The 57,325-nt window shown below is 62.4% G+C and carries 49 protein-coding genes, 2 tRNA genes and 3 rRNA genes (1 of these 54 cut by a window edge); 31 read left to right on the forward strand and 23 right to left on the reverse strand.

Annotated elements, in window-relative coordinates; all coding sequences use genetic code 11:
- From rrf to CAG11_RS00040, 7 genes are all read right to left on the reverse strand, one after another.
- Positions 1–90: ribosomal RNA gene (gene rrf / locus CAG11_RS00005) — 5S ribosomal RNA — on the reverse strand; the annotation flags it as partial.
- A gap of 140 nt (positions 91–230) precedes the next feature.
- Positions 231–3,122: ribosomal RNA gene (locus CAG11_RS00010) — 23S ribosomal RNA — on the reverse strand.
- A gap of 215 nt (positions 3,123–3,337) precedes the next feature.
- Positions 3,338–3,413: transfer RNA gene (locus CAG11_RS00015), tRNA-Ala, on the reverse strand.
- A gap of 10 nt (positions 3,414–3,423) precedes the next feature.
- Positions 3,424–3,500, reverse strand: a tRNA-Ile gene (locus CAG11_RS00020).
- Between the two features lie 123 nt (positions 3,501–3,623).
- Positions 3,624–5,160, reverse strand: a 16S ribosomal RNA gene (locus tag CAG11_RS00025).
- Between the two features lie 644 nt (positions 5,161–5,804).
- On the reverse strand, positions 5,805–7,025 hold the full coding sequence (locus CAG11_RS00035) for a CaiB/BaiF CoA-transferase family protein (protein ID WP_085593879.1): 1,221 nt from the start codon (positions 7,023–7,025) through the stop codon (positions 5,805–5,807).
- Positions 7,026–7,038: 13 nt separating this feature from the next.
- Entirely contained in the window at positions 7,039–8,220 is a 1,182-nt protein-coding gene (locus tag CAG11_RS00040) for an acyl-CoA dehydrogenase (RefSeq protein WP_022642742.1), read from the reverse strand.
- A 157-nt stretch (positions 8,221–8,377) separates the two neighbouring features.
- Between CAG11_RS00040 and CAG11_RS00045 the strand changes: the two genes are divergently transcribed.
- From CAG11_RS00045 to CAG11_RS00100, 12 genes are all read left to right on the forward strand, one after another.
- On the forward strand, positions 8,378–9,277 hold the full coding sequence (locus tag CAG11_RS00045; protein WP_022642741.1) for a LysR family transcriptional regulator: 900 nt from the start codon (positions 8,378–8,380) through the stop codon (positions 9,275–9,277).
- A 447-nt stretch (positions 9,278–9,724) separates the two neighbouring features.
- Positions 9,725–10,846, forward strand: coding sequence for a Re/Si-specific NAD(P)(+) transhydrogenase subunit alpha (locus CAG11_RS00050; RefSeq protein ID WP_085593881.1), 1,122 nt, complete (start codon positions 9,725–9,727; stop codon positions 10,844–10,846).
- 15 nt (positions 10,847–10,861) lie between these two features.
- On the forward strand, positions 10,862–11,182 hold the full coding sequence (locus CAG11_RS00055) for an NAD(P) transhydrogenase subunit alpha (protein ID WP_003233786.1): 321 nt from the start codon (positions 10,862–10,864) through the stop codon (positions 11,180–11,182).
- Positions 11,182–12,618, forward strand: a complete 1,437-nt coding sequence (locus CAG11_RS00060) for an NAD(P)(+) transhydrogenase (Re/Si-specific) subunit beta (RefSeq protein ID WP_085593883.1) — start codon at positions 11,182–11,184, stop codon at positions 12,616–12,618. Before CAG11_RS00055 ends, CAG11_RS00060 begins: the two co-directional genes overlap by 1 nt.
- 179 nt (positions 12,619–12,797) lie before the next feature.
- Positions 12,798–14,291: an acetyl-CoA hydrolase/transferase family protein gene (locus CAG11_RS00065; protein WP_085593885.1), complete on the forward strand. Its 1,494-nt coding sequence runs from the start codon at positions 12,798–12,800 to the stop codon at positions 14,289–14,291.
- A gap of 320 nt (positions 14,292–14,611) precedes the next feature.
- Entirely contained in the window at positions 14,612–14,827 is a 216-nt protein-coding gene (locus CAG11_RS00070) for a DUF1127 domain-containing protein (RefSeq protein ID WP_022642737.1), read from the forward strand.
- A 269-nt stretch (positions 14,828–15,096) separates the two neighbouring features.
- Positions 15,097–15,309 (forward strand): DUF1127 domain-containing protein, encoded by a 213-nt coding sequence (locus CAG11_RS00075; RefSeq protein WP_085593887.1) that lies wholly within the window; start codon positions 15,097–15,099, stop codon positions 15,307–15,309.
- A 158-nt stretch (positions 15,310–15,467) separates the two neighbouring features.
- Positions 15,468–15,788, forward strand: coding sequence for a DUF2388 domain-containing protein (locus tag CAG11_RS00080; RefSeq protein ID WP_022642735.1), 321 nt, complete (start codon positions 15,468–15,470; stop codon positions 15,786–15,788).
- 118 nt (positions 15,789–15,906) lie between these two features.
- The gene (locus CAG11_RS00085; RefSeq protein ID WP_085594598.1) at positions 15,907–16,200 is read left to right on the forward strand and encodes a DUF2388 domain-containing protein; all 294 of its coding nucleotides are present in this window, start codon (positions 15,907–15,909) and stop codon (positions 16,198–16,200) included.
- Between the two features lie 26 nt (positions 16,201–16,226).
- A complete protein-coding gene (locus CAG11_RS00090; protein WP_022642733.1) occupies positions 16,227–16,547 on the forward strand; it encodes a DUF2388 domain-containing protein in 321 nt (106 codons plus the stop codon).
- A complete protein-coding gene (locus tag CAG11_RS00095; RefSeq protein WP_085593889.1) occupies positions 16,544–18,505 on the forward strand; it encodes a DUF4105 domain-containing protein in 1,962 nt (653 codons plus the stop codon). Before CAG11_RS00090 ends, CAG11_RS00095 begins: the two co-directional genes overlap by 4 nt.
- Positions 18,506–18,602: 97 nt before the next feature.
- Positions 18,603–18,977 carry a DUF2388 domain-containing protein gene (locus tag CAG11_RS00100; RefSeq protein ID WP_256578549.1) on the forward strand — a complete coding sequence of 125 codons (375 nt, stop codon included), beginning with the start codon at positions 18,603–18,605 and terminating at the stop codon, positions 18,975–18,977.
- Between the two features lie 71 nt (positions 18,978–19,048).
- Here CAG11_RS00100 and CAG11_RS00105 read toward each other — a convergent pair whose 3' ends face one another.
- Positions 19,049–19,450 (reverse strand): GFA family protein, encoded by a 402-nt coding sequence (locus CAG11_RS00105; RefSeq protein WP_085593891.1) that lies wholly within the window; start codon positions 19,448–19,450, stop codon positions 19,049–19,051.
- 319 nt (positions 19,451–19,769) lie between these two features.
- Here CAG11_RS00105 and CAG11_RS00110 point away from each other — a divergent pair, with 319 nt between their 5' ends.
- From CAG11_RS00110 to CAG11_RS00150, 9 genes are all read left to right on the forward strand, one after another.
- On the forward strand, positions 19,770–21,077 hold the full coding sequence (locus CAG11_RS00110) for a CitMHS family transporter (RefSeq protein WP_085593893.1): 1,308 nt from the start codon (positions 19,770–19,772) through the stop codon (positions 21,075–21,077).
- A gap of 68 nt (positions 21,078–21,145) precedes the next feature.
- Complete coding sequence (locus CAG11_RS00115; RefSeq protein WP_053137940.1) at positions 21,146–21,910, forward strand: TerC family protein; 765 nt, start codon at positions 21,146–21,148, stop codon at positions 21,908–21,910.
- A gap of 223 nt (positions 21,911–22,133) precedes the next feature.
- Positions 22,134–23,792 carry a Na/Pi cotransporter family protein gene (locus CAG11_RS00120; protein WP_053137937.1) on the forward strand — a complete coding sequence of 553 codons (1,659 nt, stop codon included), beginning with the start codon at positions 22,134–22,136 and terminating at the stop codon, positions 23,790–23,792.
- A 58-nt stretch (positions 23,793–23,850) separates the two neighbouring features.
- Positions 23,851–25,233 (forward strand): pitrilysin family protein, encoded by a 1,383-nt coding sequence (locus tag CAG11_RS00125; protein ID WP_085593895.1) that lies wholly within the window; start codon positions 23,851–23,853, stop codon positions 25,231–25,233.
- 162 nt (positions 25,234–25,395) lie between these two features.
- Positions 25,396–26,439 carry a DUF5924 family protein gene (locus CAG11_RS00130; RefSeq protein ID WP_085593896.1) on the forward strand — a complete coding sequence of 348 codons (1,044 nt, stop codon included), beginning with the start codon at positions 25,396–25,398 and terminating at the stop codon, positions 26,437–26,439.
- 54 nt (positions 26,440–26,493) lie between these two features.
- Positions 26,494–27,642, forward strand: coding sequence for an ABC transporter permease (locus CAG11_RS00135; protein ID WP_085593898.1), 1,149 nt, complete (start codon positions 26,494–26,496; stop codon positions 27,640–27,642).
- Positions 27,639–28,442, forward strand: coding sequence for an ABC transporter ATP-binding protein (locus CAG11_RS00140; protein WP_085593900.1), 804 nt, complete (start codon positions 27,639–27,641; stop codon positions 28,440–28,442). The genes CAG11_RS00135 and CAG11_RS00140 overlap by 4 nt, the downstream gene beginning before the upstream one ends.
- 1 nt (position 28,443) lies before the next feature.
- Complete coding sequence (locus tag CAG11_RS00145; protein ID WP_085593902.1) at positions 28,444–29,382, forward strand: MlaD family protein; 939 nt, start codon at positions 28,444–28,446, stop codon at positions 29,380–29,382.
- Positions 29,379–29,999: an ABC-type transport auxiliary lipoprotein family protein gene (locus tag CAG11_RS00150; RefSeq protein ID WP_085593904.1), complete on the forward strand. Its 621-nt coding sequence runs from the start codon at positions 29,379–29,381 to the stop codon at positions 29,997–29,999. Before CAG11_RS00145 ends, CAG11_RS00150 begins: the two co-directional genes overlap by 4 nt.
- A gap of 30 nt (positions 30,000–30,029) precedes the next feature.
- Here CAG11_RS00150 and CAG11_RS00155 read toward each other — a convergent pair whose 3' ends face one another.
- The 5 genes from CAG11_RS00155 to CAG11_RS00175 all read right to left on the reverse strand — a co-directional run bounded on the left by CAG11_RS00155 (position 30,030) and on the right by CAG11_RS00175 (position 34,452).
- Positions 30,030–31,259 (reverse strand): nucleoside recognition domain-containing protein, encoded by a 1,230-nt coding sequence (locus CAG11_RS00155; protein WP_085593906.1) that lies wholly within the window; start codon positions 31,257–31,259, stop codon positions 30,030–30,032.
- 123 nt (positions 31,260–31,382) lie between these two features.
- Positions 31,383–32,714 (reverse strand): glutamate/aspartate:proton symporter GltP, encoded by a 1,332-nt coding sequence (gene gltP, locus CAG11_RS00160; protein ID WP_022642721.1) that lies wholly within the window; start codon positions 32,712–32,714, stop codon positions 31,383–31,385.
- Positions 32,715–33,442: 728 nt separating this feature from the next.
- Positions 33,443–33,907: an inhibitor of vertebrate lysozyme family protein gene (locus CAG11_RS00165; RefSeq protein WP_085593908.1), complete on the reverse strand. Its 465-nt coding sequence runs from the start codon at positions 33,905–33,907 to the stop codon at positions 33,443–33,445.
- 2 nt (positions 33,908–33,909) lie between these two features.
- Entirely contained in the window at positions 33,910–34,074 is a 165-nt protein-coding gene (locus CAG11_RS00170) for a DUF1328 domain-containing protein (protein WP_003170804.1), read from the reverse strand.
- 93 nt (positions 34,075–34,167) lie between these two features.
- A complete protein-coding gene (locus CAG11_RS00175; RefSeq protein ID WP_031321043.1) occupies positions 34,168–34,452 on the reverse strand; it encodes a hypothetical protein in 285 nt (94 codons plus the stop codon).
- Between the two features lie 433 nt (positions 34,453–34,885).
- On the opposite strand from CAG11_RS00175, the gene algB reads away from it, so the two are divergent.
- Positions 34,886–36,232: a sigma-54-dependent response regulator transcription factor AlgB gene (gene algB, locus CAG11_RS00180; protein WP_085593910.1), complete on the forward strand. Its 1,347-nt coding sequence runs from the start codon at positions 34,886–34,888 to the stop codon at positions 36,230–36,232.
- A gap of 10 nt (positions 36,233–36,242) precedes the next feature.
- A complete protein-coding gene (locus tag CAG11_RS00185; RefSeq protein WP_085593912.1) occupies positions 36,243–38,021 on the forward strand; it encodes a KinB sensor domain-containing domain in 1,779 nt (592 codons plus the stop codon).
- Between the two features lie 3 nt (positions 38,022–38,024).
- Here the strand turns inward: CAG11_RS00185 and CAG11_RS00190 are convergent, their stop codons facing one another.
- The 7 genes from CAG11_RS00190 to CAG11_RS00220 form a co-directional block, all read right to left on the reverse strand.
- Positions 38,025–39,644: an EAL domain-containing protein gene (locus CAG11_RS00190; RefSeq protein WP_085594602.1), complete on the reverse strand. Its 1,620-nt coding sequence runs from the start codon at positions 39,642–39,644 to the stop codon at positions 38,025–38,027.
- A 76-nt stretch (positions 39,645–39,720) separates the two neighbouring features.
- The gene (locus tag CAG11_RS00195) at positions 39,721–40,503 is read right to left on the reverse strand and encodes an N-acetylmuramoyl-L-alanine amidase (protein WP_085593914.1); all 783 of its coding nucleotides are present in this window, start codon (positions 40,501–40,503) and stop codon (positions 39,721–39,723) included.
- Between the two features lie 103 nt (positions 40,504–40,606).
- Complete coding sequence (locus CAG11_RS00200; protein ID WP_085593916.1) at positions 40,607–42,802, reverse strand: GGDEF domain-containing protein; 2,196 nt, start codon at positions 42,800–42,802, stop codon at positions 40,607–40,609.
- The gene (locus CAG11_RS00205) at positions 42,799–43,677 is read right to left on the reverse strand and encodes an endonuclease/exonuclease/phosphatase family protein (RefSeq protein WP_022642283.1); all 879 of its coding nucleotides are present in this window, start codon (positions 43,675–43,677) and stop codon (positions 42,799–42,801) included. The genes CAG11_RS00200 and CAG11_RS00205 overlap by 4 nt, the downstream gene beginning before the upstream one ends.
- A gap of 11 nt (positions 43,678–43,688) precedes the next feature.
- Positions 43,689–44,318 (reverse strand): thiol:disulfide interchange protein DsbA/DsbL, encoded by a 630-nt coding sequence (locus tag CAG11_RS00210; protein ID WP_022642282.1) that lies wholly within the window; start codon positions 44,316–44,318, stop codon positions 43,689–43,691.
- 196 nt (positions 44,319–44,514) lie between these two features.
- Positions 44,515–45,120 (reverse strand): cytochrome c, encoded by a 606-nt coding sequence (locus CAG11_RS00215; protein ID WP_022642281.1) that lies wholly within the window; start codon positions 45,118–45,120, stop codon positions 44,515–44,517.
- 45 nt (positions 45,121–45,165) lie between these two features.
- Positions 45,166–45,456 (reverse strand): cytochrome c5 family protein, encoded by a 291-nt coding sequence (locus CAG11_RS00220; RefSeq protein WP_085593918.1) that lies wholly within the window; start codon positions 45,454–45,456, stop codon positions 45,166–45,168.
- A gap of 192 nt (positions 45,457–45,648) precedes the next feature.
- Between CAG11_RS00220 and yihA the strand changes: the two genes are divergently transcribed.
- On the forward strand, positions 45,649–46,290 hold the full coding sequence (yihA, locus tag CAG11_RS00225; protein WP_085593920.1) for a ribosome biogenesis GTP-binding protein YihA/YsxC: 642 nt from the start codon (positions 45,649–45,651) through the stop codon (positions 46,288–46,290).
- A 405-nt stretch (positions 46,291–46,695) separates the two neighbouring features.
- Here the strand turns inward: yihA and polA are convergent, their stop codons facing one another.
- Positions 46,696–49,482 carry a DNA polymerase I gene (polA, locus tag CAG11_RS00230; RefSeq protein ID WP_085593923.1) on the reverse strand — a complete coding sequence of 929 codons (2,787 nt, stop codon included), beginning with the start codon at positions 49,480–49,482 and terminating at the stop codon, positions 46,696–46,698.
- 74 nt (positions 49,483–49,556) lie between these two features.
- On the opposite strand from polA, the gene CAG11_RS00235 reads away from it, so the two are divergent.
- A complete protein-coding gene (locus tag CAG11_RS00235; RefSeq protein WP_031320877.1) occupies positions 49,557–49,844 on the forward strand; it encodes a DUF2782 domain-containing protein in 288 nt (95 codons plus the stop codon).
- Positions 49,845–49,909: 65 nt separating this feature from the next.
- Positions 49,910–50,860 carry a homoserine kinase gene (locus tag CAG11_RS00240; RefSeq protein WP_053137914.1) on the forward strand — a complete coding sequence of 317 codons (951 nt, stop codon included), beginning with the start codon at positions 49,910–49,912 and terminating at the stop codon, positions 50,858–50,860.
- Positions 50,861–50,945: 85 nt separating this feature from the next.
- Here the strand turns inward: CAG11_RS00240 and CAG11_RS00245 are convergent, their stop codons facing one another.
- Positions 50,946–51,866 (reverse strand): zinc ABC transporter substrate-binding protein, encoded by a 921-nt coding sequence (locus CAG11_RS00245; RefSeq protein WP_085593925.1) that lies wholly within the window; start codon positions 51,864–51,866, stop codon positions 50,946–50,948.
- A 66-nt stretch (positions 51,867–51,932) separates the two neighbouring features.
- Here CAG11_RS00245 and zur point away from each other — a divergent pair, with 66 nt between their 5' ends.
- From zur to CAG11_RS00265, 4 genes are read left to right on the forward strand one after another with little or no spacing between them, the layout of a single operon-like run.
- Positions 51,933–52,415, forward strand: coding sequence for a zinc uptake transcriptional repressor Zur (zur, locus tag CAG11_RS00250; RefSeq protein ID WP_031320873.1), 483 nt, complete (start codon positions 51,933–51,935; stop codon positions 52,413–52,415).
- On the forward strand, positions 52,415–53,185 hold the full coding sequence (gene znuC, locus CAG11_RS00255; RefSeq protein ID WP_022642274.1) for a zinc ABC transporter ATP-binding protein ZnuC: 771 nt from the start codon (positions 52,415–52,417) through the stop codon (positions 53,183–53,185). The genes zur and znuC overlap by 1 nt, the downstream gene beginning before the upstream one ends.
- Entirely contained in the window at positions 53,178–53,966 is a 789-nt protein-coding gene (znuB, locus tag CAG11_RS00260) for a zinc ABC transporter permease subunit ZnuB (protein WP_022642273.1), read from the forward strand. The genes znuC and znuB overlap by 8 nt, the downstream gene beginning before the upstream one ends.
- Before the next feature lie 37 nt (positions 53,967–54,003).
- A complete protein-coding gene (locus tag CAG11_RS00265; protein WP_022642272.1) occupies positions 54,004–54,723 on the forward strand; it encodes a PA5502 family lipoprotein in 720 nt (239 codons plus the stop codon).
- Between the two features lie 36 nt (positions 54,724–54,759).
- Here CAG11_RS00265 and katE read toward each other — a convergent pair whose 3' ends face one another.
- Positions 54,760–57,057: a catalase HPII gene (gene katE, locus CAG11_RS00270; protein ID WP_256578550.1), complete on the reverse strand. Its 2,298-nt coding sequence runs from the start codon at positions 57,055–57,057 to the stop codon at positions 54,760–54,762.
- A gap of 110 nt (positions 57,058–57,167) precedes the next feature.
- Between katE and CAG11_RS00275 the strand changes: the two genes are divergently transcribed.
- Positions 57,168–57,325, forward strand: partial view of a methionine ABC transporter ATP-binding protein gene (locus tag CAG11_RS00275; RefSeq protein ID WP_085593929.1) — the start only. 850 nt of this gene lie beyond the right edge of the window; only the first 158 of its 1,008 coding nucleotides appear in the window; the start codon lies at positions 57,168–57,170; its stop codon lies off the right edge, out of view.

Genomic DNA, 57,325 nt, shown 5'->3' on the forward strand with positions numbered 1-57,325 from the left:
GGGAAACCCCACACTACCATCGGCGATGCATCGTTTCACTGCTGAGTTCGGGATGGGATCAGGTGGTTCCAATGCTCTATGGTCGTCAAGAAATTCTGTAGCTGAGCCGTTGTTTGGGCAACGTTCCAGCGAATGGGTATGCAATAGGTTTGTGTGTCAAACTTTCGGTTGGTCATCTTCACACACCGCAATCTGGTCTCTGTCGAGTTCGCAAATTGCTTGGGTGTTATATGGTCAAGCCTCACGGGCAATTAGTATTGGTTAGCTCAACGCCTCACAGCGCTTACACACCCAACCTATCAACGTCGTAGTCTTCGACGGCCCTTTAGGGGATTCAAGATCCCAGTGAGATCTCATCTTGAGGCAAGTTTCCCGCTTAGATGCTTTCAGCGGTTATCTTTTCCGAACATAGCTACCCGGCAATGCCACTGGCGTGACAACCGGAACACCAGAGGTTCGTCCACTCCGGTCCTCTCGTACTAGGAGCAGCCCCTCTCAAATCTCAAACGTCCACGGCAGATAGGGACCGAACTGTCTCACGACGTTCTAAACCCAGCTCGCGTACCACTTTAAATGGCGAACAGCCATACCCTTGGGACCGGCTTCAGCCCCAGGATGTGATGAGCCGACATCGAGGTGCCAAACACCGCCGTCGATATGAACTCTTGGGCGGTATCAGCCTGTTATCCCCGGAGTACCTTTTATCCGTTGAGCGATGGCCCTTCCATACAGAACCACCGGATCACTAAGACCTACTTTCGTACCTGCTCGACGTGTTTGTCTCGCAGTCAAGCGCGCTTTTGCCTTTATACTCTGCGACCGATTTCCGACCGGTCTGAGCGCACCTTCGTACTCCTCCGTTACTCTTTAGGAGGAGACCGCCCCAGTCAAACTACCCACCATACACTGTCCTCGATCCGGATAACGGACCTGAGTTAGAACCTCAAGGTTGCCAGGGTGGTATTTCAAGGATGGCTCCATGAGAACTGGCGTCCCCACTTCAAAGCCTCCCACCTATCCTACACAAGCAAGCTCAAAGTCCAGTGCAAAGCTATAGTAAAGGTTCACGGGGTCTTTCCGTCTAGCCGCGGATACACTGCATCTTCACAGCGATTTCAATTTCACTGAGTCTCGGGTGGAGACAGCGCCGCCATCGTTACGCCATTCGTGCAGGTCGGAACTTACCCGACAAGGAATTTCGCTACCTTAGGACCGTTATAGTTACGGCCGCCGTTTACCGGGGCTTCGATCAAGAGCTTCGCTTGCGCTAACCCCATCAATTAACCTTCCGGCACCGGGCAGGCGTCACACCCTATACGTCCACTTTCGTGTTTGCAGAGTGCTGTGTTTTTAATAAACAGTCGCAGCGGCCTGGTATCTTCGACCGGCATGGGCTTACGGAGCAAGTCCTTCACCCTCACCGGCGCACCTTCTCCCGAAGTTACGGTGCCATTTTGCCTAGTTCCTTCACCCGAGTTCTCTCAAGCGCCTTGGTATTCTCTACCTAACCACCTGTGTCGGTTTGGGGTACGGTTCCTGGTTATCTGAAGCTTAGAAGCTTTTCTTGGAAGCATGGCATCAACCACTTCGTCACCTAAAAGGTAACTCGTCATCAGCTCTCGGCCTTGAAATCCCGGATTTTCCTAAGATTTCAGCCTACCACCTTAAACTTGGACAACCAACGCCAAGCTGGCCTAGCCTTCTCCGTCCCTCCATCGCAATAACCAGAAGTACAGGAATATTAACCTGTTTTCCATCGACTACGCTTTTCAGCCTCGCCTTAGGGACCGACTAACCCTGCGTCGATTAACGTTGCGCAGGAAACCTTGGTCTTTCGGCGTGCGAGTTTTTCACTCGCATTGTCGTTACTCATGTCAGCATTCGCACTTCTGATACCTCCAGCAAGCTTCTCAACTCACCTTCACAGGCTTACAGAACGCTCCTCTACCGCATCACTTACGTGATACCCGTAGCTTCGGTGTATGGTTTGAGCCCCGTTACATCTTCCGCGCAGGCCGACTCGACTAGTGAGCTATTACGCTTTCTTTAAAGGATGGCTGCTTCTAAGCCAACCTCCTAGCTGTCTAAGCCTTCCCACATCGTTTCCCACTTAACCATAACTTTGGGACCTTAGCTGACGGTCTGGGTTGTTTCCCTTTTCACGACGGACGTTAGCACCCGCCGTGTGTCTCCCATGCTCGGCACTTCTAGGTATTCGGAGTTTGCATCGGTTTGGTAAGTCGGGATGACCCCCTAGCCGAAACAGTGCTCTACCCCCTAGAGTGATACATGAGGCGCTACCTAAATAGCTTTCGAGGAGAACCAGCTATCTCCGAGCTTGATTAGCCTTTCACTCCGATCCACAGGTCATCCGCTAACTTTTCAACGGTAGTCGGTTCGGTCCTCCAGTCAGTGTTACCTAACCTTCAACCTGCCCATGGATAGATCGCCCGGTTTCGGGTCTATACCCAGCGACTAAACGCCCTATTAAGACTCGCTTTCGCTACGCCTCCCCTATTCGGTTAAGCTTGCCACTGAATATAAGTCGCTGACCCATTATACAAAAGGTACGCAGTCACAGAACAAAGTCTGCTCCCACTGCTTGTACGCATACGGTTTCAGGATCTATTTCACTCCCCTCTCCGGGGTTCTTTTCGCCTTTCCCTCACGGTACTAGTTCACTATCGGTCAGTCAGTAGTATTTAGCCTTGGAGGATGGTCCCCCCATATTCAGACAAGGTTTCTCGTGCCCCGTCCTACTCGATTTCACTTCTAAGATCCTTTCGCGTACAGGGCTATCACCCACTATGGCCGCACTTTCCAGAGCGTTCCGCTAAAATCAAAGAAGCTTAAGGGCTAGTCCCCGTTCGCTCGCCACTACTAAGGGAATCTCGGTTGATTTCTTTTCCTCAGGGTACTTAGATGTTTCAGTTCCCCTGGTTCGCCTCTTGCACCTATGTATTCAGTGCAAGATAACCATCTTATGATGGTTGGGTTCCCCCATTCAGAGATCTCCGGATCAAAGTCTGTTTGCCGACTCCCCGAAGCTTATCGCAGGCTACCACGTCTTTCATCGCCTCTGACTGCCAAGGCATCCACCGTATGCGCTTCTTCACTTGACCATATAACCCCAAGCAATCTGGTTATACTGTGAAGACGACATTCGCCGAAAGTTTGAATTCACAAACTTTACCTTAGCCTGATCCACTACCAGTGAAAGTAGTGTTCAGTCTATCTTTCTATCACATACCCAAATTTTTAAAGAACGATCTAATCAAAAGACTAGAAATCAACATTCGATTTGAATGCTCATTTCTAAGCTTTCAGAAGCAGTTTATGGTGGAGCCAAGCGGGATCGAACCGCTGACCTCCTGCGTGCAAGGCAGGCGCTCTCCCAGCTGAGCTATGGCCCCATAACAAAATTGGTGGGTCTGGGCAGATTCGAACTGCCGACCTCACCCTTATCAGGGGTGCGCTCTAACCAACTGAGCTACAGACCCAATTTCGAGCTTGTAACTGTTAGCTTGGAGCTATCAGCTTGGAGCTTAAAGCTGCTTCTATCGTCTTCTTCAATGAATCAAGCAATTCGTGTGGGAGCTTATGAAGCAGCTGATGTCGTCGATTAAGGAGGTGATCCAGCCGCAGGTTCCCCTACGGCTACCTTGTTACGACTTCACCCCAGTCATGAATCACACCGTGGTAACCGTCCTCCCGAAGGTTAGACTAGCTACTTCTGGTGCAACCCACTCCCATGGTGTGACGGGCGGTGTGTACAAGGCCCGGGAACGTATTCACCGCGACATTCTGATTCGCGATTACTAGCGATTCCGACTTCACGCAGTCGAGTTGCAGACTGCGATCCGGACTACGATCGGTTTTGTGGGATTAGCTCCACCTCGCGGCTTGGCAACCCTCTGTACCGACCATTGTAGCACGTGTGTAGCCCAGGCCGTAAGGGCCATGATGACTTGACGTCATCCCCACCTTCCTCCGGTTTGTCACCGGCAGTCTCCTTAGAGTGCCCACCATAACGTGCTGGTAACTAAGGACAAGGGTTGCGCTCGTTACGGGACTTAACCCAACATCTCACGACACGAGCTGACGACAGCCATGCAGCACCTGTGTCAGAGTTCCCGAAGGCACCAATCCATCTCTGGAAAGTTCTCTGCATGTCAAGGCCTGGTAAGGTTCTTCGCGTTGCTTCGAATTAAACCACATGCTCCACCGCTTGTGCGGGCCCCCGTCAATTCATTTGAGTTTTAACCTTGCGGCCGTACTCCCCAGGCGGTCAACTTAATGCGTTAGCTGCGCCACTAAAGTCTCAAGGACCCCAACGGCTAGTTGACATCGTTTACGGCGTGGACTACCAGGGTATCTAATCCTGTTTGCTCCCCACGCTTTCGCACCTCAGTGTCAGTATCAGTCCAGGTGGTCGCCTTCGCCACTGGTGTTCCTTCCTATATCTACGCATTTCACCGCTACACAGGAAATTCCACCACCCTCTACCATACTCTAGCTTGCCAGTTTTGGATGCAGTTCCCAGGTTGAGCCCGGGGCTTTCACATCCAACTTAACAAACCACCTACGCGCGCTTTACGCCCAGTAATTCCGATTAACGCTTGCACCCTCTGTATTACCGCGGCTGCTGGCACAGAGTTAGCCGGTGCTTATTCTGTCGGTAACGTCAAAACAGCAAGATATTAGCTTACTGCCCTTCCTCCCAACTTAAAGTGCTTTACAATCCGAAGACCTTCTTCACACACGCGGCATGGCTGGATCAGGCTTTCGCCCATTGTCCAATATTCCCCACTGCTGCCTCCCGTAGGAGTCTGGACCGTGTCTCAGTTCCAGTGTGACTGATCATCCTCTCAGACCAGTTACGGATCGTCGCCTTGGTGAGCCATTACCTCACCAACTAGCTAATCCGACCTAGGCTCATCTGATAGCGCAAGGCCCGAAGGTCCCCTGCTTTCTCCCGTAGGACGTATGCGGTATTAGCGTCCCTTTCGAAACGTTATCCCCCACTACCAGGCAGATTCCTAGGCATTACTCACCCGTCCGCCGCTAAATCCGTGAGCAAGCTCACTTCATCCGCTCGACTTGCATGTGTTAGGCCTGCCGCCAGCGTTCAATCTGAGCCATGATCAAACTCTTCAGTTCAATACTGCTTGGGTTTTTAAGAAACCCTAAACTTGGCTCAGCAATCTCAAATGACTATGTGATTTCTCGCATGGTCACTCGTGATGCTGATAATCTTTTTGACTATCAGTCTGACTACACAAGCACCCACACGAATTGCTTGATTCAGTTGTTAAAGAGCGGTTGGTTAAGATCTTTCGTCTCAACCGAGGCGCGCATTCTACAGCAGCCTCACTTGCTGTCAAGTGATTTTTTTAAGAAGTTTTCAAAGTTTCCTTTGTAACTTCAACCACTTGCGCTTCCGATCTCTCGTTAGCGGGAGGCGAATTCTACAGCGTTACACGCTGCTGTCAACACCTCTTTTTAACCGCTTTCGATCGAGAGGATCGAAACGCTAACAAGGCCACTTTCGCTGCCTTATCAGCTCCTTTCGGGCTTCGATGGACTGAAGCGTGACCGCTGTCGAAATCTTCGTAACTCGTTGAATCTCAAGGAGTTTTCCGTTTCGACTGCGCCGGAAGTGGGGCGAATTATAGAGACATTAAACTCGCCGTCAACACTTATTTTCAGATTTCCATGAATAACCCCCAAAACCCCGTAAAAGGCTGTCCCGGACAGCGTTACATGGAACGCAAAGCGCTTCTCTATATATAAGAAGGAAGGCCCTACAACACTCCCGATCGCTTCAAGCTATCCACGGCCTCGGCCTGCATGCCCAGCACGCACTGCAGAACTTGCTGCGTATGCTCACCCAACAGAGGAGGGGCCTGACGATATTCAACCGGCGTCTCGGAGAGACGAATCGGACTGGCCACCTGGGGCACCATCCCCGCCAAGGCATGCGGCAACTCCACGGCCAAGCCACGGGACACCACCTGCGGATCGGCAAACACCTGGGACAGGTCGTTGATCGGCCCACACGGCACCCCAGCCTGCTCCAGCTGGCTGACCCACTGCGCCGTAGTCTTGAATACCGTCGCCTGGCGGATCAGAGGAATCAGCACCGCGCGATTGGCCACCCGCAGCTTGTTGGTGGCGAACCGAGGGTCATCCGCCCACTGCGGCTGGCCCGCCACTTCGGCAAACTTGCGAAACTGCCCGTCATTACCCACGGTAAGGATGAAGTCGCCATCCGCCGTCGGAAAATCCTGATAGGGCACTATATTAGGATGGGCATTACCCAGGCGCTTGGGCGCGACTCCCGTCGTCAGGTAGTTCATCGCCTGGTTCGCCAGGCACGCGACCTGGACATCCAGCAGTGCCATGTCGATATGCTGCCCGCTGCCGCCCTGGTCCCGGTGAGCCAGGGCCGCCAGGATCGCCACCGTCGAATAGAGCCCCGTCAGGATGTCGGTCAAGGCCACGCCGACCTTCACCGGCCCGGCACCTTCTTCACCTTCGGGCCGGCCAGTCAGGCTCATCAGCCCACCCAACCCCTGGATCATGAAGTCATAACCCGCCCGCTTGGCATAAGGCCCCGTCTGGCCGAACCCGGTGATCGAGCAATAGATCAGGCGCGGATTGACCGCCTTCAGCGACTCATAGTCCAGGCCATAGGCCGCCAGGCCGCCCACCTTGAAGTTCTCGATGACGATGTCCGACTTGGCCGCCAGTTCGCGCACCAGTTGCTGGCCCTCCGGACGGGTGAAGTCGATGGTCACCGATTGCTTGTTACGGTTGGCCGACAGGTAATAGGCGGCCTCCGTGGTGTTCTCGCCATAGGCGTCCTTCAAGAAGGGCGGGCCCCAGGCACGGGTATCGTCACCGTTGCCCGGACGCTCGACCTTGATGACCTCCGCCCCCAGGTCCGCCAGGATCTGGCCGGACCATGGCCCGGCCAGGACCCGCGATAAATCCAGTACCCGCAGATGCGATAACGCGCCCATGGCCGCTCTCCTATTAATAGAACGCCTGGATACCGGTTTGTGCACGCCCCAGGATCAGCGCATGCACGTCATGGGTGCCTTCATAGGTGTTGACCACCTCCAGGTTCACCAGGTGACGGGCGATGCCGAACTCGTCGGAGATACCGTTGCCGCCCAGCATGTCGCGGGCCATGCGGGCAATCTCCAGGGACTTGCCGCAGGAGTTGCGCTTCATGATCGAAGTGATTTCCACCGCCGCGGTGCCTTCATCCTTCATCCGGCCCAGGCGCAGGCAGCCTTGCAGGGCGAGGGTGATCTCGGTCTGCATGTCCGCCAGCTTCTTCTGGATCAGCTGGGTCGCCGCCAGGGGACGGCCGAACTGCTGGCGATCGAGGGTGTACTGGCGAGCGGTGTGCCAGCAGAACTCGGCGGCACCCAGGGCGCCCCAGGAAATGCCGTAGCGCGCCGAGTTCAGGCAGGTGAACGGACCTTTGAGGCCGCGCACATCAGGGAAGATGTTCTCTTCCGGCACGAACACGTTGTCCATGACGATCTCACCGGTGATCGACGCTCGCAGGCCGACCTTGCCGTGGATAGCCGGAGCGCTCAGGCCCTTCCAGCCTTTCTCCAGGACAAAGCCACGGATATCGCCAGCGTCGTCCTTGGCCCAGACCACGAACACATCGGCGATCGGGCTGTTGGTGATCCACATCTTGCTGCCGGTCAGGCTGTAGCCGCCATCCACCTTGCGCGCACGGGTCACCATGGCGCCCGGGTCGGAACCATGGTTGGGCTCGGTCAAGCCGAAGCAGCCGATCCACTCGCCAGAAGCCAGCTTCGGCAGGTACTTCTGCTTTTGCGCCTCGGTGCCGAATTCGTTGATCGGCACCATCACCAGGGACGACTGCACGCTCATCATCGAGCGGTAACCGGAATCCACGCGCTCCACTTCACGGGCGATCAGGCCGTAGCACACATAGTTCAGGCCACTGCCGCCGTATTGCTCGGGAATTGTCGCGCCCAGCAGGCCCACTTCACCCATCTCGCGGAAGATCGCCGGATCGGTCTGCTCATGGCGGAAAGCCTCCAGGACCCGCGGCATCAGCTTGCCCTGGGCAAACTGCTCGGCGCTGTCGCGCACCATGCGCTCTTCTTCGGTCAGTTGCTGATCCAGCAGAAGGGGATCGATCCAGTTGAAGCTTGCTTTGCCGCCCATGGGAGAGTCCTCGTGAAGTAGGCCAACTATCGTGGATTGATCCTAGGCCTGGTCGTCGCCCCGGGCAAACGAGGATTTCGCATACTGTTGTGCTAATTTCTCACTTCGAAATGGCTTCAAGTGCCATTTACAGCATTCATTAGTGAGATTGCCGTACATGCGCAGAAAAATCCCCAGCACCGCCGCGCTCATCAGCTTCGAAGCCGCCGCCCGTCACGAGAGCTTCACCAAGGCCGCCCTGGAACTTTCCCTGACCCAGGGCGCGGTATGCCGCCAGATCGCCAGCCTGGAGGAGTTCCTCGGCGTCGAGCTGTTCCGCCGCTCCCGACGCGGGGTCAAGCTGACCGAGGCCGGCCTGTCCTATAGTCGCCGGGTCGCCACCCAGCTGGATGCGGTGGAACGCGACACGCTATCGGTGATGGGGCAGCAGGGCGCCAACGTCATCGAACTGGCCGTGGTCCCGACCTTCGGCACCCAGTGGCTGCTGCCACGCCTCAAGGACTTCCAGCAACGGCATCCGGACGTCACGGTCAACCTGACCAACCGCACCCGGCCATTCCTGTTCGCCGATACTCCCTTCGACGCTGCCATCTACTTCGGCGATGCCGACTGGTCCGGCACCCAGTCCCACCGTTTGATGGACGAACACCCCATGCCGGTATGCAGCCCGGCCATGCTGGGCGAACTTCAACAGTTATCCCCCGAAGCCATTGCCGAGCTGCCCTTGCTACAGCAGACCACCCGGCCCTACGCCTGGCGCCAGTGGTTCAACTCCCAGCAGTTGAGCGTCCCACGGGACATGACAGGCCCACGCTACGAGCTATTCTCAATGCTCGCCCAGGCAGCCATGCACAACATGGGCATCGCCTTGATCCCGCCGTTCCTGATCCAGCGCGAACTGGCGGAGAAGCGCCTGGTGATCGCCAACCCCAAGGCCCTGTCGAGCATCAAGGCGTACTACCTGATGATTCCCGAACGGAAGGTGGAGTCAGCCTCATTGCGGGCATTTCGCGATTGGCTGGTACGCCAGGCACACAGCTATACCTTGGAAAACTGAGGCCTCCAGCCATAATTGACCCCGTAGTCAGAAAAACCAAAACACTACAGATATAACTATTTGTCGCCTTTAGGCAGACTGTACCGACACCTAGCAAAAACCTTCTCCAAGCAGCTAACCACGCGGGTTGTAGGGTTTATTGGCAGGCAATGTGTGAGCATTCATGTCACCGATGCGAAAAAACTTAAATTTGCGGTAAAAGCCTTGAAAGCCACAGCCTGCAAGGCTTTACCCCTGATGGTTGCGACATTCGGTCACGGGGTGACTTGTAGTTAATTTTCCGTCACTAGTCAGAATTCCTTGAAGGCCTCAAAGTTCGCCTGCAAAATGCCGCGCCCCGCTGTGATTTCAGCGGGATCGTGCTGATCGGCCGCCCCAGCGCCCCTGCGTAGTGCGCTGGCCTTCTAAGAAAGATCGCAAGCAATAAGATCAAGCAGGAGATTTGACGTGCACATTGGTGTTCCTCTCGAAACCCAGACGGGTGAAACACGGGTTGCTGCAACCCCGGAAACCATCAAGAAGCTGATCGGCCAGGGTCATAAGGTCACCGTGCAAAGCGGCGCCGGCATCAATGCCAGCGTGGTGGACAGTGCCTACGAAGCGGCAGGGGCAACCATTGGCAGCGCCAACGATGCCTTCGGCGCCGAGCTGATCCTCAAGGTCGTGGCTCCCAACGACAGTGAACTGGCCCTGATCAAGAGCGGGACCGTCCTGGTGGGCATGCTCAACCCGTTCAGCAATGAAACCATTGCCAAGCTGGCCGAGCGCGGGATCACCGCCTTCGCCCTGGAAGCCGCGCCGCGCACCTCCCGGGCCCAGAGCCTGGACGTGCTGTCGTCCCAGGCCAACATCGCCGGCTACAAGGCAGTGTTGCTGGCAGCCCACTATTACCCGCGCTTCATGCCGATGCTGATGACCGCCGCCGGCACCGTGAAGGCTGCCCGCGTGCTGATCCTCGGCGCCGGCGTGGCTGGCCTGCAGGCCATCGCCACGGCCAAGCGCCTGGGTGCGGTGATCGAGGCTTCGGACGTGCGTCCGGCGGTGAAGGAGCAGATCGAGTCCCTGGGTGCCAAGTTCGTCGACGTGCCCTACGAAACCGATGAAGAGCGCGAATGTGCCGAAGGCGTTGGTGGCTACGCCCGCCCCATGCCAGCCAGTTGGATGCAGCGCCAGGCCCTGGCCGTGCACGAACGCGCCAAGCAGGCCGATATCGTCATCACCACCGCGCTGATCCCGGGCCGCAAGGCGCCGACACTGCTGAGCGCCGATACCGTGGCCCAGATGAAGCCCGGCTCGGTGGTCATCGACCTGGCCGCCGCCCAGGGCGGCAACTGCCCGCTGACCGTGGCTGACGAGGTAGTGATCGAGCATGGCGTGACCATCGTCGGCCCGACCAACCTCGCCGGCGCAGTAGCTGCCGACGCGTCGGCCCTGTATGCCCGCAACCTGCTGGACTTCCTGAAGCTTGTCTTCACCAAAGAAGGGCAGTTCGACGTCAACCTCGAAGACGACATCGTCGCCGCGTGCCTGATGTGCCGCGACGGCCAAGTCATCCGCAAAAACGCCTAAGCAGGGATTCAGACGATGGAAGAGCTCATCTCCCCCGGTATCTACAACCTGATCATCTTCGTGCTGGCGATCTATGTCGGTTACCACGTGGTCTGGAACGTCACACCCGCACTGCACACGCCGCTGATGGCGGTGACCAACGCCATTTCCGCGATCGTCATCGTCGGCGCCATGCTGGCCGCCGCCCTGACCGTGACTCCGCTGGGCAAGACCATGGGCACCCTGGCCGTGGCCCTGGCCGCGGTCAACGTGTTCGGTGGCTTCCTGGTCACCCGCCGCATGCTGGAAATGTTCAAGAAGAAAGCGCCCAAAGCCAAAGAAGAGGTGCAGAAATAATGAGTATGAACCTGGTAACCACCCTCTACCTGATCGCTTCGGTGTGCTTCATCCAGGCGCTCAAGGGCCTTTCGCACCCGACTACGTCGCGCCGCGGCAACCTGTTCGGCATGCTCGGCATGGCCCTGGCGGTACTGACCACCGTCGGCCTGATCTACAAGCTCGGCGCCGAGCTCGCCACCGCCGGCATCGGCTATGTGATCGTCGGCCTGCTGATCGGCGGCACCGCCGGTTCGATAATGGCCAAGCGCGTCGAAATGACCAAGATGCCTGAGCTCGTGGCCTTCATGCACAGCATGATCGGCCTGGCCGCGGTGTTCATCGCCATCGCCGCCGTGGTCGAGCCGCAGTCCCTGGGCATCGTCAAGCACCTGGGCGACTCGATCCCGACCGGTAACCGCCTGGAGCTGTTCCTCGGCGCGGCCATCGGCGCCATCACCTTCTCCGGTTCGGTGATCGCCTTCGGCAAGCTGTCGGGCAAGTACAAGTTCCGCCTGTTCCAGGGCGCACCGGTACAGTTCGCCGGCCAGCACAAGCTGAACCTGGTACTGGGCCTGGCCACCCTGGGCCTGGGCATCACCTTCATGGTCACCGGCAACCTGGGCGCCTTCGCCCTGATGCTGGCCCTGGCCTTCGTCATGGGCGTGCTGATCATCATCCCCATCGGCGGTGCCGACATGCCGGTGGTGGTGTCGATGCTCAACAGCTACTCGGGCTGGGCGGCGGCGGGCATCGGCTTCTCGCTGAACAACTCGATGCTGATCATCGCCGGCTCCCTGGTGGGCTCCAGCGGCGCGATCCTCTCCTACATCATGTGCAAGGCGATGAACCGCTCGTTTTTCAACGTGCTGCTCGGCGGTTTCGGCAACAGCGCCGATGCCGGTGGTCCGGCAGGCGCCCAGGAGGCCCGTCCGGTGAAGTCCGGCTCGGCCGACGACGCGACCTTCCTGCTGACCAACGCCGACACCGTGATCATCGTGCCCGGCTACGGCCTGGCGGTGGCACGCGCCCAGCACGCATTGAAGGAACTCACCGAGAAACTGGTCCATCGTGGCGTGACCGTGAAGTACGCGATCCACCCGGTGGCAGGGCGCATGCCTGGCCATATGAACGTGCTGCTGGCCGAGGCCGAAGTGCCGTACGACCAGGTGTTCGAGATGGAAGACATCAACTCCGAGTTCGGCCAGGCCGACGTGGTACTGGTGCTCGGCGCCAACGACGTGGTCAACCCGGCGGCGAAGAACGATCCGAAGTCGCCTATCGCCGGCATGCCGATCCTCGAGGCCTTCAAGGCCAAGACCATCATCGTCAACAAGCGCTCCATGGCCAGCGGTTATGCCGGCCTGGACAACGAACTGTTTTATCTGGACAAGACCATGATGGTCTTCGGCGACGCCAAGAAAGTCATCGAGGACATGGTCAAGGCCGTCGAATAATCCTGCCGTAGCGCAATACCCAAGACCTCAGCCTTTAGTAGGCTGGGGTTTTTTATTTACTCCAGAAAGCCGACGGAAGGCTCTAGGACAGGGCCTTTCATTCGACCTTTGTCGCGGGGCGTTTTTTCTGGAAATCACTAGACTGCGCTTCTTGCTTTCGTTGCCCGAGATAACAATCCATGTACCGTGATCGTATCCGCTTGCCTTCGTTGTTGGATAAGGTGATGAGCGCCGCAGACGCTGCCGCTCTGATTGAGGACGGCATGACCGTCGGCATGAGCGGCTTCACCCGCGCCGGTGAAGCCAAGGCCGTGCCCCATGCCCTGGCCGAACGGGCCAAGGTGTCACCGCTTAAAATCAGCCTGATGACCGGCGCCAGCCTGGGCAACGACCTGGACAAGGAACTGACCGAGGCCGGCGTGCTGGCCCGGCGCATGCCGTTCCAGGTGGACAGCACCCTGCGCAAGGCGATCAACGCCGGCAAGGTGATGTTCATCGACCAGCACCTGTCGGAAACCGTCGAACAACTGCGCAACCAGCAGCTCAAGCTGCCGGACATCGCCGTGATCGAGGCAGTAGCCATCACCGAGCAGGGGCATATCGTGCCGACCACCTCGGTGGGCAACTCCGCCAGCTTCGCGATCTTCGCCAAGCAAGTGATCGTCGAGATCAACATGGCGCACAACCCGAACCTGGAAGGGCTGCACGACATCTATATCCCGACCTATCGCCCAACCCGTACGCCGATCCCGCTGGTGAAGGTCGACGACCGCATCGGCAGCACCGCCATCCCGATCCCGGCGGACAAGATCGCCGCCATCGTCATCACCGACCAGCCCGACTCGCCGTCCACTGTCTCGACCCCGGACAGCGAGACCCAGGGCATCGCCAACCACCTGATCGACTTCCTCAAGCGGGAAGTGGAGGCCGGGCGCATGAGCAACAAGCTCGGCCCGCTGCAGGCCGGCATCGGCAACATCGCCAACGCAGTGATGTGCGGCCTGATCGAGTCGCCCTTCGAAAACCTGACCATGTACTCCGAAGTGCTGCAGGACTCGACCTTCGACCTGATCGACGCCGGCAAGCTGAGCTTCGCCTCGGGCAGCTCCATCACCCTGTCGAGCCGGCGCAACGCCGATGTGTTCGGCAACCTGGAGCGCTACAAGGACAAGCTGGTGCTGCGCCCGCAGGAGATCTCCAACCACCCCGAGGTGGTGCGGCGCCTGGGCATCATCGGTATCAACACTGCGCTGGAGTTCGACATCTACGGCAACGTCAACTCCACCCACGTCTGCGGCACCAAGATGATGAACGGCATCGGCGGCTCGGGTGACTTCGCCCGTAACGCGCACCTGGCGATCTTCGTCACCAAGTCGATCGCCAAGGGTGGCGCGATTTCCAGCGTGGTACCCATGGTCAGCCATGTGGACCACACCGAGCACGACGTCGACATCCTCGTCACCGAGATCGGCCTGGCCGACCTGCGTGGCCTGGCGCCACGGGAACGGGCACGGGTGATCATCGACAACTGCGTGCATCCGTCCTACCGCGACGCCCTCAACGATTACTTCACCAAGGCCTGCGCCCTGGGTGGCCACACCCCGCACATCCTGCGTGAAGCCCTGAGCTGGCACATCAACCTGGAAGAAACCGGGAAGATGCTCGCCGAGTGATGAATACAGTCGGCGGCTGACGCAAGCACAGTTGCGTCAGTCCGCCGGCTCCGTCGCCAACCAGTTACAAAAACTGTACTGCTGTACCGGTCTTTTCCCCGCCTGAAATCGCCCTTCATCGATCAAAAACCTGCGAAATGCACCAAAAAGGTGCTGACAGGTACAGTTGCGCCATTTCGGAACAGTACAGCCCCTATAAACAGTTAACTGGTCTTTCACAATACAGGTGAACTGTATCTACAGAGTCTTGCGCCGGAAGAGGATCATGGGCACCAGTTAAACCACTACCTGATCCCGCCACAAGCGGAAGGATGTCAACCATGGAACGTACACTCAGTTCCGAACTGTTCTTCGAAGACAAGGCTGTTAAATCCCAGGCTTCCCTGCCTCTGCGCGTTCTCGCCAACCTGATGCTGTGGCAGCGCCGCATCTCCAGCCGCCACCAACTGGCTCGCCTGGATTCGCGTCTGCTGGCCGATGCCGGGATCAGCGAAGCGCAACGCTACGAAGAGCTGAGCAAGCCGTTCTGGCGCTAACTCAGCGTCGCTGGCCCTGACCCACCGGGTCGACCGCCAGCACCCCGAATCGCATACACAAGACCCGCCGCGGGAAACCGCGGCGGGTCTTGTGCTTCATGGCCGCGGGAACCTGGAATACAGCCAGGCAAACCGGAATAGATACAGTTTTAAATAAACAACAATTGAACCAGTACAATTTAACACTGGTGTATCTGCCAGGGACCATTCGCTCCTCACATGATGAAGCTTCCAAACCACGGGCTAGACGCCTCATCGAGGAACGCATCATGGACTCGCCAACCCATTCGACCGACAGCCACCCACAACCCGCCAAGGGCCCGCATCCCTGGTACGCCTGGTTGAGCGCCATCGCGCGCATGGGCGAACGGGCCAGGACCCGCAAGCTCCTGGCCCAGTTGGACGAGCGTCAACTGGCGGACAGCGGCATCAGCCACTGCGACAGGGCAGCGGAGCTGCACAAACCGTTCTGGCGAACCTGAACAGCTCTGGGCGAACGCAACGACGAGGCCTAATATCGGGCATGACGTGGCTAGTTCCTCCCGTGCTGCGTCAGAGCAATCGGACACAGCACCTTGCAGTGGCTGCCCGGCGTATCACTCAGCGCCTTTCATTGTCTGTTCATCCACAGGAGTTACCCATGCCTCGTCTCCGCCTGCTTAGCGCCGCAGCCCTGCTGGCCCTGGCCGCCAACGCCCACGCCAGCAGTCTGATCGTTACCACCGACGCCATTGTCGGTGCGCTCAAGGCCACCTCGGATGCCACCTCCGACGCCACCTCCTCACTGCGTGACAACAAGATCGTTCGCGCCGCCCGGGACGACGCCGCCAGCTTCGTCGCCACCGATGGCGCCATTCGCGGGGTGAAGCTGGAAAGCGCCTTCGCCCACATCCGCCAGCAAGCGCCACAGCTGCAGCAGGCCACCGATACCCAGTTGGCCCAAGCCATCCTGGCGATCTGAGATGTGCCCGGTTCAGGTGCCCCAGCGCACCTGAACCGCTCTGCGCTGGTCCTTGGCGCCCCGTTGCGCTAGCCTTTGCGCTGGTTTTCAGCTACCGGGATCCACAGGTTTGTTTCGCATTGCCTTTTCCGCTCCAGTACTGCTCCTGATCTGTTGGGCCAACCCGGCCCAGGCGTTCGACGTGATCACCCAAGGCTCGGTCGTCAGCGTCTACGCCACAAGCCAGGTGACCTCCGCGCCCTTCGACCATAAACTGCTACTCGCCGCCCAGGATGATGCCGCTGCCTTCGTTGCAACCGACGGCCAACTGCGTGGCGCCCGCCTGGAATCCGCGCTGAAATACCTGCGCGCAGCCCCGGCGAAATTGCATGCCGGCGACCTTGAACTGGCGCAGGCAATTCTCGTCCAATAGCTATCCCGTACCCCCGGAGTCATCCCATGCGTAGCCCGCTGATTGCCGCCACCCTCGGCCTGTTGTTGTTGGCCGACGTGGCCCAGGCACACACCCTGGTGGCCACCAGTAACATCATCGTCCGCGCCTTCGGTCGCACCATCGATTTCACCTCGGACACCACCACCTCAATCCGTGACTCCAAGCTCGTGCGCGAAGCCCATGACGACGCCGCCAGCTTCGTCGCCAGCAACGGCGATATCCGTGGCGCCCAGCTGGAAGCCGCCTTCGACACCCTGCGGGCCCGCGTACCGGAAGCCCGCGATGCCAGCGACCAGGTACTGGCCGAAGCCATCCTCGCCCTGTGAAGCCGCTGCGCGCCTGGCTGCTGGCAACGACCCTGGGCTTGCTCTGCGGCACCGCCCAGGCCGACCTCAAGCTGCGCCTGAAGACCGATGGCCTGACCCCGCAGCAACAACAAGCCAGCCAGGCCCTGCTGGACGAAGCGATGCAGGCATTGCCGCCACGCTTCATCCAGCAGCTGGATCGCACCATCGCCGTCGGCTGGACCGATCGCATGCCCGACAACGCCTACGGTGAAGCCTCCCTGGTAGCGGAGCTGGACCTCAACCGCGCACTGTTGCCGAGCCTTGCCGACGGTTCCGCCGCCACCCAGAAAACCAGCCGCCCCCATGGCACCGTGCGCCGGGAAATGCTCGCCACCGTGCTCCATGAGCTGACCCATATCTATGATCGTGCGCGCCTCTGGCCCAGCGCCGAACGCAGCCTGATCCAGCGCTGCACCCGCAACAACGGCACCACCGGCCTGGTAGGCCTGCCGGACGCCTGCCGTGGCCAGAACGATCGCCGCTTCACCCTGAGCGACGACCCACGCCTGCTGGACCTGGCCGGCTGGCAGCAGTACGTCGGCCGGCGCGGGGAGCGCGAGCAGCACAACCGCCAGATCGCCCGCAGCCCCGACCTCTACGAGACGACCAACCCCAAAGAGTTCGTCGCGGTGAACATGGAGTACTTCCTCCTGGACCCGAGCTACGCCTGCCGGCGTCCAGCGCTCTACCGCTACTACCAGGAACATTTCGGCTGGGCGCCCGCCGCCAAGGACACCTGCGCCAAGTCCTTCGCCTTCCTCAATGCCGGCAACGACTTCGCCAAGACGCCCCTGGGGAAGGTCGACCCGGAGCGGGTCTACGCGGTGGACTACCTGCTGGCCGAAGCCAACCAGAACTGGGTCAGTCGCTGGGGCCACAGCATGCTGCGCCTGGTGATCTGTGCCCCGGGCCGGCCCCGTGGACCAGACTGCCGACTGGACCTGGACCAGCACTTGGTGCTGTCCTATCGCGCCTTCGTCGGCGACGTGCAGCTCTCCAGCTGGGATGGCCTGGTGGGCAAGTACCCGTCGCGGCTGTTCATCCTGCCGCTGGCCCAGGTGATCGACGAATACACCAAGACCGAGCTGCGCAGCCTGGCCTCGGTGCCCTTGAAACTCTCGCGCAGCGAGATCGAGGAAGTGGTGGAACACGCCGCCGAGATGCACTGGAGCTACGACGGCAACTATTACTTCCTGTCCAACAACTGCGCCGTGGAGAGCCTCAAGCTGCTGCGCAGCGGCAGCAACAACAAGCAACTGGTCGGCCTGGACAGCATCATGCCCAATGGCCTGCTGGAAGTGCTCAAGGGCAGGGGACTGGCCGATACCAGCGTGCTCGACGATCCCCGCGAGGCCCTGCGCCTGGGTTATCGCTTCGACTCGTTCCGCGATCGCTACCAGGCGATGTTCGAGGTCATCAGGAAGAACCTGCCGATCAAGCAGGCCAACGTCGAGGACTGGCTGTCACTGAGCGCCGAGCAACGCCGCCAGTGGTTCGCCCAGGCCGACCTGCGTACCAGCGCCGCCTTGCTGCTCCTGGAGCAGGCGAGCTTTCGCCGCCAGCTGCTGCTGGCCCAGGACGAGGTCAAGCAACGTTACCTGGGCGCCCGCGAGCTGAAGAATGGCGGCATGGAGAAGGCCAACCAGACCCTGCAGCAGATTCTCGCCAACAGCGGTTTTCTCAGCCGCCCGGCGGAGCTACTGGGTAGCAGCGGCTATGGCTTGCCGCAACCTGGAGAATGGCAGCGCCTGGAGGCCGAGAGCAGCCAGCGGCAGAAGCAGTTGCAATCCCTGACCGGCGACCTGGACAAGGAAGTGCGGGCCTTGCTGGAACCAGCTCGCGCTGCCGAGATCGCCGCCAACGAAGCCAACCTCAAGCAGGTGGGCGAACACCTGCGGGCGCTGCACAAGGCCGCAGGCGGCCTGGAACTGCCTTGACTCCCTGATCCACATTCGGTGCTTTGTGCCTGCTAGCCGCCAGAAAGCACCTCGTTTGCAGCAGGTCCACACCTACGGCTGCAGGATGCATGTCACCATGAAAAGCCCCAAGACTATCGCCGCGCGTTTAGGCTTCAGCATTCTAGGCACCCTGGCACTTAGCACCCCTGCCCAAGCCATCAAGGTAGTCCCCGACTTCGATACAGAGCCTGGCATGGCCACGGTGTTCTGGGGAGCCCTCACCACAACCGGCCCATTTATCGGCACCACAGTGACATTCAACGAACTGAGTGACAGCGATCAGAAGCGACTGCTGCTGGCCCGCGATGACGCCGCGGCCTTTGTCGCCACCGACACCGCCGTTCGTGGGGCGCTACTGGAATCTGCCCTGCTGATGCTGCGTCAGAAGGGCAACCTGGATCACTACGATGATCTTGCCCTGGCTTGCGCCATCCTGGCTTCCACCCACTGAAGCCCCCAAGGACGGACCTGTCCGAACCTTGCCAGGAACCTTCTCCTCGATTGAAGAGAGTGCCCAAGGCCCTATAACGTCTCTTGCGCCTCACCTAGCAACTGCTCGTCCAGGTGCAGCCAGGGCAGGCGGCTGTCGGTCCAGATATGCCGCTGCGCCGGGGCCTGCTCCGGATGATCCAGGGTGGCGATGGTGACGTCGATGCTGTCCGGGCTCAGCTGGGTGATGAGCGCCAGGTGCGCCCCGCAATCACCGCAGAAATACCGGGCGCAACTGGCGGACGAGTCATAGCGGGCCGGGTTGCCCGCCAGCCACCTGAAAGCCGAGGCGGGCAGGGTGATCCAGGTCGTGACCAAGCCGCCGCTGACCCGACGACAGATCGAACAATGGCAGTGGGCGATATCCTGCAACGGCCCGCTGAATTGATAACGCACCCGGCCGCAATGGCAGCCCCCGCTGTGCAATGGGTCCATGTCCCTGCCTCCTTTGCCTTGATGTCCTTCACTGTATGCCGCCTGTCGGGCATTGCCACAGCCGCGACTTCCTTTCTCCGGCGAAAGCTGGCTGAAAGCTTGTCCCATTAGCATCGCCCCCCACTGCCGGCGACAGACCGGCTGGCCACAGTGGGCGCTCAGGCGCTCCCGGTCCAATTAACAACAACAATGGTGATTCTGATGTCCGCTCGTACCCGCCTGTTCGCTATCCCCACTCCCGTACGCCTCGTGCTTGCCGTCCCGCGCTGAACCCACCCGGTCCGACATTCCCTAGCCGCGCTACGCCTGGAGTATTCCCATGCTGACTTTCCTTGGCTTCGCCATGGTCATCACGTTCATGTTCCTGATCATGACCAAGCGCCTGTCGGCGCTGATCGCCCTGATCATCGTGCCGATCCTGTTCGCCCTGTTCGGTGGCTTCGCGCCGAAGATCGGCCCGATGATGCTCGAAGGCATCACCAAGCTGGCCCCCACCGGCGTGATGCTGATGTTCGCCATCCTGTACTTCGCCCTGATGATCGACTCCGGGTTGTTCGACCCTGCAGTGCGCAAGATCCTCAAGCTGGTCAAGGGCGACCCGCTGAAGGTCTCGGTAGGCACCGCGGTGCTGGCACTGGTGGTATCGCTGGACGGTGACGGCGCCACCACCTACATGATCTGCGTGGCCGCCATGCTGCCGCTGTACAGCCGCATCGGCATGAGTCCGCGGATCATGGCCGGCCTGATCATCCTCGCCGGCGGCGTGATGAACATGACGCCCTGGGGCGGTCCCACTGCCCGCGCCGCCAGTGCGCTGCACGTGGACCCTTCGGATATATTCGTGCCGATGATCCCGGCGATGCTGGCAGGCGTGGTGGCGATCCTGGCCATCGCCTACCTGTACGGCAAGCGCGAGCGCGCCCGCCTGGGCGAACTGCACCTGGTCGGCGACGAGGTGGACCATAGCGAGATCAGCGTCTCGCAGTTCCCCGACGCCCGCCGGCCGAAGCTGATCTGGTTCAACGGTGCCCTGACCTTCGCCCTGATGTGCGCGCTGATCGCCGGCCTGCTGCCCCTACCCGTGCTGTTCATGGTGGCGTTCAGCATCGCCATGATCGTCAACTATCCCTGCCTGCAGCAGCAGAAGGACCGGGTCGCGGCCCACGCCGGCAGCGTGCTGGCGGTGGTCGGGCTGATCTTCGCTGCGGGGATCTTCACCGGCATCCTGTCCGGCACCGGCATGGTCGACGCCATGTCCAAGAGCCTGCTGGCGGTGATCCCCGAGGCCCTGGGCCCTTACCTCGCGATCATCACCGCCCTGGTGAGCATGCCGTTCACCTTCTTCATGTCCAACGATGCCTTCTACTACGGGGTCCTGCCGGTACTGGCCGAGGCCGCCAGCCACTACGGCATCACCGCGGTGGAGATGGCTCGCGCGTCGATCGTCGGCCAGCCCGTACACCTGCTCAGCCCGCTGGTACCCTCGACCTACCTGTTGGTGGCCCTGGCCGGCATCGAGTTCGGCGATCACCAGCGCTTCACCCTCAAGTGGGCAGTGCTGGTCTGCCTGTGCATAATGCTCGCCGCCTTGTTGATGGGAATATTTCCCCTGTTCAGCACTCTATAAAAGACCACAGATTCTTCGCCCTGGCCGATCGTCGGACGGGGCCATAACCCTCGCTCAAAGGAACACACATGGAATGGCTGACCAACCCGGAAATCTGGGTTGCCTTCTTCACCCTGACGGCCCTGGAGATCGTCCTGGGCATCGACAACATCATCATGATCTCGATCCTGGTCAGCCGCATGCCCAAGCACATGCAGGCCCGCACCCGGATCTTCGGCCTGGCCCTGGCGATGATCACGCGGATCATGCTGCTGTTGTCGATCACCTGGGTCATGCGCCTGACCGACGACCTGTTCACCGTGCTCGGCCAGGGTATCTCCGGGCGTGACCTGATCCTGTTCTTCGGTGGCCTGTTCCTGCTGTGGAAAAGCTCCCAGGAGATGTACCACGCCCTGGAAGGCGAGGATGAGTCCAGCGACGAACCCAAGGGCAAGGGCGGCAACTTCATCTACACCATCATCCAGATCGCGATCATCGACATCGTGTTCTCCCTGGACTCGGTGATCACCGCAGTGGGCATGGTTTCCCACGTGCCGGTAATGGTGGCGGCGATCGTCGTCGCGGTGCTGGTGATGATGCTGGCCTCGGGCACCATCAGCGAATTCATCGACAAGCACCCATCGCTGAAGATGCTCGCGCTGTCGTTCCTGCTGGTGGTCGGTACCGTACTGATCGCCGAAGCCTTCGACGTGCATGTGCCCAAGGGCTATGTGTACTTCGCCATGGCCTTCTCCCTGGCGGTGGAAGTCATCAACATCAAGTTGCGCACCAACCTGGCGAAGAAAAAACAAGTGGATCCAGTGAAACTGCGCAAGGACATTCCCGGTCAATAAACCGAATGCGCTGGAATCGCTGAAATGAAAAGGGGCTTTCGGGCCCCTTTTGCTTGTCCGGCACATGACGTTTTCATAACAGTTATGTTTCAGTCGCCGGAACAGCTATGCGATGCTGGCGCCCTGTGCGTTAGCCGACTAAAGCTTACATACATAACCTAGAACCGCGCGCAGCAACGTCCATTGGCCCCGCTTGGGGCTCTTCACCCCAGGGGGGCCGTGCATGCTGACCCTGCTCAATCTGCTTTCCGCCGTGGCCCTGCTGGTGTGGGGCACGCATATCGTGCGTACCGGGATCCTGCGGGTCTACGGTTCCAACCTGCGGCACGTGATCGGCCAGAACATGAGCCGGCGTCCGCTGGCGTTCATCGCCGGGATCCTGGTAACGGCCATGGTCCAGAGCAGCAACGCCACGGCCATGCTGGTGACTTCCTTCGTCGGCCAGGGCCTGATGGGCCTGACCCCGGCCCTGGCCACCATGCTCGGCGCCGACGTCGGTACCGCCCTGATGGCCCGGGTGCTGACCTTCGACCTGTCGTGGCTCTCGCCGCTGCTGATCTTCATCGGGGTGATGTTCTTCCTCTCGCGCAAGCAGACCCGCGCCGGCCAGCTGGGTCGGGTCGGCATCGGCCTGGGCCTGATCATCCTGGCCCTGCAACTGATCGTGGAAGCTGCCGCACCCATCACCCATGCCCAGGGGGTGAAGGTGCTGTTCGCCTCGCTGACCGGCGACATCCTGCTGGATGCGCTGATGGGCGCGGTGTTCGCCATGGTCTCCTATTCCAGCCTGGCCGCCGTGCTGCTCACCGCCACCCTGGCCGGAGCCGGGGTCATCGGCCTGCCAGTGGCCATCGGCCTGGTGATCGGGGCCAACATCGGCAGCGGCGTGCTGGCCTTTCTCAGCACCAGCATGCAGAACGCCGCCGGGCGCCAGGTGGCCCTGGGCAGCTTGCTGTACAAGCTGATCGGCCTGCTGCTGATCATCCCGGTCCTCGATCCGCTGGCCCACTGGATGGACAGCCTGGATTTCAGTGCCCAGGAAGTGGTGATCGGCTTCCACCTGCTCTACAACACCGCCCGTTGCCTGCTGCTGTTGCCCAGTGTCGGCCCCATGGCGCGGCTCTGCGCCTGGCTGCTGCCCGAGCGCGCCCAGGAGAATGGCCGGGCACGGCCGCGCCACCTGGACCCCACTGCCCTGGTCACGCCCAGCCTGGCCCTGGCCAACGCCGCCCGGGAAACCCTGCGCATCGGCGACCTGGTGGACAGCATGCTCGAAGCCATGGGCGACGTATTGCGCGGCAAGCAGACCGCCATCACCCAGGAATTGCGGGCCTTGAGCGACGACGTCGAGGCGCTGTACAGCGCCATCAAGCTGTACCTGGCACAGATGCCCCGCGAAGACCTCAGCGACCAGGACAGCCGGCGCTGGGCGGAAATCATCGAACTGGCGATCAACCTCAAGCTGGCCAGCGACCTGATCGAGCGCATGCTGCGCAAGGTCCAGCAGCAGAAAACCTCCCAGCGCCGTTCCTTCTCCGAGGTCGGCCTGGAGGAACTGACCGGCCTGCACGCCCAGCTGATCGCCAACCTGCGCCTGGGGCTCTCGGTGTTCCTCAGTGCCGATCCGGAAAGCGCCCGGCAACTGCTACGCGAGAAGCGCCGTTTCCGCGCCCAGGAACGGCGCCTGGCCCACGCCCACGTCAGCCGCCTGCAACGCAAGATCGTCCAGAGCATCGAGACCAGCTCCCTGCACCTGGAACTGATCGCCGACATGAAGCGCCTCAACTCGCTGTTCTGCAGCAGCGCCTATGTCGTGCTGGAAACCTCGGATACCGGGGCCCTGGAAGTCGAGGACATGAGCGACATCACCCACTCGCCCTGAACGTCCAGGGTCATGTGCAGTCTCTACAACTTACGCACGCCGTAAGGAAGTTCTTGTTATGCGTTGTCTGTTACTCGCCTGCCTGCTGCTGGGCAGTGCACAAGGATGGGCCCTGGATCGCTTCCAGGTCGAAGACTACACCCTGCCCAATGGCTTGCAGGTGCTGCTCAAGCCCGGCAGCGAACGCGGCCACGTGGCGATCCGCCTGGTAGTCGGCGTGGGCCTGGATGACTTCCCCTGCACCGACAAGGAACTGCCGCACCTGCTCGAGCACCTGTTGTTCAGCGGTATCGACGCCAGCGGCGAGGGTGGCCTGGAAGAACGCATGCAAGCCCTGGGCGGCGAATGGAACGCCTATACCAGCAATGCCGATACCACCTTCGTGATCGAGGCCCCGGCGCGCAACCAGCGCAAGGTCCTCGACCTGCTGCTGTCGCTACTGACCCACACCCGCCTGGACGACAAGGCCCTGGCCAGCGCCAAGCGCGTGGTGGAGCGTGAAGACGGCGGCCATTACTCGCACCTGCAACGCTGGCTCGACCGCCAGGACCTGGGCCACAAGGCCAGCAACCAGCTGGCGGTGGAGCTGGGGCTCAAGTGCACCGAGCGAGCCGAAGTCAGCCACCTGACCCTGGCCCGGCTGGAGCAGGTGCGCAAGGACTGGTACGCCCCCAACAACATGAGCCTGATCGTGGTGGGCGAACTGGATCGCCTGCTGCCCGCCTATCTGGAGCGCACCTACGGCGCCCTGGAGCCGGTGGAGCCCAGCGAACACCCGCAGCTGCCACAAATGCAGGGCCATGCCGCAGCGGCGCGCAGCCTGATCCGTGGCTGGGTGGGGCAGAGCGCCCAATTGCACTGGCTGTTCCCCGAGCCGGTGCTGGAACAACAGCACAGCGAGACCTTCGACCTGCTCAAGGACTACCTGGACTGGGCCCTGTACCGCCAGCTGCGCCTGGAGCATGAACTGTCCTACGGCCCCTGGAGCGATCGCGAAGTCTTCGGTGGTGTCGGGTTCCTCAGCCTCAACGCCGACCTGGAACGCGATGACCTGGACGAAGCACGGCAGGTAGTCGAGCAGTTGCGCACACATTTGCTGAAGGACGGCCTGGACCCCGCCGCCTTCGCCCGCCTGAAGCAGGCCGCCATCGACCGCCAGGCCTGGGCGGTGCAGGGCAATAGCGCCCTGGCGGACTACTATTGGAGCGCCCTGGGGGATCTCGACGATGGGCGTTTCAGCGATCCGGCCAAGGCCCTGCGCGCCGTGACCCTGGCCCAGGCAAACCAGGCCCTGCGCCAGCTGCTTGAACAGCCGGGTTACCTGCGGATCGAAAAACCCCTGTTGAGCGACGAGCAAGTGCTCTGGCTGCTGGGCGGGCTGCTGATCCTGGCGCTGCTGGGCGGCTTGGGCGCGGGCCTGCTGCGCCGGCACACCAGCTGACCCTGGCAGGGCGCTGCATGACAGCCGGAAAACCGGTACCGCCATGCCCATCGGCCGGGCCGACCCGCTGCCCATCCGGGAGCGGGTGGACTCCCTCGCCACGGGCAGCCGCCAACGTTATCCTGTCGCGCTTTTTCCTACCCTGACCGTGACCTGCTGCCGATGCCCGACTGGAACCGACACATACAGCGCCTGCTGGAACTGATCAAGCGCTACCCCGGGGTCATCGCACTCGGCGGCTTCATCTCGGGGGTCTGCAGCTTCATCCTGGTGGACCGGCAACAAGGCCTGGCCTCATGGATCGCTATCATCATGCTGGTGAGCTGGGTCTGGCTGATGCTGGAAAACAGCCTGACCCAGCTGTTCGCCCAGGTTTTCAAGCGCGAGATCCCGCAGCCGCTGCTGCGCTATGCCACGCAGATGATCCACCAGGAAAGCCTGTTCTTCGTCCTGCCGTTCTTTTTCATCACCACCAGCTGGAACAGCGGCCAACTGGCGTTCACCGGGCTACTGGGCGCCGCGGCCCTGGTGTCCATCACCGACCCGCTGTACTACAAGTGGCTGGCCCCTCGCCGCTGGCTGTTCCTGGCCCTGCATACGCTGACGCTGTTCGCCGTGCTGCTGACGGCGCTGCCGCTGATCCTGCACCTGACCACCGCCCAGAGCTTCAAGCTGGCCCTGGGCACCGCCATGTTGCTGTCCTTCCCAAGCCTGGCCTCGATCCTGCCGATCCGCAGCGTACGCAGCGCCCTGACCGTGCTGTGCATCACCCTGGCCATCGGCGGCACCGGCTGGCTGCTGCGCTCCTGGGTGCCACCGGCCACCCTGTGGCTGACCGAGGACGCCATCAGTACCCAGCTCCAGGACCGTACTCCAGGCGCCAGCCTGCAAACCCTCAGCGCCAGCCAGGTGCGTGGCAATGGCCTGTATGCCTACACCGCGATCAACGCGCCGCGGGGGCTGGACGAGCGCATCTACCATGTCTGGCAGTTCAACGGCAGCGAGGTGGACCGCATCGCCCTGGACATCCACGGCGGGCGCAAGGAGGGTTACCGCGCCTGGTCCCACAAGCAGAACTTCCCGGCCAACCCCACCGGCAAATGGCAGGTCCGGGTCGTCACCGAGGACGGCCAGGTGATCGGCGTGCTGCGTTTCCAGATCGACGATCCAGATCAACAGGCGGCCAAGCCCGGCGAGGCAAAGTAATGTGGATCGTGCTATTACGTAGCACTGCAAAATGGCCATACAAGCTTGGAGCTTATGACTACCAGCGTGACGCCCGGCACCGCTCAACTGGATCTTGCCCACTCTCCGGCGCAATTGCGCATCCACGGCGACTGGACGCTGGCGCACTACGCCGACCTCAAGCGCCTCAGTCAATCCCTGGCCGGGCGCTACGATAGCGACACCCACATCGACCTCAATGGCCTCGGCGCCCTGGACACCGCCGGCGCCTCGCTACTGGTGGAGCTGCTGGGTGCCGAGCGCCTGGGACGCAGCGCCGAGCATCCCGATTGCACCCTGTCCGCCGCCGACCGTGCCCTGCTGCAAACCGTCTACAGCTCGCTGAACGACTTCTGCGTGCCGGTCAAGCAACCGGAAATCCCGGTGGGCATACAACTGCTCTCGCGTATCGGCGGATCGGTCTACACCGTCTGGCACGACACCTTGAAGGCCCTGGGCTTCATCGGCCTGATCCTCGAGACCCTGGCCCGCGGCCTGTTGCATCCCAGGCGCTGGCGCATCACCCCGGTGGTTGCGCATATCGAGCAGACCGGCCTGGACGCCGCGCCCATCGTCGCCTTGCTGACCTTCCTGGTGGGGGCGGTGGTGGCCTTCCTCGGCGCCACCGTGCTGGCTGGATTCGGCGCCAGCATCTTCACCGTGGACCTGGTGGCGTTTTCCTTCCTGCGCGAATTCGGCGTGCTGCTGACCGCCATCCTCATGGCCGGGCGTACCGCCAGCGCCTTCACCGCGCAGATCGGCTCGATGAAGGCCAACGAGGAAATCGACGCGATTCGCACCCTGGGCCTGGACCCCATGGAATTGCTGGTGCTGCCCCGGGTCCTGGCGCTACTGGTGGCGCTGCCGATGCTGACCTTCCTGGCGATGCTCTCGGGCATCATCGGCGGCGGCGTGGTCTGCGCGCTGTCGCTGGACATCTCACCGGCGATGTTCCTCTCGCTGCTGCATTCGGATATCGGCGTGAAACACTTTCTCCTGGGCCTGGTGAAGGCCCCGATATTCGCCTTCCTGATCGCCGCCATCGGCTGCCTGGAGGGTTTCAAGGTCAGTGGCAGCGCCGAGTCGGTGGGCGCGCACACCACTTCCGCGGTGGTGCAGTCGATCTTCGTGGTGATCGTCATCGACGCCGTGGCCGCGCTGTTCTTCATGGAGATGGGCTGGTGAGCCGCCCGCCGCGCGCGCCCGCCGAAGCGGTGATCGAGGTTCGCGGGCTGTGCAACCGCTTCGGCCAGCAGAGCGTGCACGAGAACCTCGACCTGGACGTGTACAAAGGCGAGATCCTCGGCGTGGTCGGTGGCTCGGGCAGCGGCAAGTCGGTCTTGCTGCGCAGTATCGTCGGCCTGCGCCAGCCCAGCGAGGGTTCGGTACGGGTATTCGGGCGGGACCTGCCGAGCCTGCCGGAGCGACAGCGCTCGCTGGTGGAGCGACGTTTCGGCGTGCTGTTCCAGAAGGGCGCGCTGTTCACCTCGCTGACGGTGACCGAGAACGTCGCCCTGCCGCTGATCGAACATGCCGGCCTGTCGCGCGCCGACGCCGAGCACCTGGCGGCGGTGAAGCTGGCCCTGGCCGGCCTGCCGCTGTCGGCGGCCGACAAGTACCCGGCGTCGCTGTCCGGCGGCATGATCAAGCGCGCGGCCCTGGCCCGCGCCCTGGCCCTGGACCCGGACATCCTGTTTCTCGACGAGCCCACCGCCGGCCTCGACCCGGTGGGCGCCGCTGCCTTCGACCAACTGATCCTGACCCTGCGCGATGCCCTGGGCCTGAGCGTGTTCCTGGTCACCCATGACCTGGATACCCTCTACACCATCACCGACCGGGTGGCAGTACTGGCGCAGAAGAAGGTGCTGGTGGCCGATGCCATCGATATCGTCGCCGAGACTGCGGACGCCTGGATCCACGAATACTTCCACGGCCCTCGGGGCCGCGCGGCGTACCAGGCCGCGACACCGACCAACGAGGGATGATATGGAAACCCGAGCCCATCACGTACTGATCGGCCTGTTCACGGTGATCTTGGTGGCCGGCGCCTTGCTGTTCGGCCTGTGGCTGGCCAAGTCCAGCGTCGACAGCGCCTTCCAGGACTACGAGATCGTCTTCAACGAAGCGGTCAGCGGCCTGTCCCGGGGCAGCTCGGTGCAGTACAGCGGGATCAAGGTCGGCGACGTGGTCAACCTGCGCCTGGACCCCAAGGACCCGCGCCGGGTGCTGGCGCAGATCCGCCTGGCCGGCGACACGCCGATCAAGGAAGACACCCAGGCCAAACTGGCGCTGACCGGCATCACCGGCACCTCGATCATCCAGCTCAGCGGCGGCACCCCGCAAAGCCCGCCGCTCAAGGGCAAGAACGGCCATCTGCCGAGCATCACCGCCTCGCCATCGCCCATCGCCCGGCTGCTGAACAACAGCGACGACCTGATGACCGGGGTCAACCTGCTGCTGCACAACGCCAACCAGCTGTTTTCCCCGGAGAACGTGGACCGGGTCGGCAATACCCTGGATAACCTGCAGAAGACCACCGCCAGCATCGCCGAGCAACGTAACGACCTGCGCCAGCTGATGCAGCAGCTGGGAACCATCACCAAGCAGACCAGCGCCATGCTGGAACAGACCACAGCACTGATGCGCAACGCCAACGGCCTGCTCAACGACCAGGGCCGGCAGATGTTCGGCAGCGCCGAGCAGGCCATGCGCTCGCTGGAGCAAAGCAGTGCCACCCTCAACCAGCTGCTGACCGACAACCAGGATTCGCTGAGCAACGGCATGCAGGGCCTCAATGGCCTGGCGCCGGCCGTGCGCGAACTGCGCGAGACCATGAGCTCGCTGCGGGCCATCACCCGCCGCCTGGAAGCCAACCCCGGTGGTTACCTGCTGGGTAACGAGAAGAACAAGGAGTTCACGCCATGATGCGTGCCTGTCGCCTGTTTGCCCCCCTGGCCCTGGGGACCGTCCTGGCCCTTGGTGGCTGCTCGATCCTGCCCCAGAGCGAGCCGCTGGATATCTACCGCTTGCCGGTGAACCAACCCAGCACCCCGGGCAAGGCCTTGCCGTGGTCGCTGCAACTGCTCAAGCCCCAGGCCAGCGATGCCCTGAACAGTGCGCGGATCGCGGTGATCCCCCAGGGCGACCTGCTCAGCAGCTACAAGGCCTCCCGCTGGACCGACCCGGCGCCGATCCTGCTGCGCAACCGGCTGCTGGACGGGTTCCAGCGCGATGGCCGGGTCCAGCTGCTGAGCACCGACGACAGCAACTTGCAGACCGATCTGGCCCTGGGCGGCGACCTGCAAGCATTCCAGACCGAATACCAGGGCAAGGCCGCCCAGGTGGTGATACGCCTGGATGCGCGGTTGATCCGTGGTGCTGACCAGAAGATCCTCGCCAGCCGACGCTTCGAGGTACGCCAGCCGCTGGCCGAGACCCGGGTGCCGGCAGTGGTGACCGGGTTCGGCCAGGCCAGCGACGTGCTGGCCCGACAGGTGGTGGACTGGGCCGTGGGGCAGGGCAACCAGGTGGGGAAACGCTGAGGTCCGTTGCGCCGGCAAGCCGGCGCAGGATCAGCCGAAGAACCAGTAGCAGACGGCGATCGCCGCGACCACGCCGGCAAATTCCGCCAGCAGGGCGCAGCCCACGGCGTGCCGGACCCGCTGGATACCCACCGCACCGAAATACACCGCCAGCACATAGAAGGTGGTTTCGGTGCTGCCCTGGATGGTCGCCGCCGCCAGCGCCGGGAAGCTGTCCACGCCCTGGCTCTTCATGGTTTCGATCAGCATCGCCCGGGCCGCACTGCCGGAGAACGGCTTGACCATGGCGGTGGGCAGGGCATCGACGAAGCGCGTATCCCAACCGGCCCAGGCCACCAGGTGGCGGATCCCGTCGAGACCGAAGTCCAGGGCGCCGGAAGCCCGCAGCACGCCGATGGCGCACAGCATGGCCACCAGGTACGGCAGCAGGTTCTTGGCGACGTCGAACCCTTCCTTGGCGCCCTCGACGAAAGCCTCGTAGACCTTGACCTTGCGCAGCGCGCCGATCACCAGGAACAACATGATCAGGCCGAACAGCGTCAGGTTGCCGAGGATCGACGACAGCGATGCCAGGGCCGCCGCCGACAAGCTCGCCAGCAGCGCCATGAAGGCCCCCATGGCCAGGGCACCGGGAACCAGGTAGGCCAGTACCACCGGATCCCACAACCGCAGGCGTTGCATCACCGCCACCGACAGCAGGCCCACCAGGGTCGAGGCGCTGGTGGCCAGCAGGATCGGCAGGAACACCAGGGTCGGGTCCGCCGCGCCTTGCTGGGCGCGGTACATGAAGATGGTCACCGGCAACAGGGTCAGGGACGAAGCGTTGAGCACCAGGAACAGGATCTGCGCGTTGCTCGCGGTGGTGGCGCTGGGGTTGAGCTCTTGCAGGGCGCGCATGGCCTTGAGGCCGATGGGCGTGGCGGCATTGTCCAGGCCCAAGCCGTTGGCGGCGAAGTTCAGGGTGATCAGGCCCAGGGCCGGATGGCCCGGCGGCACTTCCGGCATCAGGCGCTTGAACAGCGGGCCGAGGACCTTGGCCAGCCATTCGACGATGCCGGCCTTCTCGGCGATCCGCAGGAAGCCCAGCCACAGGGTCAGGGTACCGAACAGCAGCACCATGACCTCCACCGACAGCTTGGCCATGGCGAAGATGCTTTCCACCATGGCGGCGAAGATCCCGGCGTTGCCCCCCACCAGCCACTGCGCCAGGGCGGAAACGGTTGCAACGATAAAGAAGCCAAGCCACAGGCCATTGAGCATCGGTCATATCCCTCGGAAGATGCCGCGAATGATAGCGGGGGCTGCAGAAACGACAAACCCCGGATCGACCGGGGTTTGTCTGTTGCGCGGGCCCACCAGGGTGGCGGGCGGGCGTCAGGCGGCTCAGCCCTTGGAGATCTCGCCGGCTGGCAGCTTCTCCTTGCTGCGCCAGTGCGGCAGGGAGTTCCAGTAGCGCTGGCCCTTGGCGTCGTCGTACATGCCTTCCCAGCGAGCGATCACCAGCACCGCCAGGGCGTTGCCGATCACGTTCAGGGCGGTACGCGCCATGTCCATCACGCGGTCGACACCGGCGATGAAGGCCAGGCCTTCCAGCGGGATGCCAACGCTGCCCAGGGTAGCCAGCAGGACCACGAAGGACACGCCCGGAACCCCGGCGATCCCCTTGGAAGTGACCATCAGGGTCAGGACCAGCAGCAATTGCTGGCTGATGGACAGGTCGATGCCGTACAGCTGGGCGATGAAGATCGCCGCGATGCTCTGGTACAGGGTCGAGCCGTCGAGGTTGAAGGAGTAGCCGGTAGGCACCACGAAGCTGCAGATCGCCTTCGGCGCGCCGTAGGCTTCCATCTTCTCGATCACTCGCGGCAGCACGGTTTCCGAACTGGCGGTGGAGTAGGCGAGCACCAGCTCATCCTTGAAGATGCGCATCAGCTTGATCACCGAGAAGCCGAACAGGCGTGCGACCAGCCCCAGGACCACGAAGGCGAAGAAAGCGATGGCCACGTAGACCAGGATCACCAGCTTGGCCAAGGGCAGCAGCGAGGCGAAACCGAAGTTGGCGACAGTCACCGCGATCAGTGCGAATACGCCGATGGGGGCGTAGTTCATGATCATGTGGGTGACTTTGAACATGGTTTCCGAAACGCCCTGGAACATCTTCACCAGCGGCTCGCGCAGGTCGGCCTGCAGGCTCGACAGGCCCAGGCCGAACAGCACCGAGAAGAAGATGATCGGCAGCATCTCGCCGCGGGCCATGGCCGCGAAGATGTTCGACGGAATCAGGTTGAGGATGGTCTCGATGAAGGCGTGTTCATGCTGCACTTCGGCCGCGGTGGCCTGGTACTTGGAGATGTCCACGGTGCCCAGGGTGCTCATGTCGATGCCTGCGCCCGGATGGAACAGGTTGGCCAGCAGCAGGCCGACGACGATGGCGATGGTGGTCACGATCTCGAAGTAGATGATGGTCTTGAGGCCGATGCGGCCCAGCTTCTTGGCGTCGCCGACACCGGCGATGCCGACCACCAGCGAGGAGATGACGATCGGGATGACGATCATCTTGATCAAGCGGATAAAGATATCGCCCGCAGGTTGCAGGACGTTGCTGATCCACCAGGCTTTTTCAGCGCTGAAATGATTGAGCAGTGCGCCGATCGCAATACCCAGGACCAGACCGATGAGGATCTGCCAGGCGAGGCTTAATTTGGCCTTCTTCATATCATTACCCTTACTTCAGTTGGACTCGGGCAGATGCGCGAACTGCAACGCTCAATGGCGGAAAAGTCTGTGCATCGGCCCCCGTATAAGGTCATCCCGAGCGAGCAATGACGGCTCTCTGCAGGCGAAAAAAGGCGCAACTATTCCGATGCAAGGGTGGCGCGTCTAATGCCGTAAACGCCTACCCTATGCCGAATCGGCATGAGTTTTTCGAAACAAAACGAGCGTCCCAACCGGTTAGAATACGACATTTCGGCAGGCCAGAATGCCGTGAAACGGCCATCTCAGGCGGCGTGCAGGCTTGTCGGAAGGGTCAGGAAAAGGTCTAAAAAAATTTAGGAATGTTCTGTTTCGGGTGCCCTGGAACCTTCCGGATTTCCCGGAAAGTTTCTCGATATACGGTCGCAGAGAAACACCAGGTAACGTTTGACCGGAGTCAAAGGAAGATTTTTCAGTTCGCACCGTGGGTTTTCTTGCCAAGGGCTCTAGATCGGGTCTTTTTCCTGTCCAAGCACGCCGCAAGCTCATCAGGTCGATGCCGACCTGGGAGCTTGCGCCGTCGCTTTTTCCTGACCCGGCCCTTGCGGAGGCACTCCCTGTACCCCTAGGTCACTCCGATCTCTGATGGATCAGAACGTCCCGGCCCCCTGGTCATGCACGTGCCCTCCTCGGGTCGTGCAACAGCCGAAAGCGCACCAGGCCCTTTCGTCTATTCGCCTGACCCGGACTCAATACCAGTTCGGGTCCTTTCTCAGCTGCTCTTTAAGCAATTCCTGCATACCGGGCTCGGGCTTGCCGAGAAACCGGTAGTTGGCATGCCGGGTGGGCGACTTGTCGGCGGGCAGCCCCGCAGGCACTTCCACCAGCAATGCATAGGCATGCTTCTTGTCGAAACCGAAGGCCACGATCAGGCGCTGGCTGCGGCAACTCTGGGCGGTTTCGCACAGGGGGCCCACCAGGTACTTGTCGCCATCCTCCTGCACTGCATTCATTTGCTCGGCCTCGCCCGACAGGTTCATCACCCATTCGGGCAGGCGCTCTTCCTTCTGCACGACGTCTTGCCAGGTCTTGCGGAACTGTGGATCCGAGTTCAGCAACTGGTTGGCGCGTGCCTGGCCGTCGTTGGCTGCGCTCGCCAGGGTACTGGCGCCCAGCAACACGACGGCGGCCAGGGTCTTGTAGGAGAACCCCATGGTCAGCCCCGGCCGCGACGGCCAAAGAAGAACGAAGCGATGAACATCACCAGGAACACCACGAAAAGGATCTTGGCGATTCCGGTGGCCGTACCCGCGATACCACCGAAGCCCAACACGGCAGCGACGATGGCGATGATCAGGAATGTGATTGCCCAACTCAGCATGATGATTCTCCTTACTCTTCTTTATTGGAAACGCTACCTGCATGGACAGTCGACGCCGCCGCAAGGCCGGCACGACCGCGGTGCCCAGGCCGTCTAGAACACCCAGCGCTCCTCGCGGGGCGACTCAAGCACCGGTTGTGCCTGGTCGACGGTCATCAATTGTGCAAGGGGTGCTTCGGTGAACTGGCCGCTCACCGGGGCGAAATGGGTCTGGGTCATGTGCTGGACCGCTACACGGGGAGCGGGCGCTTCGCTGTCTTGCCAGCGCTGCAATTGCTGCCCGGCGATCAGGGTGACCAGCAGGGCAAGGCTGGCGAACAGACCTTGTTGCAAGTGCAGCGGCGCGATACGCATTTGGGCGAGACGTTGGCGATTCATCCTGAAATACCTCCCACAGCGGTTGAGATGTTGTTGTGCGATATGGGAGAGGTATTGCAGGCTGCATGCCAGGTTTGTAACAAATAAAAAAATCAATAAAATCAGCTAGTTATACAAACAAATCGAAAGCTGACGAGACGCATCCTGCACGATGCCCGCTTGCCGGGCCGTGCGAAATGCACGATCGTCTTGTGCAGGATCGGGCACCTTCTGACTTGTGGGGGGAACTTTGCCGAACGGCTAGCAGCCTGATACAGACCGGCATCTGAGCGGAATCGCCCCGTCATTGAAAACATCATTTTTTTCAGTGGGTTAGCTATTCGCCTCGCAGAGATCTAACCTGCAAGCCGCAGAATGGATCAGAATCAACCTTGCAACTTGCCCGATTTTTCCGGGACTAAATAAGATCGTCTATATAAGGAGCCCAGGAAAAATGGAGTCAGCGCCGGAAAATCAAGGCCGCATCCTGTTGGTGGATGATGAGTCCGCCATCCTTCGCACCTTCCGTTACTGCCTGGAAGATGAGGGTTATACCGTCGCCACCGCCAACAGCGCGGCCCAGGCGGATACCTTGTTGCAACGCCAGGTGTTCGACCTGTGCTTCCTCGACCTGCGCCTGGGTGAAGACAACGGTCTCGACGTCCTGGCCCAGATGCGCGTCCAGGCTCCCTGGATGCGGGTAGTGATCGTCACCGCGCACTCCGCCGTGGACACTGCAGTGGATGCGATCCAGGCTGGTGCCGCCGACTACCTGGTCAAGCCCTGCAGCCCCGATCAATTGCGCCTGGCCACCGCCAAGCAGCTGGAAGTACGCCAGCTCTCGGCGCGCCTGGAAGCCCTGGAAGGCGAAGTGCGCAAACCCAGAGACGGCCTGGACTCCCACAGCCCGGCCATGAAGGTGGTGCTGGAAACCGCACGCCAGGTGGCCAGCACCGACGCCAACATCCTCATCCTCGGCGAGTCCGGCACCGGCAAGGGCGAGCTGGCCCGGGCCATCCATGGCTGGAGCAAGCGCGCGAAGAAGTCCTGCGTGACCATCAACTGCCCGTCGCTGACCGCCGAACTGATGGAAAGCGAGCTGTTCGGCCACAGCCGGGGCGCTTTCACCGGTGCCAGCGAAAGCACCCTGGGCCGGGTCAACCAGGCCGACGGCGGGACGTTGTTCCTCGACGAGATCGGCGACTTCCCGCTGACCCTGCAACCCAAGCTGCTGCGCTTCATTCAGGACAAGGAATACGAGCGCGTCGGCGATCCGGTGACCCGTCGGGCCGATGTGCGCATCCTCGCCGCCACCAACCTCAACCTGGAAGACATGGTGCGCGATGGGCGCTTTCGCGAAGACCTGCTGTACCGCCTGAACGTCATCACCTTGCACCTGCCGCCGCTGCGTGAACGCAGCGAGGACATCCTGACCCTGGCCGATCGTTTCCTCGCGCGCTTCGTCAAGGAGTACTCGCGGCCGGCCCGCGGCTTCAGCGACGAAGCCCGGGAAGCGCTGCTCAACTACCGCTGGCCGGGCAATATCCGCGAACTGCGCAACGTGGTGGAACGCGCGAGCATCATCTGTCCCCAGGAGCGGGTGGAAATCAGCCACCTGGGCATGGCCGAGCAGCCCACCAACAACGCCCCGCGGATCGGCGCAGCGCTGAGCCTGGATGAACTGGAGAAGGCCCACATCGGCGCGGTACTGGCCACCAGCGACACCCTGGACCAGGCCGCCAAGACCCTGGGCATCGACGCTTCGACGCTGTATCGCAAACGCAAGCAGTACAACCTGTGAACGGGACCCCATGAAGCTCGCGATAAAACTGCGGACCCGGCTGTTTCTCAGCATCTCCGCCCTGATCACCGTGGCCTTGCTCGGCCTGGTGCTGGGGCTGGTCAGCGTGATGCAGATGGCCAGTACCCAGGAATCGCTGATCCGCAACAACTTCATCACCCTGGACCTGGGGCTCAAGCTGCGCCAGACCCTCGGCGACCAGCTGATCCTCATGCTCAGCAACAAGCCCGATCCGGCGGCTCTGCAAGCCTCCCGGCAGCACTACCTGGAATTGCTCGACCAGGGCATCGCCCATGAACAGCAACAAGAAGGACAGAGTGGCTTCCAGCAGGCGCGCAGCGACTACGTCAGCTTCTTCGAGGCTTTCGAACACAGCACCTCCAGCCTGAGCAACAACAACGAGCTGACCGAGCGCTTCAATACCCTGCGCGGGGGCCTGATCAACGAACACAAGCGCGCCCTGGACAACATCAGCGAAGTGGAGCACCAGACCCGTGGCCGGGCGCTGCTGGTGGCCGGCCTGCTGGGGCTGGTAGGCCTGGCGGTGCTGATCATCGGTTTCATTACCGCCCACTCCATCGCCCGGCGCTTCGGCGGCCCGATCGAGGCCCTGGCCAAGGCGGCGGACAAGATCAGCCAAGGCAATTTCGACATTACCCTGCCGATCTCCGGCCCGGCGGAAATGAACCTGCTGACCCGGCGCTTCGGGATCATGGCCGAAGTCCTGCGCCAGCATCAGGCAACCAATGTCGATGAACTGCTGGCCGGCCAGCAACGCCTGCAAGCCGTGCTCGACAGCATCGACGACGGCTTGCTGATGATCGACCGCCAGGGCCGGCTGGAGCACCTCAACCCGGTGGCCCAGCGCCAGCTCGGCTGGGACCAGGAGCGCCTTGGCCAGGGCCTGGGAAGCGCCTTGCAACGCCCGGAGCTGGACGAGCAGCTGCAACTGGTGCTGCGCGGCGGCAACCTGGAGCGGGCACCGGAGGACCTGGATATCGAGGTCGACGGCGAAGCCCGCCTGCTGACCTACAGCCTGACCCCGGTGTGCCATACCCAGGGGCATATCCTCGGAGCGGTGATGGTGCTGCACGATGTCACCGAGCAGCGGGCCTTCGAGCGTGTGCGCAGCGAGTTCGTGCTGCGCGCCTCCCATGAGCTGCGCACCCCGGTCACCGGCATGCACATGGCCTTCGGGCTGCTCCAGGAGCGCCTGCACTTTGCCGAGGAGTCCCGGGAAACCGACCTGCTCAATACCGTCAACGAAGAAATGCAGCGCCTGATGCAACTGATCAACGACCTGCTGAACTTCTCCCGCTACCAGAACGGCCTGCAAAAGCTGACCCTCGCGCCCTGCTCCCTGGACGAGTTGCTGGAACAGACCCAGGGGCGCTTCAGCGAGCAGGCGCAACAACAGGACATCGCGCTGCTGCTGGAGATCCAGGCGCCGCTGCCGCGCCTGCATGCCGACCGCCCGCAACTGGAACGGGTACTGGACAACCTGGTGGACAACGCCTTGCGCCACACCGCCCGCGGCGGGCAGATCCGCCTGCAGGCCCGACGCCACGGCGAACGGGTGATCGTCAGCGTCGAGGACAACGGCGAAGGCATCGCCTATGGCCAGCAGGGGCGGATCTTCGAACCTTTCGTCCAGGTGGGACGCAAGAAGGGCGGCGCCGGCCTGGGGCTGGCGTTGTGCAAGGAAATCGTCCAGCTCCATGGCGGGCGCATGGGCGTTTACTCGCGGCCCGGGCAGGGCACCCAGTTCTACCTGGCCCTGCCGCTCTAGGGTTCAGGCTTCATCGTCCAGGCGCCTGGCCACCAGGCGTCGGCCACGGGTAATCAACTCGGTGAACTGCAAGGCGCTCAGGGCATGGGCGAACAGCCAGCCTTGGCCGAAGTTGACGCCTTCGCTGCTCAGCAGCACGGCCTGGTCCTCGCATTCTATGCCTTCAGCGATCACCTTGAGCTTCAGGGCATGGGCCATGCGGATGATGTGCGGGGCCACGCCGCTGCTGGCGGCATCGTGGCCGAGGGCGTCGACGAACGCCTTGTCGATCTTCAGGCAATCCACCGGCAGGTTCTGCAAGTAGGCCAGGCTGCAGTATCCCGTGCCGAAGTCATCGATCAGCACCTTGTGCCCGACATCCCGCAGGGCTTGCAGGTTGTTGCGCGCCACTACCACGTCGATCAGCCCACGCTCGGTCACCTCGAAGGCGATCTGCCGCGCCGCGACCCGGTGCAACGCCAGCAGCCTGGCCATGACCCGGCCGACACGCGGCACCATCACGTCACAGGCCGCCAGGTTGACCGAGATATACAGTTGCGGATTGGCCCGCAGCACATGCCCCAGTTGCTCCAGCAGGCGTTGCAGGACGAAATCGGTGATCTGGCGGATCTGCCCGGTGTTTTCCGCCAGGGGGATGAACAGTTCGGGGCTGGTCAAGGTGCCGTCCGGACGCCGCCAGCGCAGCAGAGCCTCGGCCCCCACGCACAACCGGCTGTTGAGATCGAAGATCGGCTGGTACAGCACCTGCAGTTCGTTACGACGCAAGGCCCCCTGCAATTCGGCACCCAGGGACTGGCGCTGGCGCGCCAACTGATACACCAGGGCGCCGATGAACAGCGCCAGCAGCAGGCTGGTCGGCAGCAGCCACCACCAGCCATCGAGCAACTCGGCCGGCATGCTGGCCCGTGGCGTGATCAGCACCAGTTGGTATTCGGGATTGCGGGTCGGCATGCGGTACACCAACAAGTCGCGGGTCACCTGCAACGGCCGGCTGCGATCATCCTGCCAGGGATGCTCCGGCGGCCAGGAGCGGGCCTGGCCCAGTACCGGTATGGCCCGGGCGCCGTGGTCGACCACCACCATCAGGCTGCCGCCGGATGGCAGGTCGACCACGTCGGTCAGGTGCCCGCGCGAGGTGGCCACGCGGAAATTGCCCCGGCCGAGCATCAGCGCCGCCAGGTTTTCGTTGGGCTGGGCCGAGGTATTGAGCCAGTAGCTGTAGGTGGGCCCGCGGATATCCGCCGGTCGGGGAGAAGTCGCAAGGTTTTGCCGGGGCCAGTTGGAGCAAGTCTGGTCGGCATCCATGTAGGCCGCTTCATAGATGAAGCGATAGTTGAAGCTGACCTGTTGCAGCACCGCAACCATTTCTGCGCTGCACCCGCGCAGCGGCTGCCCCTCAAGAGTATCCAGGCCCTCGCGCAGTTGCCGGAAGAGCTGCTCCAGGCGCTCCAGGAAGCGCCGGCCCTGGGCGTTCATCTGCTCGCTTTCGCGCTGCTGGACCTCGTGCATGGCCACCCCAACGCTGCCCAGCATCAGCACCGCTGCGCTCAGGACAGCCGCCAGCATCGCCAGCAACCAGGGGCGATGGAACCAGGTGCGCGGGGTCTCGCGGGCGGCCGGCATCATGGAACATCCGAAGGATTACCAATGAGTTATAGCAACTGATTGGGCAATCGGCGCGGACCGTCCGGCGGCGTCATTATTTTGTCTGGTTGAGGACCTGCAGGATCGCTGCGCTCTCGGCGTCCGGGGTGCCATCGAAACGACCTGGCCGGTAGTGCATCTGGAAGGCCGCCAGGACATGCCGGGTGGCCACGTCCAGCTCGCCAGTCTGCGGGGTGGCGTAACCCAGGCGCGCCAACTGTTGCTGGAACCAGCTGATGCTCGGCAGGCTGGCTCCATAGAACGCTTGCTGGCGGGCCACGGCCTGGGCATCGGGCCACAGGCCCAGGCCAGCCTCGGCCAGGCGCTTCCAGGGAAACAGCGGGCCCGGGTCGAGCTTGCGCAGCGGCGCGATATCACTGTGGCCGATGATGTGCCGCGGGGAAATGTTGTTGCGCTTGCTGATGTCCTTGAGCAGCACGATCAGGTTCTGGACCTGCGCCTCGCTGTAGGGGTACCACAGACGCCCATTGGGGCCATCGCGAAAGCCCGGGTTGACGATCTCGATGCCGATGGAGCTGGAGTTGAGCCAGGTCCGGCCTTGCCACTGGCTCTCGCCGGCATGCCAGGCGCGGTATTGCTCGTCCACCAGCTTGTAGATGGTGGCGGACTTGTCGTCGCCGATCAGGTAGTGGCTGCTGACCTGGCCATGGGTCAGCAGGGCCAGGGAGCGCTCCATGGACGCCGAGGTGTAGTGGACGATGATGAACTGGGCACGCTGGTCGTAGTTGACCGAGGGATGGCTGGTGTCGATACGCGGGCCGCTGGCGCAGCCGGCGAGCATCAACAGGGAGCAGAAGGCAAGGGCAAGGAATTTCATGGCTGGGAACAGTACGCTTGGGACATTAATGCAACAGTGTAACGTACTGCTCCGCCTATCATGGGCAAAACTGCGACGCCGGGGCCGGCAGGCAACTGGCGCCTCAGCCGGCCTCGACCCGGTTGCGACCGGCATCCTTGGCCCGGTACAACGCCTGATCAGCTCTTTTGATCACCAGATCGCTGCGATCTCCGGCCTTGAAGGCGCTCAAGCCAATGGAAACCGTGACCGTCACCGGCTCACCCTTGAAGTGAAACGGGCAGGCCTCGATCGCCGCACGCAGGGTTTCCACCAGACGCGTTCCCGCTGCCCATGGAGTGTCGGGCATCAGCAGGACAAACTCCTCGCCGCCGAAACGGGCGATGAAGTCGGTACCACGCAGGCGCTTGCGCAGCACATTGGCGATGATCTTGAGCACCTTGTCGCCCGCCAGGTGGCCATAGCTGTCGTTGATCCGCTTGAAGTGATCCAGGTCGAGCATTGCCAGCAGCAAGCTATTGCCATGGCGTTGCCATTGGCTCACCTCATGCTCCAGGCGCTCGCTCCAGGCCGCGCGGTTGGGCAGGCCAGTCAGCGGGTCGACCAGGGCCTTCTGCCGCTGCTCTTCCAGGTGCTCGCGATAACCCTGGGCTTCCTGCTCCATGCTCGACACTCGTGCCGCCAGGCTTTGCAGGCGGGTGGCCATGTCCTTCTCGCGCTCGTCGCGTTGCTTCTGGTGCTGGTCCATGGTGCCCAGCAGGCCTTCCAGGTGGCTTTCCAGAACCTGCTTGAGGTCATCCAGGTCCGCCGCTTCCTGCATGCTGCTTTGCAGGCCATCGACTTGCTCGCGGATCTGCGAGTCCATGGCCCGTGCTGCCGAGCTGATGTCCGCATGCCCGTCGCTGGCAGCCTGCAGGTTGCTCTGGAAGGCCTCCAGGCGCTCGTTGAGCTGCTTGAGGTAATCCTCGAACTCATGCTGGCCGGAGTCGGTGATGGCCAGCATCAGCACCGCCAGATCATCGAGGATCGGCAGCAGTTCGTACCAGTTCAACCCATGTTGCAGGCGATCACGCATGGCCTCGGCCTGGGGCCGGTGCCGCTCCGGCAGGCTCAGGTCATCGAGCAGGCCCAGCAGGGTGTGCTCGATGTGCTTGGCCACCGAGCTGTAGGACGGCTCGGGGGAGTCCGGCAGGGCATAGAGCACGTCCTGCTCAGGCTGCTCGGGATCGATGGCCGCCAGGGCCTCGGCCATGGCCACCGGCAACGGCAGGCTGTCGAGCAACGCCGCTGCGGGAATAGGCAGCAGCTCATCGGGATTGCTGGCCTCGGGTATGCCGGCTTGAGCCTCGGCTGCCGGCTCAGGCACCACCTCGATTGGCGGTACCACGGGTGCTGCATCCGCTTCAGGTTCCTGGGCAAGGGCCTGGGGTTCCACTGCTTGTTGTGGTGCGGCCTCTTCCCGAACCAGGACCGGCGGCACGAAGGCCGCCACCGCAGGCTGGGCCGCAACCTCGGCGTCAGTATCGGCAACTGGCTCTGGCTTGGACTCGACACTCGCGACAGGCTCGAAGGCAGGCTCGGGCAGGATATCCGCCGGCGCCGGTGCCGCTGCCGCGACGGCAGGGACCTGGGTAGCGGCAACGGTTGCGGGTGCAGCAGAAGTGGGAGCTGGCGTTGGCTCATGCTCCGGCGCCATGTCATCCACAGTGCCTTGAAGCTGAGGCGGCTGCTCCGGTGCTGGAACGGGTAGCGGCGGCGCCACGACTTCGCTTGCGGGAGCGGTTTCCCCACTGGCATCTCGCGCCCCGAACAAACGTTGCAACAGGCTCGGGCGCCCCGGCTCCACCGGGTTTTCCAATTGGCTCAGGGCCTTGCCCTGCAGGGTGCTCAACTCGCCCAGCAACAATGGGATTTCCCGCGCCTGGCCGACCCGGCCATCCAGTTGCTTGGCGAAAGCCTTGAGCGGGCGACTGACTTCACGGGGCAGGGGCAGGGTCTGCAACTGGGCGACCAGGGCCGTCAGGGCGCTGCTCATCTGGTCGATGCGGGTTTCCCGGCGCTGTTCGGAATCCAGCACGGCTTTTTCCAGGCGCGGAATCAAGGCCGCAAGGCCGGCGTCCATGTCATCGGTGCGCACGACCTCGCGCATTTCCTTCATGCACTGGTCGACCGCGCGATCGGTGCCTTCAGCCGCCAGGGTGCTGCGCACCAGGCCACGGCGCAGCAAGTCGAGGCGGGCAGCCCAACGGCGCTCGAGCTTTTCCTGTTGCTCGATGCTCTTGAGGTATTTCTCTTTCCAGCGTTGGGCGTCGTCGCTCATTCATCGGTTCCGCGAGGGGCAGGACTCAACGCGGGCAATGCATCGGCCGTGAGCGAACCCGGCAGACGAATCTCTACCGCGACCGGCAGGTGATCGGAAATGGGTTGGGCCAGGACTTCGACACGCTCCAGCGCCAGGCCAGAGCTGAGCAGGATGTGGTCCAGGCAGCGTTGCGGACGCCAGCTAGGGAAAGTCGCCTGCAATTGCGGCGCCAGCAGGCCGAGGTCACGCAGGGGGGAATGCTCCAGCAGGTCGCTGGCGTGGGTATTCATGTCCCCCATCAGCACCTGGTGCTTGTAGCCACCGATCAACTCGCGGATATACGCCAGTTGCCGGGTCCTGGCCCGGGCGCCAAGCGCCAGGTGCATCATCACCACCACCAGCGCTTCCGGACCTTCGCCAAAACGCAGGAGGATCGCACCGCGACCCTTGGGGCCCGGCAGGGGGTGGTCTTCGATGGCCCAGGGACGCATGCGGCTGAGCACACCGTTGCTGTGCTGGGCCAGGCGTCCGAGGTTGCGATTGAGTTGCTGGTACCAGTAGGGAAAGGCACCCAACTGGGCCAGGTGCTCCACCTGGTTGACGTACCCCGAACGCAGGCTGCCGCCATCGACCTCCTGCAGGGCCACCAGGTCGAAATCCGCCAGCAGGCTGCCGATCTTCTGCAGGTTGTCCGCCCGGCCGTTGTGGGGCAGCAGGTGCTGCCAGCCGCGGGTGAGGTAATGCCGATAGCGTTCGGTACTGATGCCGACCTGGATGTTGAAACTGAGTAAGCGCAGGCGGCTGTCAGCCGGCAGGCCGGTCGACGCTAAATGGTGTTCGTTGACCTGCGGGTCATGCAGGCCAACGATACGTTCCGAGCCCCAGCGCGGCATGGCGGCGGCGCTTACTTGGCTGCGCGCTCTTTGGCGATCAGCTGGTCGGCCACGCTCAGCGCGCCTTCAGGACCACCGGAGGTGCCCAGGTCGAAGCGATACTTGCCGTTGACCACCATGGTCGGTACGCCGCTGATCTGGTAGGCCTGGGCCTTCTTCTTGGCGTCCTCGACCTTGCCCTTCACGGCGAAGGAGTTGTAGGTGCTGAGGAACTTGTCCTTGTCGACGCCTTCGCCAGCCAGGAAGTCGGCCATCTCTTCAGGAGTCGCGAGTTTCTTGCCGCCGTGGATGGCCTCGAAAACGGCCTTGTGCACGTCGTGCTCGACACCCATGGCTTCCAGGGTGATGAACAGCTGGCCGTGAACGTTCCAGATGCCACCGAACATGGCCGGGATCCGTACGAAGTTGACGTCGGCCGGGAGCTTCTCGACCCATGGGTTGATGGTGGGTTCGAAGGCGTAGCAGTGTGGGCAGCCGTACCAGAACAGCTCCACCACTTCGATCTTGCCAGGCACGGCAACCGGAACGGCGCTGCTCAACTCGACATATTGTTTACCGGCTTCAAGCGGCTCGGCGGCTTGAGCGGTCACGCCAAACAGGCTGGCGGTAACGAGAGCGGCGCTGAGGATCAGATTACGCATGCTTTACTCCTGGACGATTTAGGCGCCTCGCGCGACCTGATTTCAGACAGATCATGGCGGGCTTGAGTTCGCTAGTGTAGCGGCTGGCGCCATAAAAAAGGGCGGCCTGGGCCACCCTTTATGCTTGCACCGTCAGATTAATCGATCATTAACGTTGCCGTGGCCATGCACCTGCCGGCAATTGATCGCAGCGGCCTCAGTGCAGGCCCTGAATGTAGCTGGACACGGCTTCGATGTCCTTGTTGCTCAGCTTGCTGGCAATGCTGCGCATGACCATGGTGTCGCCGTCGTTGGTACGGGCGCCTTCACGGAAATCAGTCAGCTGCTTGGCTACGTATTGAGCGTGCTGGCCGCCCAGGTGCGGGAAGCCGGCAGCTGCGTTACCCGCGCCATTGGGCGAGTGGCAACCGGTGCAGGCAGGCATGCCCTGGTCCAGCTTGCCGCCACGGAACAGCTCTTCGCCACGGGCCACGACCTTGGGATCGGCGGCGCCGACGCTACCTTTCTGGCTGGCAAAGTAGGCGGCGATGTCGGCCAGGTCCTGATCGCTCAGGTTGGTCAGCAGGCCGGTCATTTCCAGTACCTGGCGCTTGCCGGACTTGATATCGTGCAGCTGCTTGTCCAGGTACTTTTCCCCCTGACCCGCCAGCTTGGGAAAGTTTGGCGCCATGCTGTTCCCATCAGGACCGTGGCATGCGCCACAGACTGCGGCTTTCGCCTGACCGGCAGCAGCGTCGCCTGCGGCATGGGCAACACCAGTGATGCCCAGGGTCAACAGCAGACTCACGAGTAATTTGTTCATCAGCTAATCCAACTACGGCTAAGGGTTAAGAGTTATGGACCGGGATCACTCGCTCATCCAGTGGATGATGGCTCGGTAATCCTCGGCACTGCAGTCCATGCACAAACCACGCGGCGGCATCGCCTTGAAACCCTGGGTCACGTGTTGCACCAGCGTCTCCATACCTTGCGCCAGCCTCGGCGCCCAAGCTTCCTGGTCGCCCTTGCGGGGCGCCGTGGGTAGTTGGCCGGAATGACATGCCCCACAAACACGGTTGTACACAGCTTCCGGATCCTGTGTAGCCTGCACGCTGCAAAGCGGCATCAAGAGACCGGTAGCCAGCAGCCATTTCGTCATAAAACGACCTTTTCAGGGTTGAGAGCGTGCTGCGTTCTAATGCGCATACAAGGTTTATCGCTCTCGTGAGCTTCATCCTACGCTGGGACAAAGCGCACACAAAATCTGCGGCATTATATACTGGCGCTACTGAAACGGAAACGACACCGCTCGCCGCACCCACCCTCGGCATCGCCCCTATTCGGAAATCCCATGCAACTGAAGAACCCCATCCTCGGTCTGTGCCAACAGTCCACTTTCATGCTCAGCGCCGCCAAGGTCGATCAATGCCCTGATGACGCCGGCTTCGAAGTTGCCTTCGCCGGGCGCTCCAACGCCGGTAAATCCAGCGCCTTGAACACCCTGACCCACGCCAGCCTGGCACGCACCTCGAAGACCCCGGGGCGCACGCAGTTGTTGAACTTCTTCAAGCTAGACGACGATCGCCGCTTGGTCGACCTGCCGGGCTACGGCTACGCCAAGGTGCCGATCCCGCTCAAGCAGCACTGGCAGCGCCACCTCGAGGCCTACCTGGGCAGCCGCGAGAGCCTCAAGGGGCTGATCCTGATGATGGATATCCGGCACCCCATGACCGACTTCGACACCCTGATGCTGGATTGGGCCGTAGCCAGCGGCATGCCGATGCATATCCTGCTGACCAAGGCCGACAAGCTGACCTACGGCGCGGCCAAGAACACCCTGCTCAAGGTCCAGTCGCAGATCCGCAAGGGCTGGGGCGACGCCATCACCATCCAGCTGTTCTCCGCGCCCAAGCGCATGGGCCTGGAAGAGGCCTACACCGTGCTGGCCAGGTGGCTGGAACTGGCCGACAAAGGCGCCGAGATCGAGGCCTGAGAGAGATAAGAATTCTGCGCGGTGATCAGGCAAGGCAAAAGCGGCGGGAAAGCGGAGTTTAGGGGCTGAATGAGCATTTCCCGCCGCTTTTTAACGCAGCATGGTCGCCACGCAGGCAATTTTCAGGCAAAAAAAACCCCGGACTTCATATGGGGAGGGGGAAGTTCGGGGTTCAAGTTCTAGACCGCTAGGGCGGGGTCCAGATATCTGCCAACACTTAACACAACATAGGAGCATTGAAGGGCTTCACCAGCCATTCAGTAACTCTGAGTGGGCGTTGCTCGATTTAGTTCCGGCCGCGAACAAAAACTATTGGCGATAAGTGCTGAAATTTTTCGTGCTAATGGCGTTTCAGGCATTTTTGCCGCGACACTATGCCGCGGCAAAAATCGGTAAAAAGTCCCCTTAATGGGCCTCATCCCAGTTATTTCCCACCCCGACCTCTACCAATAGCGGTACATCCAGGGTCGCGGCGCCACTCATGTAACCGCGAATTTCCTCACGCACCTGGTCCACCAGGTCCTCGCGGACTTCCAGGACCAGTTCGTCGTGTACCTGGAGGATGACCCTGGCATCCAGGCCAGAGGCCTGCAGCCAATTGTCCACCGCCACCATGGCCTTCTTGATGATGTCCGCGGCGGTGCCTTGCATCGGCGCGTTGATCGCGGTGCGCTCGGCGCCCGCCCGCTCCTGGGGCTTGTTGGAGTTGATCTCCGGCAGGTACAGGCGACGGCCGAAGATGGTCTCCACGTAGCCCTGGTCGGCCGCCTGGGCGCGAGTGCGGTCCATGTACTCGCGCACCCCCGGATAGCGGGCGAAGTAGGTGTCGATATAGGCCTTGGCTTGCTTGGTCTCGACGCCGATGTCCTTGCCTAGCTTTTGCGCGCCCATGCCGTAGATCAGGCCGAAGTTGATGGCCTTGGCACTGCGGCGCTGCTCGGAAGTAACTTCCCCGAGTTCGACCTTGAACACTTCCGCGGCCGTGGCGGTGTGTACGTCCTGGTTGTTGCGAAAAGCGTTGAGCAGGCCTTCGTCCTGGGACAGGTGGGCCATGATCCGCAGCTCGATCTGCGAGTAGTCCGCCGCCAGCAGCTTGTACCCGGCCGGAGCGATGAAGGCCTGGCGGATACGCCGGCCCTCGGCGGTGCGCACCGGGATGTTCTGCAGGTTCGGATCGCTGGACGACAGGCGCCCGGTGGAAGCCACCGCCTGGTGATAGGAGGTGTGGATCCGCCCGGTACGCGGGTTGATCTGCTCCGGCAGGCGGTCGGTGTAGGTGCTCTTGAGCTTGCTCATGGAGCGGTACTGCATCAGCACCCGGGGTAGCGGGTAATCGTCCTCGGCCAGCTTGGCCAGGACCTCTTCGGCGGTGGATGGCTGGCCCTTGGCGGTCTTCTTCAGCACCGGCAGGCCCAGCTTGTCATAGAGGATGCTGCCCAACTGCTTGGGCGAGCCCAGGTTGAACTCCTCGCCGGCAATCGCGAAGGCCTCACGCTCCAGGGCCACCATCTTGTCGCCCAGCTCGATGCTCTGCACGCCCAGCAGCTTGTCATCCACCAGCGCGCCCTGGCGTTCGATGCGCGCCAACACCGGCACCAGCGGCATCTCGATATCGGTCAGCACGCTGGCCAGGCTCGGAATGGCGCTGAGTTTCTCGAACAGGGCCTGGTGCAGGCGCAGGGTCACGTCGGCGTCTTCGGCGGCGTAGGGGCCGGCCTGCTCCAGCGGTATCTGGTCGAACGTCAGCTGCTTGGCGCCCTTGCCGGCAATGTCCTGGAAACTCACCGTGGTGTGATCCAGGTACTTCTGCGCCAGGCTGTCCATGTCATGGCGGGTGGCGGTGGAATTGAGCACATAGGACTCGAGCATGGTATCGAAGGCCACGCCGCGCATGCTGATGCCATTGGCCGGGTCGCCACCGATGGCACAGTTGGCCAGGATGTTCATGTCGAACTTGGCGTGCTGGCCCACCTTGAGCAGCTTCGGGTCTTCCAGCAACGGCTTCAGGGCCAGCAGCACCGCGTCGCGATCCAGCTGCTGCGGTACATCGAGGTAGCTATGGGCCAGGGGGACATAGGCCGCCTCGCCCGCCTGGACCGCGAAGGACAGGCCCACCAGTTGCGCCTGCTGTGCATCGATGCCGGTGGTCTCGGTGTCGAAGGCGATCAGCTTGGCGCCCTTGAGCTTGTGCAGCCAGGCATCGAAACGCGCCTGCTCGAGGATGGTTTCGTACTGCAATTCCAGCGGCGCCTGCTCGGCCGCGGGTTGCTCAGCAGCGACCGGAGCCGCAGCCAAATCAAGCTCGACACGCTTGGCATCACGCTGCAGCTCGTCGAGCCAGCTCTTGAACTCCATCAGGCTGTAGAGCTCTGCCAGCTTCTCGCGGTCCGGCTCGCGCAGGTGCAGGTCATCCAGCCCCACCTCCAACGGTACGTCGACCTTGATGGTGGCCAGCTGGTAGGAAAGGAACGCCATTTCCTTGTGCTCTTCAAGCTTGGCCGGCAAGGTCTTGGCCCCGCGAATCGGCAGGGTAGGCACGATATCGAGTTGCTCGTAGAGCTCCTTGAGGCCGCCGTTGACCCCCACCAGCAAGCCCGAGGCGGTCTTCGGACCGATGCCCGGGACGCCCGGAATGTTGTCGGAGGAGTCGCCCATCAGCGCCAGGTAATCGATGATCTGCTCGGGAGCGACACCGAATTTCTCCTTCACGCCCTCCACGTCCATGCTGCTACCGGACATGGTGTTGACCAGGGTAATGTGCCCATCCACCAGCTGCGCCATGTCCTTGTCGCCGGTGGAGATGACCACCGGCCGGGACGCCGCCGCGCTGCTGCGGGCCAGGGTGCCGATCACATCGTCGGCCTCCACGCCCTCGACGCACAGCAGCGGGAAGCCCAGGGCGATCACGCTGGCGTGCAGGGGTTCGATCTGTACCCGCATGTCGTCCGGCATGCTCGGACGGTTGGCCTTGTACTCGGCGTACATTTCATCGCGGAAGGTTCCGCCCTTGGCGTCGAACACCACGGCGAAGGGGCTTTGCGGATACTGTTTGCGCAAGCTCTTGAGCATGTTCAGCACGCCCTTGACCGCGCCGGTCGGCATGCCTTTGGAGGTGGTCAGCGGCGGCAGCGCATGAAAGGCGCGGTACAGGTAGGACGAACCGTCCACCAGGATGAGGGGGGCTTGGCTCATGAGTAGGATCAACCTTTTGGGCGGGTCCGGCGCTAGAATAGCGGGACCGTTGACGACAAAGGGACAAGGTTATCATGCGCACACTAAATCGCTTGCTGCTGGCCGGCTTGATTGCAGTCTCCTCCATGGCAGCGATCGCCGCGGAAGACGCCCCTTCGGCCGACCCGGAAGTAACCATTCGCACGGAAGGCGACAAGACCATCCAGGAATACCGGCAAAATGGCTTCCTGTATGCGATCAAGGTCACGCCAAAAGGTGGCAAGCCCTACTTCCTGGTGCGCGCCGATGGCTCCGACGGCAACTTCATCCGTTCGGACCAGCCGGATATGCTGATCCCTTCGTGGAAAATCTTCGAGTGGTAAGCCACTCCCATTTCAACTCAATGGCGCCGTCTCGATAGCGGCGCCGGTACTGGCAGTTCTCAACCATGTCTGTGTTCACCCCCCTGGCTCGGCCCGAGCTGGAAACCTTTCTCGCCCCGTACGGGCTCGGCCGCCTGCTTGACTTCCAGGGGATTGCCGCTGGTAGCGAAAACACCAACTTCTTCATCAGCCTGGAACAGGGCGAGTTCGTCCTGACCCTGGTCGAGCGCGGTCCGGTCCAGGAAATGCCGTTCTTCATCGAACTGCTGGACGTACTGCACGAAGCCGACCTGCCGGTGCCCTACGCGCTGCGCACCACCGACGGCATCGCCCTGCGGGAACTGGCGGGCAAGCCGGCATTGCTGCAACCGCGCCTGGCCGGCAAGCACATCAAGCAGGCCAACGCCCAGCACTGCGTCCAGGTCGGCGAGCTGCTGGGCCACCTGCACGTGGCCACCAAGGACAACATGATCAAGCGCAAGACCGATCGTGGCCTGGACTGGATGCAGGAAGAGGGCGCCAAGCTGCTGCCGCGCCTGGACAGCACCGCCCAGGACCTGCTGCACCGTGCGCTGCAAGAGATCGTCGAACAGAGGGCCAGGATCCTCGCCCTGCCGCGGGCCAACATCCACGCCGACCTGTTCCGCGACAACGCCATGTTCGAAGGCACCCACCTGACCGGCCTGATCGACTTCTACAACGCCTGCTCGGGACCGATGCTGTATGACGTGGCCATCGCCCTGAACGATTGGTGCTCCGATGCCCAAGGGGTACTCGACGGCCAGCGTGCCCGGGCCCTGCTGGGTGCCTATGCGGCCCTGCGGCCATTCACCGCCGCCGAGGCCGAGCTGTGGCCAACCATCCTGCGGGTAGCCTGCGTGCGCTTCTGGCTGTCGCGCCTGATCGCCGCCGAGACCTTCGCCGGCCAGGACGTACTGATTCACGATCCGATGGAGTTCCAGCGCTACCTGGCCCAGCGCCAGCAGGTCAGCGTGGCCCTGCCGTTCGCCCTCTGAAACGCTTCGCGGGCCAGCCGCCCCTGCCATGAACGAGCAGGAGCGGACTGGCCCGCGAAGGATGAAGCCTGTGCAGGAAACCGGGTTACAGATGCTCCAGGCAACCGGCCAGGTCGTTGCCGAGTTTCTCCAGCACCTGTTCATAGCCTGTGGCGGAGGCCGGGGTATAGCCACCCAGGGCATCCAGCTCGGCCAGCTTCACCGGCAGCCCGGCCACCAGGGTTTCTGCCAGGCGCGGACGCAGGGGCGGCTCGCTGAACACGCAAGTCTTGCCCACCTGCTGCAGGCGTGCGCGCATGGCCGCGACGTGCTGGGCCCCCGGTTGCACCTCGGCAGCGACGCTGAACACCCCGGTGTGCTTGAGGCCATAGGCGTCCTCGAAATAGTCGAAGGCTTCATGGAAGACGAAATACGGCTTGCCGGCGATGCCAGCCAAGCGCGCCTTCAAGCGGGTATCCAGGGCGTCCAGGCGCTCGCTGAAGGCTTTCAGGTTGTCCTGGTAGCGCGCGGCGTTGGCCGGGTCGGCGGCGCTCAGGTCGGCCGCCATGCGAGTGGCGATCACCCGGGCGTTGACCGGCGACAACCAGAGGTGGGCGTCCAGGGTGCCAGGGCGATGATCGTGGTCATGCTCGTTGGCCTCCTCGGCGTGGGAGTGGCTGTCTTCGGTAAAATGCCGCAGCTTCATGCCTGGTAGGTCCTGTACCGCCACCGAGGGCAGGCTGCGGCCCTTCAAGACACGCGGCAGGAAGCCTTCCATGTCCGGGCCGATCCAGTACAAGAGATCCACGCTCTGCACCTTGCGCACATCGGATGGGCGCAACGCATAGTTGTGCGGCGAGGCCCCCGGCGGCAGCAACACCTCGGGAATCGCCACGCCCTCCTGCACGGCCGTGGCGATCAATTGCAGCGGCTTGATGCTGGTCAACACCCGGACCTCGGCCTGGGCCGAACCGATCGCGAACAAGCTGAAGGTAAAAGCGACAAAAAGACGAAAAAGTCGGGGCACGATGGACACTCGAAGAGGCGATAACGGGTAACATAATAACGTCTCTCACCACCCTCGTCGCCGCTCATGCCTAAAACACCCCTCGCCAGCCGACCACACGACCACTCTCACTGCGTGCACAACGCACTGTCTGAGGCCGATGCCCTGTGCACGCGGCAGGGCCTGCGCCTGACCGCCCTGCGGCGGCGGGTGCTGGAGCTGGTCTGGCAAAGCCACAAGCCCCTGGGCGCCTATGACATCCTCGCGGTACTCAGCGAGCAGGATGGCCGCCGCGCCGCGCCGCCGACCGTCTATCGGGCGCTGGACTTCCTCCTGGAAAACGGCCTGGTGCACCGCATCGCCTCGCTCAACGCCTTCGTCGGCTGCAACCACCCGGAACACGCCCACCAGGGCCAGTTCCTGATCTGCCGCGAATGCCACGCGGCCATCGAGCTCGAGCAGAAATCCATCAGCGACGCGATCATCGGCAGCGCCCGCGAGGTCGGCTTCGTGGTCGAAGGCCAGACCGTGGAAGTGGTCGGACTCTGCTCGGGCTGCCAGGGGGCTTGATGAGCACTGCATTGATCCGCCTCGAGCAGGTCGGGGTGACCTTTGCCGGGCAGCCGGTGCTGGACAACATCCAGCTCAGCGTCGAACCCGGGCAGATCGTCACCCTGATCGGCCCCAATGGCGCCGGCAAGACTACCCTGGTGCGTGCCGTGCTCGGCCTGCTCAAGCCCGATACCGGCAGCGTCTGGCGCAAGCCCCGGCTGCGGGTGGGCTACATGCCGCAAAAGCTCCATGTCGACCCGACCCTGCCGCTGTCGGTGCTGCGCTTCCTGCGCCTGGTACCCGGGGTAGACCGCGCCCGGGCCCTGGCGGCACTCAAGGAAGTGGGCGCCGAGCAGGTGATCGACAGCCCGGTGCAAAGCATTTCCGGCGGCGAGATGCAGCGCGTGCTGCTGGCCCGGGCGCTGCTGCGCGAGCCTGAGCTGCTGGTCCTCGACGAGCCGGTTCAGGGTGTCGACGTGGCCGGCCAGGCCGAGCTCTACAGCCTGATCACCCGCCTGCGCGACCGCCATGGCTGCGGCGTGCTGATGGTCTCCCACGACCTGCACCTGGTGATGAGCACCACCGACCAGGTGGTCTGCCTCAACCGCCATGTCTGCTGCTCCGGGCACCCGGAGCAGGTCAGTGGCGATCCGGCCTTCGTCGAGCTGTTCGGCAAGAACGCACCGAGCCTGGCGATCTACCACCATCATCATGACCACGCCCACGACCTGCACGGCTCGGTGGTGGTCCAGCCCCATGTCCACGGAGAAAACTGCAAGCATGGCTGATTTCCTGCTGTACGCCCTGCTCGCAGGTTTGTCCCTGGCACTGGTCGCCGGCCCCCTGGGCTCCTTCGTGGTCTGGCGGCGCATGGCCTATTTCGGCGACACCCTGTCCCATGCCGCGCTACTGGGCGTCGCCCTGGGGTTCCTGCTGGATGTCAGCCCGGCTGTGGCGGTCACCGTCGGCTGCCTGTTGCTGGCGGTGCTGCTGGTCACCCTGCAACAGCGCCAGCCCCTGGCATCCGACACGCTGCTGGGGATTCTTGCACCCAGCACCCTGTCCCTGGGCCTGGTGGTACTAAGCTTCATGCATGAGGTGCGCATCGACCTGATGGCCTACCTGTTCGGCGACCTGTTGGCGATCAGCCCCGGCGACCTGGCCTGGATCCTCGGCGGCAGCGCCGCTGTACTGTTGCTGCTGGTGGCGCTGTGGCGGCCATTGCTGGCCATCACCGTGCACGAGGAACTGGCCAAGGTCGAAGGGCTGCCCGTGGCCTCGCTGCGCATGACCTTGATGCTGCTGATCGCGGTGGTGATCGCCGTGGCGATGAAGATCGTCGGGGTGCTGCTGATCACCTCCCTGCTGATCATCCCGGCCGCTGCGGCACAGCGTCACGCCCGCTCGCCGGAGCAGATGGCCCTTGGCGCCAGCCTGCTGGGCATGCTGGCCGTGGGCGGCGGGCTGGCGTTGTCCTGGTTCAAGGACACCCCGGCCGGGCCGTCGATCGTGGTCACGGCGGCCGCACTGTTTCTGCTGAGTTTTGTTCTGCCCCGTCGAGGGGTGTAGACTTGCTCGCTTTTTGCGCAATTAGAGAGTCGCAGGAATGAAGCCGTTCGCCTCCCGTTATCTGCTCCTTGTCGCATTTTCCCTGCTGCTGGGAGCCTGCCAAAGCACGCCACCGGCGGCCACCGAGGTCCCCGATGCGCGGGCCACGGCCATCGCACAGCTGCAACAAAGCATCGCCAGCAACGAACTGGCGACCGCCGAGGACCAGCTCGCCGCGATGCAGGGGCAAACGCCGGACGATCCGCAATTGGTGCAGTACCAGCGCCAGTTGGCCGAGGCCTATCTGCAACGCAGCCAGATCGTCCTGCAAAAAGGCGATGTGAATGCCGCGGCCACCGCCTTGAGCCGTGCCCGGGCGCTGATGCCCAAGGCGCCGGCGCTGACCGGCGGGGTCAACAGCGCCATCGCCCACGCCCGCAAGGCCGAGCTGGACAAGGCCGAGGCCGCGCTGAAGGCTGCTGAAGCACGCCCTGCCGCCAAGTTGATCGACCCCTCGGCGCCCAGCACCACCATCGCCCTGAACGTCACCGACATTCGCAAGCTGCGCCGGCAGCTCGATGCCTTGGCCGCGGATGTGGTGAATTACCAGTGCGATGTGACCATCCAGGTACCGCGCCGCGAAGACTACCCCTGGCTCTCGACCCTGCTGGGCAAGCGGGTGAAGAAGCTCGACCCCGACTTCCAGCAGAAGATCAGCCGGCAGATCGTGCGCCATGTGCCGGCGCAAATGGTCCTGACCCCACGCCAGGCGCAATGACCGTTTCCGGCAGCCCGCAGGCTGCCGGCAACCACCTCAGGCCGGGATCGCCCTGGCCCTGGGTTCGCGACTCCACACCCGATGCTGGGCGATAGCGGCGAAGAACGCTTTCAGGGCCTTGGCATCGCCACCGACGATCAGGCCCTCGTCCACCTCCAACCCAAGTACCTGCAACAACTCCCGGGCTTCGCCATGCAAGGCGATGGCCTTCAGGTGCCGATAGGCCTCGAGCAGGTAGTGCAGGGCCACTCCATCGCCCGCCAGGGCCTTGATCGACTGGGCGCCACCCGGCACGAACACGGCGTCAAACGCCACCGACGGCAAACCCTCCATCGAGGCATCCACTGCCAATACCTTGCCTTGGGCGCTCGTCACCGCCGCCGAGGTCGGTCCCAGCAGCTTGGCATGGGCCCCTTCGGCCTTGAGCGCCTTTTGCAGCGCAGCGACCGCCGTGCCGTCGACACCATTGGCCACCAGCACTGCGACCTTGCGAGTCTTGATGTCTCCGGATAACAAATTGGCCTGGCTCAGGGCCGGCGAGCGCGACAGCGACATCTTGCGCTCGGCCACCGTGCCCTTGGTCGGGACCGGCAAGCCGAGGTTCTCGGCCACCCGCCTGGCCAGCTGCAAATCGATGTTGGCCAGGATCTGCTGCACCTGCCGCTCGCGAATCTGCGGCCGGTCGACCTTGCCCAGCTCGAAGCTGTAGGCGGCGATGATGTGCTCCTGCTCATGCTTGCTCATGCTGTTGTAGAACAGCCGCGCCTGGGAAAAGTGATCGCTGAAAGACTCGCTGCGCTGGCGGATCTTGTGCGCATCGATGCGCTCGTTGTAGCTCTCGAAACCGCCGTTTTCCGGTGCCGGAGGGGTCTCCCTGGGCCAGCCGCCATCGATCGAGTTGGGCTCGTAGGAAGCCCGCCCCTTGTCGATGGTGGAGCGATGCATGGCGTCGCGCTGGCTGTTGTGGAACGGCGCTACCGGCCGGTTGATCGGCAGCTCGTGGAAGTTGGGCCCGCCCAGGCGGCTGATCTGGGTATCGGTGTAGGAAAACAGCCGGCCCTGCAGCAATGGGTCATTGGAAAAGTCGATGCCGGGCACGATATGCCCAGGACAGAACGCCACCTGCTCGGTCTCGGCGAAGAAGTTGTCCGGGTTGCGATTGAGCACCATCTTGCCCAGCGGCGTGATGGGCACCAGCTCTTCGGGAATCAGCTTGGTCGGATCGAGGATGTCGAACTCGAACTTGTGCTCGTCTTCCTCGGCGATGACCTGCACGCCCAGCTCCCATTCCGGGTAGTCGCCGATCTCGATGGCCTCCCAGAGATCACGGCGGTGGAAATCGGTGTCCTTGCCCGCCAGCTTCTGCGCCTCGTCCCAGAGCAGCGAGCAAGTGCCCACCGATGGATGCCAGTGGAACTTGACGAAGTGCGAGCGTCCTTCGGCGTTGATCAAGCGGAAGCTGTGCACGCCAAAACCCTGCATGCTGCGCAGGCTCTTGGGAATCGCCCGGTCGGACATGGCCCAGATGACCATGTGCGCCGACTCCGGCACCAGCGAGACGAAGTCCCAGAAGGTGTCGTGGGCCGAACCGCCGGTGGGCATCTCGTTGTGCGGCTCGGGCTTCACCGCATGCACGAAGTCGGGGAACTTGATCGCGTCCTGGATGAAGAACACCGGCATGTTGTTGCCCACCAGGTCGAAGTTGCCCTCGTCGGTGAAGAACTTCACCGCAAAGCCGCGCACGTCACGCACGGTATCGCCGGAGCCTCTCGGCCCCTGGACCGTGGAAAAGCGCACGAACACGGGTGTTTTTTTCCCCGGATCACGCAGGAAACCGGCCTTGGTCAGCGCCGAATGGTTGGCATAACTCTGGAAATAACCATGGGCGCCAGTGCCTCGGGCATGGACGATGCGCTCGGGAATCCGCTCGTGGTCGAAGTGGGTGATCTTCTCCCGCATGATGAAGTCTTCGAGCAGCGAAGGGCCGCGGGCACCGGCTTTCAGGGTGTTCTGGTTATCGGCGATCTTCACTCCCTGGTTGGTGCGCAGGGCCTGCCCGGTGGCGTCGCTGCGAAACCGCTCCAGGCTCTCGAGCTTGGCGTTGCTGTTGCCCCGGTCCAGGGTGTCGGTCCCCGCTGCCTGGCTGTTCGGGCTGGTGGTTTTCTTGGTACTCATCAGACACATACTCCTCGTTGGCGAAACCCTGGCGTGCCAGGGCTTCGCGGGCGGATGCGCCGAGGCACGGCACCTGGGCGCTTTCGAGTGGCTTAGGTAGTGACCGGGGAGTCGCCACGAGCGTTCCTTTTTTATGACCTTTGATCGCGTTATTGCCAAATGGCAGGATGATTACGAAATAAATGCTAAGAACCTCTATACGGACAGGCTAAAATGCGCGCCCGGCTAACCGCTGACCCCTTTCTAACGCGCCTCACAAGGTTCGCTACGTGATCGAGTTTCAAAACGTCCATAAAACCTACCGGGTCGCCGGTAGGGATATTCCCGCGCTGCACCCGACCAGTCTTCGGGTCGAGGCTGGCCAGGTCTTTGGCCTGATCGGCCATTCCGGCGCGGGCAAGAGCACCCTGCTGCGCCTGATCAACCG

The sequence above is a fragment of the Pseudomonas sp. B6(2017) genome (assembly GCF_002112765.1).
GTDB lineage: Bacteria > Pseudomonadota > Gammaproteobacteria > Pseudomonadales > Pseudomonadaceae > Aquipseudomonas > Aquipseudomonas piscis.

What these genes read in the sequence shown, in the direction of transcription:
- CAG11_RS00060 (WP_085593883.1), top strand. Translation starts at nt 11,182, where the DNA reads ATGAGTATGAACCTGGTAACCACCCTCTACCTGATCGCTTCGGTGTGC.
- znuB (WP_022642273.1), top strand. Translation starts at nt 53,178, where the DNA reads ATGGCTGATTTCCTGCTGTACGCCCTGCTCGCAGGTTTGTCCCTGGCA.
- CAG11_RS00200 (WP_085593916.1), bottom strand. Translation starts at nt 42,802, where the DNA reads ATGAGCGACGACGCCCAACGCTGGAAAGAGAAATACCTCAAGAGCATC.
- znuC (WP_022642274.1), top strand. Translation starts at nt 52,415, where the DNA reads ATGAGCACTGCATTGATCCGCCTCGAGCAGGTCGGGGTGACCTTTGCC.
- yihA (WP_085593920.1), top strand. Translation starts at nt 45,649, where the DNA reads ATGCAACTGAAGAACCCCATCCTCGGTCTGTGCCAACAGTCCACTTTC.
- CAG11_RS00130 (WP_085593896.1), top strand. Translation starts at nt 25,396, where the DNA reads ATGCCCGACTGGAACCGACACATACAGCGCCTGCTGGAACTGATCAAG.
- CAG11_RS00265 (WP_022642272.1), top strand. Translation starts at nt 54,004, where the DNA reads ATGAAGCCGTTCGCCTCCCGTTATCTGCTCCTTGTCGCATTTTCCCTG.
- CAG11_RS00075 (WP_085593887.1), top strand. Translation starts at nt 15,097, where the DNA reads ATGGACTCGCCAACCCATTCGACCGACAGCCACCCACAACCCGCCAAG.
- CAG11_RS00205 (WP_022642283.1), bottom strand. Translation starts at nt 43,677, where the DNA reads ATGCCGCGCTGGGGCTCGGAACGTATCGTTGGCCTGCATGACCCGCAG.
- CAG11_RS00235 (WP_031320877.1), top strand. Translation starts at nt 49,557, where the DNA reads ATGCGCACACTAAATCGCTTGCTGCTGGCCGGCTTGATTGCAGTCTCC.
- CAG11_RS00175 (WP_031321043.1), bottom strand. Translation starts at nt 34,452, where the DNA reads ATGAATCGCCAACGTCTCGCCCAAATGCGTATCGCGCCGCTGCACTTG.
- polA (WP_085593923.1), bottom strand. Translation starts at nt 49,482, where the DNA reads ATGAGCCAAGCCCCCCTCATCCTGGTGGACGGTTCGTCCTACCTGTAC.
- CAG11_RS00120 (WP_053137937.1), top strand. Translation starts at nt 22,134, where the DNA reads ATGCTGACCCTGCTCAATCTGCTTTCCGCCGTGGCCCTGCTGGTGTGG.
- CAG11_RS00040 (WP_022642742.1), bottom strand. Translation starts at nt 8,220, where the DNA reads ATGGGCGGCAAAGCAAGCTTCAACTGGATCGATCCCCTTCTGCTGGAT.
- CAG11_RS00105 (WP_085593891.1), bottom strand. Translation starts at nt 19,450, where the DNA reads ATGGACCCATTGCACAGCGGGGGCTGCCATTGCGGCCGGGTGCGTTAT.
- CAG11_RS00135 (WP_085593898.1), top strand. Translation starts at nt 26,494, where the DNA reads ATGACTACCAGCGTGACGCCCGGCACCGCTCAACTGGATCTTGCCCAC.
- CAG11_RS00065 (WP_085593885.1), top strand. Translation starts at nt 12,798, where the DNA reads ATGTACCGTGATCGTATCCGCTTGCCTTCGTTGTTGGATAAGGTGATG.
- CAG11_RS00150 (WP_085593904.1), top strand. Translation starts at nt 29,379, where the DNA reads ATGATGCGTGCCTGTCGCCTGTTTGCCCCCCTGGCCCTGGGGACCGTC.
- CAG11_RS00155 (WP_085593906.1), bottom strand. Translation starts at nt 31,259, where the DNA reads ATGCTCAATGGCCTGTGGCTTGGCTTCTTTATCGTTGCAACCGTTTCC.
- zur (WP_031320873.1), top strand. Translation starts at nt 51,933, where the DNA reads ATGCCTAAAACACCCCTCGCCAGCCGACCACACGACCACTCTCACTGC.
- CAG11_RS00055 (WP_003233786.1), top strand. Translation starts at nt 10,862, where the DNA reads ATGGAAGAGCTCATCTCCCCCGGTATCTACAACCTGATCATCTTCGTG.
- CAG11_RS00045 (WP_022642741.1), top strand. Translation starts at nt 8,378, where the DNA reads ATGCGCAGAAAAATCCCCAGCACCGCCGCGCTCATCAGCTTCGAAGCC.
- CAG11_RS00215 (WP_022642281.1), bottom strand. Translation starts at nt 45,120, where the DNA reads ATGAACAAATTACTCGTGAGTCTGCTGTTGACCCTGGGCATCACTGGT.
- CAG11_RS00080 (WP_022642735.1), top strand. Translation starts at nt 15,468, where the DNA reads ATGCCTCGTCTCCGCCTGCTTAGCGCCGCAGCCCTGCTGGCCCTGGCC.
- CAG11_RS00165 (WP_085593908.1), bottom strand. Translation starts at nt 33,907, where the DNA reads ATGGGGTTCTCCTACAAGACCCTGGCCGCCGTCGTGTTGCTGGGCGCC.
- CAG11_RS00115 (WP_053137940.1), top strand. Translation starts at nt 21,146, where the DNA reads ATGGAATGGCTGACCAACCCGGAAATCTGGGTTGCCTTCTTCACCCTG.
- CAG11_RS00195 (WP_085593914.1), bottom strand. Translation starts at nt 40,503, where the DNA reads ATGAAATTCCTTGCCCTTGCCTTCTGCTCCCTGTTGATGCTCGCCGGC.
- CAG11_RS00110 (WP_085593893.1), top strand. Translation starts at nt 19,770, where the DNA reads ATGCTGACTTTCCTTGGCTTCGCCATGGTCATCACGTTCATGTTCCTG.
- CAG11_RS00035 (WP_085593879.1), bottom strand. Translation starts at nt 7,025, where the DNA reads ATGGGCGCGTTATCGCATCTGCGGGTACTGGATTTATCGCGGGTCCTG.
- CAG11_RS00190 (WP_085594602.1), bottom strand. Translation starts at nt 39,644, where the DNA reads ATGCCGGCCGCCCGCGAGACCCCGCGCACCTGGTTCCATCGCCCCTGG.
- CAG11_RS00100 (WP_256578549.1), top strand. Translation starts at nt 18,603, where the DNA reads ATGAAAAGCCCCAAGACTATCGCCGCGCGTTTAGGCTTCAGCATTCTA.
- gltP (WP_022642721.1), bottom strand. Translation starts at nt 32,714, where the DNA reads ATGAAGAAGGCCAAATTAAGCCTCGCCTGGCAGATCCTCATCGGTCTG.
- CAG11_RS00090 (WP_022642733.1), top strand. Translation starts at nt 16,227, where the DNA reads ATGCGTAGCCCGCTGATTGCCGCCACCCTCGGCCTGTTGTTGTTGGCC.
- CAG11_RS00240 (WP_053137914.1), top strand. Translation starts at nt 49,910, where the DNA reads ATGTCTGTGTTCACCCCCCTGGCTCGGCCCGAGCTGGAAACCTTTCTC.
- CAG11_RS00145 (WP_085593902.1), top strand. Translation starts at nt 28,444, where the DNA reads ATGGAAACCCGAGCCCATCACGTACTGATCGGCCTGTTCACGGTGATC.
- CAG11_RS00185 (WP_085593912.1), top strand. Translation starts at nt 36,243, where the DNA reads ATGAAGCTCGCGATAAAACTGCGGACCCGGCTGTTTCTCAGCATCTCC.
- CAG11_RS00070 (WP_022642737.1), top strand. Translation starts at nt 14,612, where the DNA reads ATGGAACGTACACTCAGTTCCGAACTGTTCTTCGAAGACAAGGCTGTT.
- CAG11_RS00125 (WP_085593895.1), top strand. Translation starts at nt 23,851, where the DNA reads ATGCGTTGTCTGTTACTCGCCTGCCTGCTGCTGGGCAGTGCACAAGGA.
- CAG11_RS00170 (WP_003170804.1), bottom strand. Translation starts at nt 34,074, where the DNA reads ATGCTGAGTTGGGCAATCACATTCCTGATCATCGCCATCGTCGCTGCC.
- CAG11_RS00220 (WP_085593918.1), bottom strand. Translation starts at nt 45,456, where the DNA reads ATGACGAAATGGCTGCTGGCTACCGGTCTCTTGATGCCGCTTTGCAGC.
- CAG11_RS00210 (WP_022642282.1), bottom strand. Translation starts at nt 44,318, where the DNA reads ATGCGTAATCTGATCCTCAGCGCCGCTCTCGTTACCGCCAGCCTGTTT.
- algB (WP_085593910.1), top strand. Translation starts at nt 34,886, where the DNA reads ATGGAGTCAGCGCCGGAAAATCAAGGCCGCATCCTGTTGGTGGATGAT.